Origin of the sequence: Pseudomonas sp. AOB-7, from assembly GCF_003696305.1 — a bacterium.
In the GTDB taxonomy this organism is placed as follows: domain Bacteria; phylum Pseudomonadota; class Gammaproteobacteria; order Pseudomonadales; family Pseudomonadaceae; genus Aquipseudomonas.
On sequence record NZ_RFFK01000002.1, the window covers coordinates 222,519 to 279,465 of the forward strand.

Consider the following 56,947-nt stretch of genomic DNA (forward strand, 5'->3'; position numbering starts at 1 on the left):
TGGCGCGGGCACAGAAGGTTTGCTGCCCAGCCCTTGAGCGCCTATTGCCGCCGGCGCGCCAGGCCGAGGCACTGGAGCAGGCGATAATTGCCATGTTCCACGAGGAATGGGCCCGAACCGGGCAGTCGCGCCCGCTGCTCAGCATTGCCATCGTCGATCAGGCGCCCGAGCACCAGTACCTCTACCCGGAGTTCCTGCTGTTCCAGCAACTGTTCCAGCGTCACGGGCTGCAGGCGGTGATTGCCGATCCGGGCGAGCTGCAGCTGCGCGACGGGCGGCTGTGGCACGGCGAGTGGGCCATCGACCTGGTCTACAACCGGCTAACCGACTTCTCCCTGCAGGCGCCGGCGCTTGGCGTCTTGCGTCAGGCCTACTTGGACGGTGCTGTGCTGCTTACCCCGCATCCGCGCGCTCATGCCCTATATGCTGACAAGCACAACCTGACTCTGCTCGGCGACGCCCGTCAGCTGGAACAGCTCGGCGTGCCGCCGGCCACCCGCGACTTGCTGCAGGCGGCGATTCCGACCACCGAAGCGGTGGGGGCGGGCAACGCCGAGCGTCTGTGGCGCGCGCGCAAGCAGCTGTTCTTCAAGCCCAGCGCCGGTTATGGCAGTCGCGCTGCTTACCGTGGCGACAAGCTGACGCAGCGGGTCTGGCAGGAGATTCTGGCCGGCGACTATGTGGCCCAGGCTCTGGTTCTGCCGGGGCAGCGCGCTTTGTCGGATGCAGCTCCGGCGCTCAAGTACGACTTGCGCGCCTACGTCTACAAGGGCCAGGTGCAGTGGGTAGCGGCACGCCTGTACCAGGGCCAGACCACCAACTTCCGTACCCCCGGCGGCGGCTTCGCGCCGGTATACCCGGGCGCCGCCCAAGCCTGCGCCTGATCACGCCGGCCGGTGCTGCGATAGCCCTGGGAAAATCAGTGCGGCGGCCCGTACGAAGGCGCTCGCTACGTTAGGCACAGGGTCTGGAACACCCAGCTGGGACACTGGGCATGGCCCCCCAAGGAAGAAACCGACGCCGTCGAGCGCGTTCTTGGAACCGGTCAGGCACGTCACCCGGCACAGGGGGACGCTGCTGCTCGCCGGGCACCGGCAGCTTGATCGAGTTCTTGCCGCTATCTTGCTTGGAGCTGTGGCGATGCCTGGCAGCGCCTGCGCCCCAGGCGCGCTGGCGATCGGATAGGTCCAATGCCTGCATGAATACCACTCGTCCGCTCATCACTGTCAACGATCCACGGCGTTGAGGTCGGCTGACGTAAATCAAAATGGCCGGTGACTGTCATTGCCATCGTTTAAAGACCGTCACTCCACTTTGGTTATGAGGGATCAGTCATGCGCCTTGGCAAATACTGCTGTCGCGACGTCTATAGCACCGTGCCCGCTGGGTCCACTCTGACCATTGGCTATCCGCCGGGTGGCCGTCGCATGCGCGCAGAACGCGCGCGCAGCCAAGGTTTCTAGGTGCGCGATCATGCCCGCTCATCCACGCACAGACGCCGGGGCGCTGCCGGACAATGAACACATTGCCCATGTGTTTGAAGAAATAGCCGATCTGCTTGAACTCGAAGATGCCAATCCGTTCCGCATTCGTGCCTACCGTAATGCCGCCCGCAGCGTGCGTGGCGCAGAGGCTCAACTCACCGCACAGATACGGGCTGGCAAGCCGCTGCCGAAGCTGCCGGGGATTGGCGCGGATCTGACAGAAAAAATACGAACGATCAGTCTTACCGGCCGCTGCCCGCTGCTCGAGCTCCTCCATGGCGAAGTTCCCGCTGGCCAGATCGAATTGCTGCAGTTGCCTCATATCGGGCCGAGACGGGTTCACCAGTTACACCGGGAGCTGGGGGTCGACTCGCTTGCGGCCTTGCAGGAAGCCTTGCGCAGCGGTCGTCTGGCGCATCTGCACGGCTTCGGGCCGCGCCTGCTAGACCAGCTAGACAAAGCGTTGAGGATCAGGAGCGCCCGCGAGCGCCGACACCTGCAAATCGATGCCAAAGCTCAGGCAGAGGCCCTGTTGAACTTCATCCATGGTTTGGAAGGCGTGGAGCAGGTACGGGTGGCCGGTAGCCTGCGCCGACGTCGAGATACCGTTGGCGATCTGGATTTCGTCGTGTGCACCCAGGGCAATACCCAGCAGCTTATGAATGCGCTGCTGGCTTATCCCCTGGTCGCCGAGGTTATGGCATCCGGCGCGACGCGCAGCAGCCTGCGCTTGGGCAGTGGCATGCAGGTGGATGTCCGGATAGTTGGCCGGGAAAGTTTTGGCTCGGCATTGCTCTACTTGACCGGCAGCAAGGCGCACAGCATCGCGTTGCGGCGTCGGGCTCGCACGCTGGGCTGCAAACTCAACGAATACGGCGTTTTCCGTGGCGCCGAGCAGCTTGCCGGCGAGACCGAGGAGGGCACCTACCAGGCCCTCGGCCTGCCCTGGATCGCTCCCGAGTTGCGGGAGGACAACGGGGAGATCGCCGCCGCCGAGGGCAACCTGCTGCCGGTGTTGATCGAGACGGCTGATCTGTGTGGCGATCTGCACTGCCATACGCGTGCCGGCTACGGTCGCAACAGCCTGCGTGAAATGGCTCTGGCTGCGCAGCGCTTGGGTTGGGAATACCTGGCAATCACCGATCATTCGCAACGCTTGAGCATCGGTCATGGTCTGGATGCCGGACGCTTGGCTCGGCAGCTCGATGAGATCGACCGATTAAACGATGAGCTGGATTCGTTGACCCTGCTCAAGGGGTGTGAGGTGGACATCCTCCCCGACGGCAAGTTGGACCTGCATGACAGCATCCTGGCGCGCTTGGACATAGTGGTAGGCGCCGTGAACAGCAACTTGCAGCTGTCTGCCAAACAACAAACTCGACGTATCCTGCGGGCCATGGACTCAGCCTATTTCACCATCCTGGCGCACCCCAGCGGCCGTCTGCTGCTGGAGCGCGAGGCATGCGCCCTGGATATGCATGCGGTGATCAGGCATGCCCGGCAGCGCGGTTGCTTCCTCGAACTCAACGCGCAACCGCAGCGCCTGGATCTGGACGAATACCATTGTCGACTCGCCAAGGATGAGGGGGTGTTGCTGAGCATCTCCTCGGATGCTCATCGCTTGGTGGATTTCGCCCTGCTTGATTTTGGCATTGGCCAGGCTCGGCGGGGGTGGCTGGAGCGCGCCGACGTGTTGAATACTCGAAGTCTGACGCAACTGCGTGAGCTGTTGCGGCGTAGCCGTTGATGCGACCCTCAGGCTTAGGCTGAGATAGGCACCGGCAGGAGTGGATCTCTCGACACTCGGTGCTCATGAGCCGATCCGCTATCGTGCCCCAGGTTGAGGCGCAATCGGAGTATCTCCGCTTCGGCATCCTGCAAGGCGCTGATCGAAGCCTTCTGCCAGCCCGCTAACAGGGGCTGGAGATCCCGCTCGGAGGCAGCCTTGAGACACCACTGGGACAGGTCATGCCAGGTTCCGAGTGCTGACAGCACGGTCTTCAACGAACGGACTGCCTGCTGCGAAACCGCGGCTTGCCGCGGATAGGCATCAATCATGTAGCGGGCGTGCTTAGCCAGAATTCGCAGTTTGTGGCGATCGTATTTCGGATCTCCAAGCGCTTGGGCCAATTGTTGAACCTGTCTGTCCAAGCGTTTGCTGATCAGCTTGCCTAAGTTCCTGGCCTTACCTGCCATTCGCTCGGCGCGAAACGACCTTGGCCATTCATCCAGCTCGGCAAAGAGTATCGCCAGTGCCCGACTTTGCAGCACCCGCTCAACCGATGCCCTCAGAGCAGCCTGCCTGGATGCTGCCAGCTCGCGATATCCCTTTTGTTCCAATTCGTTAATCAGTACTTCGAGGTCTCTTACGGGGACGGTCAGGTTTCCCACCGCAGCGGCTGCGCTGTCCAGGCGCCCAACCGAGTCGATCTTGCGCAAAGGCCTCAGCAGGCTCCGCAACCGTCGTAGCTGAATCCTCAGGTCATGCAGGGCTTCGCCATCGGTGCTGGCCTGCAGGCGGCAGCGGGCGTGGTAAAGCGCGATCTCGGCTTTCAGGACCTGCTCAAGGATTTCATCGAACATGGACATGGCGTTAGTTCCTGCCACCGGTTCGAGGCGGCATGGAATCTTCGGGGGGGAGAGGATGCTGGCCGTGGCGGACAATCTCGATGCGCAAGTCCGCCTCGTAGGGTGGCACATGGCACTCGACGATATCGCCGGGCGCGACTTGCAGCCTGATCCCCACTACGTCTGCCTGGATCGGTTGGGTTCTTACGCAACGGTCCACCAGCACCGCGGTGTGTACTCGGCGTGCCCCCAATTGCGCTAGGTAGGCGCAGGAGCGCAACAGCGAGTGGCCTTCGTAGAGGACATCGTCAACCACCAGCAGGGGCGTTGCGGCGAGGTCCAGCGCCGCCAGTTCAGGGCTTTCGGTGAGCGCCGTGCCCGGGTGCAGAAGGCTGAGGTCGTCTGCATAGCGCTGAACCTTCAGTCGGTAGATTGGCGGCTGCGGCTCGCCGGATTGGCTGCTGTAATGCCGCTGCAGCATAGTCGCCAGGGGGACTCCCCGGCGCAGGATGCCGACCATGGCGAACGGCTGGCCGTGGAAGAACACCGCCAGCTGGCGCGCCATGCATGCCAGAACCTCATCGAGCTCCTGGGCGTCGTACAGGCAGTGCGTCTTGGCGTCGTTCATCGGCCGGCATCCCCGATCGCGTAATGGCTCTCCAGCGCTGCTGCGATTGCGGCGGAGGTGTCCAGCACCTCGACGCGACCGGCCTGCACGAACGACTCCAGCCTGGGAGACGGAATGCTGTCGCTGACCACGATCCGCTCGAACAGCTGGCTCTTCAGGAAAGACTCGCTGCCGCTTGTGAGCAGCGCGTGAGTCGCCATCGCCCATACGCACTTGGCACCGCCGTTGTGGCAGGCTTCGGCGGCGCGCATCAGGGTCGACCCGGTACTGATCAGATCGTCGACGAGGACGACGTTACGTCCTTCGACACTGCCCACCAGCAGGCTCCCGCTGAGGGTCTCGTCGCTGCGGTATTTTTCCACGCAGGCGCGGGCTACCGAACGTCCCAGTCGCTGCTCTAAAACCTGGCGTAAACGCTCGGTGCGCTTGATTCCGCCAAGGTCTGGAGAGACGACCACCGGTGCCTCGCCCCGGTGTTCGTGGATGAAGTGCTCAGCAAAGAGCTGCGTGCTCTCGAGATGCTGGGTTGGAATGCGGAAGGCATTATCGAAGGCTGCCTTGCTGTGCACGTCCAGGGTCGTCAGGCTGTCGATGCGGCTCGCTTCCATCAGCGTGGCGAGATAGCGCGTGATGACCGGATCCTGTGCGTGGATACGTTGCTCTTTACGTGAGTAGCAAAGGTACGGGGACACCACCTGAAGATGTCGAGCCCCAGCATCCTTGATCGCGGAACAGAGAAACAGCAAGCGGCACAGCTTGTCGTGCACGCTTAGCCCGCGTTCAGGGTAGAGCCCTGCAAAGACCACGACACGCCTGCCGGCCACAGCCTCCTGCGGGTGGCACTTGTACTCGCCGTCCTCATACTCATGCTCTCCCACTGTGCCGAGAGGCAATCCGAGGTGCCGGGCTACGCGGGTGGCAAAGGAGTGACTTTCATGAAGAGCGAACAGCAGAGGGGCTGCATTGAACATGATCGCACCTCCTCGAAGCCCGGGACTCTGGGAGAGGCGCAGGTCCTGACGCATGCAGGGCCTGCGCAACGGCGTTCAGCGCGACTTGACCGGGATGACTTTCTCCGGTTTGACTGCCTCGGGGCGTTTGGGCAGGGAGATCGCCAGGACCCCCTTGCTGAAGTTCGCTTCGATGTGATCCACGTCGACGCCTTTGGGAAGGCTGAAAATACGCTCGAACGAGCCATAGTGCCTTTCCGAGAGATGGTAGTCCTTACGCGTTTCTTCCTTCTCGTCCTTTTTCTCGCCGCTGATGGACAGGTTGCCATTCGCGAGCCTGATCTGAATGTCCTTTTCTTCCATGCCCGGTAGTTCGACGGTGATTTCGAACGACTTGTCCTTTTCCGCGATGTCCACCGCCGGTATGCCATATCCGGACATGCTGCGTTTCCAGAACGGCTCGATGTCGAATGAGCTGCGGCCGAAGGGGAAATTCAGAGGGGGGCGGATGAAGTCCTCGAACAGGCGATCCACTTCAGTGCGCAGGGTGTCCAGTGGCCGCCAGGGATCGCTCAGAGCGGGGCTTCTGGTGGTTTGTGGCGCTGCTTTTTCAGGGACTTCCTTTACGGGATGTGCCATTTTCATGTCCTCCTGCTTGGGGTGCTGTTTCGCTGCTCGAACTCCATTTCATCTCTTCCTGCCAGAAATCTTGTAGCGCCTGCCCGGACGATTCTTGATCTTCATCAAAGGATCGCGCGTCAGCCCCCGACTAAAGCTCCAGGCGGTGAATTACCTGTGTGGCATCTTGAGGATCGCGGGCATGTTGGAAGCCCAACTCATGGGCCAGGGCCTGCAAGTGGCTATTGGCTGCGGAATCTACCGAGTACATCTGCTTGAAGCCGTTCTGTCGGGCAGTATCGATGAGATGGCGCATCAACGCGGTGCCGAGCCCGCGATGCTGCCAGGCATCGGCAACGGTCACCGCGCATTCGCACTGTCCGTTTTCCCCGGTCGAGGCATATCGGCTGACCCCGACCTCGATCAGTTCCCCATCCTGGTGAACAAGGGCGACAAAGGCCATTCTGTGGCTGTAGTCGGCTTGCAGGAGAGAGTCGAGGAGGGCAGGACTGACTTCCTTCACCGCGCCAAGAAAACGGAAATGGCGCGTTTCGGGTGACAGATTGCGGATGAACTTGGCTTCACGCTCCCGATCCTCTGGTCTGATCGGGCGGATCAAGACGTGGCTGCCATCGTTCAAGTGTTCGATCCAGTGTTCGTCGACTCGCGCGTCTGTCTGCTGAGTGTCGTAGAGCGAAGGCATGTTGCGTACTCCGTTGAGGCGGCGGTTCGCTGAATCTGTACTCCCATGGCAGCGCGGCGGATTGATCAGGATCAACTTGAGGGCAACATCGAGTGCCTTACATCGGCTGCAGTAAGTCGACGACGCTGCGCAGCGGTTCCGTGCCGACTCTGCGGTACTGAAGGTTATCGGGAGCTGAGCCTCAAGCGGCAGATGGTCGGCATCCGGCCGGCTTGCCGAGCTTATCCGAGACGAGAATGGAGCACTTCCACATGGAAAGTTTGAGGAGTCGGTGGCGCCGTGCATCGGTCAAGAGAGCGAATCGACCCGAGTCAACGTCTGGCGAGTAGGCTTTCTAGCGCACCGGCGATCATCGCGAACCGGCCAAACGGAGGCTTGGTTCCGGTTGCATCCCCATTGTTTTAGAACTGTTTTGCACCGCTGGTATCACCCTGTCTGCACAGCCTCTGAATATCCAGCAAATGCACTTCGTGGCCGCTGCCGGCAATTAGCTTCAACTCACGAAAGCGAGTAAACAGACGACTGACCGTTTCGGTAGTCATACCCAGGTAGTTACCGATGTCGCCACGACTCATGGGCAGCACGAATTGCAGGGGCGAGAGCCCGCGTTGACTATAACGGGCCGAGAGATTGAGCAGAAAAGCCGCCAGACGTCGTTCGGCACTTTCACGCGCATGACTGCGATATTCGTGTTCTTCATGGATTTCCCGGCTCAGGGTATGAAGTAACTGTTTGCGCAGCCCTGGAATTTGACCGGCCAGCTCCTCGAGTTGGTGTACGGGTATTGCGCACACCATCGAGGTTTCCAGAGCAACAGAATAGCTGGGGTAGCGTTCCTCCCCCAAGGCATCGAGACCTATGAGTTCACTCGGCAAGTGAAAGCAGGTGATCTGGTCAGCGCCATCGGGGTTGAGCAGGTAGCTCTTGAGGGCTCCAGAGCGCACGGCATACACATGCTGCACCGAATCGCCTGCGCGAATCAGGTATTCGTTCTTATGCAGCGGCCGGGAGCGTTTGATGATGCCCTCGAGGCGACCTATATCGGTCTCGTCAAGGCAGAGAGGAAGGCACAAGCGGGCCAATGAGCAGTCATGACAACTTAGGTGTGCTAAGCGCGATAGTTCTGGCCCACTGGATGAACGATCAATCATCGCGAATACCTTTCGCAAGCCTGAATAGTAAATTTATAAGAGGATATTTCAGCGGGCGCGGCCTTTCGTCGGAATGATGACGCATCCGCCTAGCAGGAGATAAACGGTACAGCTAAGACGCTGTAAACAATGCTTTTCTGCCGGACAGTCAGCCCCACCTCCGCAGCGAAAATTGACCTGCATCAATCTGTTCCTGCTCCTCGAACCGCAATCTGTAGTTGGTCTTGGTGGCGTCAGATCGAGCGCTTGTCAGGTGGAGGTGGGGCATGAACCAAACTCGAAGAATCCTGCTGGTGGGTCATACGGAGCAGCACAGGTCCGCGGCTTTGCAAAGGGCGGTCGCACTCGCGATGGCTGGCGATACGCCATTGCATATCGCCGTTCTAGTTGAGCCCTTCATGACTTACTCGTTATTGGCGAGCGAGATCAGGAATCAGGTGCGTCAAAGCATGCTCAACGAACAGCGGCGGAGTTGGGACAAGGAAGTCGAGCCCCTCAGGAGCAAGGGTCTCCAGGTTACTTGTTCGGTAACTTGGGCTGAGAACGTGCACGAGGAAATCATTTGCCAGGTTCGCGAGTTGCAGCCGGTCATGCTGGTGAAGGACATCCAGCGCGAGACAATGCTCAAACGGGCTTTCGTCACGCCTTTGGACTGGCATCTGCTACGTAGTTGCCCTGTGCCACTTCACCTCGTGAGCGATGCCCGCCATCCCAAACCCCGCGTGGTAGCGGCGGCAGTCGATCTGGCTGATCCGGATGCACAATACTCGGGCCTCAACGATCAGATCATTGCAGCCGGTACCAGCCTGGCCACGCAATGTGGTGCCGGGTTTCAGTTGCTCTACATCCACGAAAACATGCCGGCTTATGTCGCCGATGGCGAAGCGGTGGCCGATTGGGCAGAAATCACCGAGCAGTTGCGCGCTTCGCTGCATCAATCGTTCGTGGCCCTGGCCGATCGGCATGACGTCCCCCAGGAGCGGCGTCACTTCATTACCGGTCAGCCGGTTGCCGACATCATCGAATTTGCTCAAGAGCAACAGGTGGATGTCGTGGTGATGGGACGCGTTCACCGGAGAGTGCTGAACAAGTGGATTGGCAGTACGACGGAGTCGGTGCTCTACCGGCTCCCCGGGAGCGTCCTGGCCATACGCCCCGAATCTGGCTGAATGGCTCACGCGCTGCACGAGGGTCGCAGGATGAACCATAGCCACGCACTGCAGATTCCGATTCCCGATCGGCGGGCGGCCGGTCAGGCACTGGTGCCCATGCTGGACGCGTACCGCGGCCGCGCCGACACCATTGTCCTGGCCCTGCCGCGCGGTGGCGTTCCGGTCGCCTACGAGATCGCCTGCGCGCTGGAGTTGCGTCTGGACCTGTTGACGGTACGCAAGCTGGGGCTGCCGTATCACGATGAGCTGGCGATGGGCGCCATCGCCAGTGGCGGCGTGCGCGTGCTCAACCGAGACGTGCTGGCCATGCACGATATCGACGAGGCCACCCTGGATGCGGTGGCGCAGCGGGAGTTGCTGGAGCTGCAGCGCCGGGAGCGGGTCTATCGCGGCGATCACCCCTTGCCGGAGCTGCGCGACCAGCAGGTGATTCTGGTGGACGACGGGCTGGCGACCGGCGCCACCATGCGCGCGGCGGTGCAAGCGGTGCGCAATCGGGGGGCGGCGCGCATCGTCATCGCCGTGCCGGTAGCACCAAGCGACACCATTGCCGAGCTGCGGGAGGAGGTGGATGAGGTCATCTGTCCCTTTGCCCCCGAGTTCTTCACGGCTATCGGGCGCTGGTATGTGGATTTTTCACAGGTCAGCGATCAAGCGGTGATGCGCCTGCTGCAACACGCCTGGCAGCGCAAGTTGCCGAGTGTCAGCTAGGCGCGGGGAGGCCAGTGATGCACCAAGCTCGACTGGGCATTGAACTTCCGAATGTGCGATTGGTGGGCGACCTGTGGTTACCTACCGAAGCGAAGGGCTTGGTGGTGTTCGTGCATGGCAGTGGCAGCAGCCGCTTGAGCCCGCGTAATCAGCAGGTGGCGCGCTATCTGAGCGAGCAGGGGCTGGCGACCCTGTTGTTCGACCTACTTACCGAGTCCGAGGAGCGCATCGACAGGGTCACCTGTCAGCTGCGCTTCGACATTCCACTGTTAACGCACCGCCTTGTCGGCGTCCTTGACTGGATTGCCGCCGACCCTGAGCTGAGCCATCTGCCGGTGGGTTTGTTCGGTGCCAGCACCGGCGCCGCCGCGGCGATCCTGGCCGCCGTCGAGCGACCGGACCGGGTGCAGGCGATCGTCAGTCGCGGCGGACGCACCGATCTGGCAGGTAATCAACTCGAGCGGCTGAGAGCGCCCATCCTGCAGATCGTCGGTGCTCGTGACCTACCTACGCTCGGCGGCAATCGTCAAGTCAGCCGGGCATTGGCCTGCGAACAGCGACTGGACGTAATTCCCGACGCCACGCACCTGTTCGAGGAGCCGGGCACGCTGCAGGAGGTCGCGCGTCTGGCCGCTGGATGGTTCGAACAGCATCTGAGCGCAGCGCTCCAGCGCGGCGCCAGGCGCTGAGCGGGCTCTCAACCGCCGGGGCTCGACCTCAAATCAGCAGGCTCGCAATACCCAGGTAGATCAGGATCGACAGTAAATCCTGGACCACGGTCGCCAGCGGGCCGCTGCCGAACGCCGGGTCCATCGAGCCCGTGCTGAGCAGCCAGGGCAGAGCCATGGCGGCCAGGGTCGCGGTCCCGCAGGCTGCAAATACCGCGAGACCGACGCACAGGGCGATGTCCGCCTCATGCCACAACAGCCATACCAGCGGCCCCGCGACCAACGCCAGGGCAAGGCCGATGGCCAGGCCCACCAGCAGTTCGCGGCCGAGCATCCTGCGCATGCCGATGCCCACCGAGAGGCCGCGCACCACCACGGTCTCGGTCTGGGTGCCGACGGCATCGGCCAGGTAGATGATCCCCGGCAGGAAGAACGCCAGCATGACCTTGTCCTGCAACTGGGCCTCGAAACGGCCGACGAAGTCGGCCGCCAGCAGCGCGCCCACCAGCCCGACCAGCAACCAGGGGATGCGATGACGAAAACGGCGGATCACCGGCTCCTCGCTCGAGGCGCGTGCGGCCTCGGTGCCCTTGATGAATCCGCCGAGGCGGGTGAGATCCTCCTCGTGCTCGCTCAGCAGCACCGCCAGCAGGCGATGGGGCGGAATCACCCCGATCAGCTCATCGTCGGCGTCGACCACGGCGAGCGCCGATTCCTGATGGCAAACGGCGCGCCAGGCGGCGATCTCCTGATCCACTCCCGGCGCCACCCGCGGAGCCTCGCGGTCCATCAGGGCATCGAGGCGCAGATCGGCGGGCGCGCCCAGCAGGTCCTCGATCCTGAGCAGGCCGAGGAAGCGTCGGCCCGTGCAGATCACGATATGGCTGGCGCATGCATAGCGCTGTTGCATCAGGGCTGCACGGACGTCATCAACCCGATGCTCGGGGGTGAATACCGGTATGTCCCGAGTCGCGTGCTGCGCCGCGGTTTCGAAACTGATGCGCTCTGGTCCGTTGACAGTCGGCGACATGGGCATCTCCTTGGCTGCAGACGAGGCGGTGCGTCGTCACTAGCCTGGAATATAGGCACAATCGGCCGCACCGCCGCGTCGTGCGCGAACCGCCAAGGCTGCGCGGTTTTCTTGATACCCATCAAACCGACAGCGGGGATGGCCGCCTAGGCTGAAACGATAGCGCGGCATGGAAGGGCGCGAGCACTCTGCGGCATTCGCTAAGTCGCATCTCGAGAGCGCGGCGGCCAAGGATTCGAGGCGTACTGGCACGGCCAATGAAAGCTGAGGCGAGGACGCGCGGATGAAGATTCAGACGCTCGGGCCGCAGGAGGCCTTGGCCAGTCTGCAGAGTGGCCCGGAGGGGCTCGCGGAGGCGGAAGCCGAGCGGCGGCTTGCGACATTCCAGGCCAACAGAATCCTGCATCTGCGGGCCGCGCCCTGGTGGCGGCGGTTCGTCGCGGGCTTCATCCACTTCCTGGCGATTGTCCTGTGGCTGGCCGCGGGGCTGGCCTTCTTCGCCGAATGGCGCGATCCGGGCAAGGGCATGGCGACGCTGGGCGTGGCCATCATCTGCGTCATCCTGATCAATGCGCTGTTCTCCTACTGGCAGGAATACCGGGCGGGGCGCTCGATCCTCGCCTTGGAGCGCCTGATGCCCGACAGCGTGCGCGTGCTGCGCGACGGGCGCCTGCGCAAGCTGAATCGCGCCCTGCTGGTGCCCGGCGATGTGGTGCTGCTGTCGGCCGGGGACAACGTGCCGGCCGATTGCCGGGTTCTGGAAGCCTTCGATGTGCGCATCAACATGGCCGCGCTGACCGGCGAGTCCTACCCGGTGGCGCGGGATGCCGAGCCCAGCGATGCGCCCGATCTGCTGCACTGCCGCAATATCCTGCTGGCGGGCACCACGCTGCTCAGTGGCGAGGCGCGGACCCTGATCTACGCCACGGGCATGCGCACCGAGTTCGGCCGCATCGCTCACCTGATTCAGGCCGGTGGCGACGTCGAAAGCCCGCTGCAACGCCAGATCAACCGCCTGAGCCGGCTGATCGCCATGCTGGCGGTGCTGCTCGGGCTGGTGTTCTTCGGCCTCGGCCAGTGGATCGGGCTCGGCTTCTGGAACAGCTTCCTGTTCGCCATCGGGATCATCGTGGCGAACGTGCCCGAGGGCCTGTTGCCCACCGTGACCCTGTCCTTGGCGATGGGTGCCCAGCGCATGGCGGCCAAGCAGGCGCTGATCCGCCACCTGCCGAGCGTCGAGACCCTGGGCTCGGCCACGGTGATCTGCACGGACAAGACCGGCACGCTGACGCTGAACCGGATGGAGGCGCGCGTGGCCGTCTGCGCGGGCCGCGAGATCGACCTGAGCGGGCAGCCTGCGACCCTGCCGCACAGCCTGCGCGCGGTGGCCTCGCTGTGCCAGACGCTGCAGCGGGGGGAGGTCGACGGCCGGCAGGTGCTGGTCGGCGATCCGCTGGAGGAAGCGCTGCTGCGCATGGCGCAGAACGCGGGCGGGCAGGTGAGTCTGCCCCTCGTCGACGAGCTGCCCTTCAGCGCCGAGCGGCGCATGCTGTCGACCCTGCACCGCGCCGAGCAGGGCTTGCTGCTCTTCAGCAAGGGCGCGCTGGAGGCCCTGCTGCCACTCTCGTCTCGGGTGCAGGACGCAGACGCCGAACGCCCGCTCGACGATGCCGAACGCGAGCGCTGGCGCGAGGCGGAGCGGCGCCTCGCGGATCGTGGGCTGCGGGTACTGGCCTTCGCCCACCGGTCGGTGGACGAGGGCTACCTGCGCACCGAACTGGAGCGGGGGCTGGTACTGATCGCCCTGGTGGGGCTCGAAGACCCGCCCAGGCCGGAGGTGCCGGTCGCCGTCCAGCGCTGCCAACAGGCGGGCATCCGCATCCTGATGGTGACCGGCGACCATCCCCGCACGGCGGTGGCGGTGGCACGGGAAATCGGCCTGACCAGGGGGCAGCCCAGGGTCATCAGCGGCGCGGCCCTGGCGGCCATGTCCCACAGCCAGCTGAGCCTGGCGCTGGAGGCGCGCGAACTGATCTTCGCCCGCGTCGACCCGGAGCAGAAGCTGCTGATCGTCAAGGAGCTGCAGGCCAAGGGGGAGGTGGTCGCGGTCACGGGCGACGGGGTGAACGATGCGCCGGCCCTGCGCCAGGGCGATATCGGCATTGCCATGGGCCTTTCCGGCAGCGATGCGGCGCGCGAAGCCGCGGACATGGTGCTGCTCGACGACAACTTCGCCAGCATAGTGGCGGCGGTGGAAGAGGGGCGGGCGGTGTTCCAGAACATCCGCCGCTTCATGACCTACATCCTCACCTCGAATATTCCGGAGATCGTGCCTTATCTGGCATTCGTCCTGCTGCGTATCCCGCTGCCACTGACCGTGGTGCAGATTCTGGCGGTCGATCTGGGTACCGACATGCTGCCGGCGCTGGGCCTGGGCGCCGAGCGCCCCCGGGCGGAGCTCATGCAACGTCCACCCCCTTCGGCCCACGAACACCTGCTGGACAGGCGCCTGCTGGCGCGCGCCTATCTGTTCCTTGGGCCGATGGAGGCCGTCGCCGCGCTGGCCGCGTTCTTCTTCGTGCTCGACAGCGGCGGTTGGCAGTACGGCGCTGCGTTGGCCAGCGACACCGAGCTCTACCGCACCGCCACCACGGCCTACCTCGGCGCGATCGTGCTGATGCAGGTGATGAACCTGTTCCTCTGTCGCAGCGAGCGGGGTTCGCCGTTCGGCACGGGGCGTCCCAACAGGCTGATCTGGGCGGGCCTGGCCTTCGAGATCGTACTGACCCTGCTCATCGTCTATACGCCACTGGGCAACTGGCTGTTCGGCAGCGCACCACTGCCAGCGGCCGCCTGGCTGTTCATGCTGCCTTTCGTCCTGGCCATGGCGTTGCTGGAGGGGGCGCGCAAGGCCTGGGTGGCGAGAGCCCCCGATTCGATAAAAAAGTGAGCTGCATCAATAACCCCGATTGACTGCCGAGCAAAGTACGAAGAACGGTCGCGACTCGCAGCGGCATGCAGTCGCGATGGTGGGCGCATGTCCAAGGCCATAGCGCTGCGTGGAGAGGACAGGAGGGGCGACGATGCAAGAAAAGTTTCATCAGCCACAGATGCCTGCCGATGCGCAGCGGCGAGCCCGGGACAGGGTCGAGTGGCTGTTGCAACAGGCCGGCATCGGCCTCAACGGCAGCCAGCCGTGGGACATGCAGGTACATGACGAACAGCTCTATTCGCGCATTCTGACCCAGGGAACGTTGGGCCTGGGCGAGGCCTACATGGACGGTTGGTGGAACTGCCAACGCCTCGACCAGTTCGCCTGCCGGGCGCTGCGCGCCGAGCTGCCCCGCAAGGTCGGCTTCACCTGGCACGATGCCGGTCTGGTGGCGCGCGCGCTGGTCTCCAACCTGCAGTCGAAGGCCCGCGCCGGCATGGTCGGCGAGCGTCACTACGACCTCGGCAACCGGCTCTACGAGTGCATGCTCGATTCGCGCATGACCTACACCTGCGGCTACTGGCGCGAGGCCGCCGACCTGGAGCAGGCCCAGGAGCACAAGCTCGATCTGGTGTGCCGCAAGCTCGGCCTGCGCGAGGGGCAGCGGGTGCTGGACATCGGCTGCGGCTGGGGCAGCTTCGCCGAGTTCGCCGCGCGCCGCTACGGCGTCCGGGTGGTCGGCATCACCATCTCCCGGGAGCAGGAGGAATTGGCCCGGCAGCGCTGCCAGGGCCTGCCGGTGGAGATACGCCTGCAGGACTACCGCGACATGCGCGAGCGCTTCGACCACATCGTCTCGCTGGGCATGTTCGAGCACGTCGGCTGGAAAAACCATCGCGGCTACATGCAAGTGGTGCAGCGCTGCCTGGCCGACGATGGCCTGTTCCTGTTGCACAGCATCGGCGTCAATCGCAGCGGCATACGCAGCGATGCCTGGATCGATCGCCACATCTTCCCCAATGGCAATTTGCCGAGCGTCGCGCAGATTGGCCAAGCCATCGAGCCCGACTGGGTCATGGAGGACTGGCATAACTTCGGCGCCGACTACGATCGCACCCTGATGGCCTGGCATGCCAACTTCGAGCGCCGCTGGGGCGAGCTGGCGGCGCACTATGATCACCGTTTCTATCGCATGTGGCGCTACTACCTGCTGACCTGCGCCGGCTCCTTCCGCGCCCGCAAGAATCAGCTGTGGCAGATCGTACTGAGCAAGGGCGGTGTACCGGGCGGCTACCAGGCGCCGCGCTGAGCCTGCGGCTTGATATGGATCAAGGCGGCGAACCGGGCCCGGATCGAAGCTTTTGCGCAGAGGCAGGACAATCGAGAGGATCGGGCCATGGCGCACAGCAAAATCCTGTTCGGCGGCAGCGCGCGCGAGAAAGTGTTGCGCGGCGCCACGCAACTGGCGGAAGCGATCCGCGTCACCCTCGGGCCCAAGTCCAAATCGGTGCTGATCCAGACCAAGTGGGGCAACCCCATGGTGTGCAACGACGGCGTGACCATCGCCAAACAACTCGACCTGGAGGACCCCGAGGAGAACCTCGGCGCGCAGATGCTGCGCCAGGCAGCCGTGCGTACCGGCGACGCGGTGGGCGACGGCACCAGCACCTCCACCGTACTGGCCCACGCGATCTTCGCCGATGGTGTGCGCAACGTGGTGGCCGGGGCCAGCGCCATCGACCTCAAGCGCGGCCTGGATCTCGGCTTGCGCCTGGCCATCGAGGCACTGCAGGGGCAATCCAGGCCGGTGCGCACGCGCAAGGAGAGGGCTCAGGTGGCGACCATTTCCGCGCATAACGACGAGGGCATCGGCGAACTGGTGGCCGACGCGCTGGAGAAGGTCGGCAACGAGGGCGTGATCAGCGTCGAGGAGTCCAAGACCACCGAGACCGTGGTGGACGTGGTCGAAGGCATGCGCTTCGACCGCGGTTACGTCTCGCCCTATTTCGTCACCGATACCGAGAAGATGCAGGTGGAGTTGGAGGATGCCTACCTGCTGCTGAGCGACCAGAAACTCATCCTGCTCAAGGACCTGATTCCCTTGCTGGAACAAGTCGCCAAGAGTGGCCAACCACTGGTATTCATCGCCGACGATATCGAAGGCGAGGCGCTGGCCACCCTGATCGTCAACCAGATCCGGGGGATATTGCATGCGGTGGCGGTCAAGGCACCTGGCTTCGGTGAGCGGCGCAAGGAGATGCTGCAGGATATCGCCGTGCTGACCGATGCTGTGGTGATCTCCAGCGAGCTGGGCATAAGGTTGGAACAGGTCGAGATCGGCCAGCTCGGCCGCGCCCATCGGGTGGTGGTGGACAAGGAGAGCACGACCCTGATCGGCGGTGCGGGTAGCCGCCAGGCAATCGAGGCGCGGGTGGCGCAAATTCGTCAGCAGATCGGCAAGGCCGCCAGCGACTACGACCGCGAGAAGCTGCAGGAGCGCCTGGCCAAGCTCGCCGGTGGTGTCGCGGTGATCCGCGTCGGTGCCCCCACCGAAGCGGAGATGAAGACGCGCAAGGACGCCCTCGACGATGCCATCGCGGCGACCAAGGCGGCGGTGGCCGAGGGCATAGTCCCGGGTGGCGGGCTGGCGTTGCTGCGCTGCGTGCCGGCGCTGGCCGCCGCCGAAGCCGAACGCGAGGGCGATGAGAAAACTGGCCTGCAGATACTGCGCCGCGCCCTGGAGGCGCCGGCGCGGATCATCGCCGAAAACTCGGCGGTGGATGCCGGTGTGGTGGTCGCGCGGATGCTCGCCGAACAGGGCTGTATAGGCTTCGATGCGGCGGCCAACCGCTACGTGGACATGTACGAGGCCGGCATCATCGACCCGACCAAGGTGGTACGCGTGGCCCTGGAGAACGCCGTCTCGGTGGCCAGCGTGCTGCTGCTGACCGAGGCGACCATGACCGAGATCGCGGAGAAGGACAGCCCGGCGCCGCCGCCGTTTCCCGTTTAGCCGCTCATTGGCGGGCCCGCAGCTGCGCCAACTCCTCCAGCGCGCGGCCATCAGGGCCTGGCCGAAGAACACGGCGGCGCCGATGGCCAGCAGCGCTATCAGGTCGACGCCGATCTCTTTGCGGCGCAAGTGGGCCAGGATATCCACCAGCAACAGACTCGCCGCCAGCAGAGCGCTGGCGTTCCACAGCAGGGTGGCGAGTTTGCCGTGACCAAGGCCGTGCAGCAGCAATCCGCCAGGCAGGGCCCGCAGGGTGATGCCGAGCGGCGCCAGATCGGGCTAACCACTGCGCATGATCAAGGAAGCTCCGCGGCCCGCGGGCGTAACGGCGCAAACTCCTCGGGACTCAGGGTTTCCCGTTCCAGAAGCAGCTTGGCGCCTTGCTCCAGATCAGTGCGGCGCAGCTGCAGCAGGGCCTTGGCGTGGCTGTAGGCGCTGTCGATCAGCGCCTTGATGCACAGGTCGACCTCGCGCGCGGTTTGTTCGGAGTAATCCTTCTCGCGCAGGGCGATGGCGTGCTCACCGAGGAAGCTGTTGCCCTGTCGCTCCAGCACCGCCTGGCCCAGTTCGCTCATGCCGAAGCGGGTGACGATCTGCCGGGCGATGTCGGTGACCTTGGCCAGGTCGTCGGCTGCGCCGGTGGAGATTTCGCCGAACACCAGGTCCTCCGCCGCCCGCCCGGCCAGCAATACCACCATGCGGTTCTTCAGCTCCGTCAGGGTGATCAGGAAGCGATCCTCGGTGGGGCGTTGCAGGGTATAGCCGAGTGCACCGACCGAACGCGGAATGATAGAGACCTTGTGCACCGGGTCCATGCCCGGCAGGCTGGCGGCGGCCAGGGCGTGGCCCATCTCATGGTGTGCGACGACCTGGCGCTCGTGGGGCTGTAGCAGACGGCCACGCCGCTCGCTGCCGATGACGATGCGTTCCACCGCGGCGGTGAAATCTCCCATCTCCACCTTGGAGGCGCCGCGGCGGGTGGCCAGGATGGCGGCCTCATTGACCAGGTTGGCCAGGTCCGCGCCGGAAAAACCGGTGGTGATGCCGGCCACCCGCTGCAGATTGAGATCGTCGCTGGCCTGGATGCGCTTGAGGTGCACGCGCAGGATGGCCACCCGGCCGTTGCGGTCCGGCCGGTCGATGACGATCTGCCGGTCGAAGCGGCCGGCGCGCAGCAGGGCCGGGTCCAGCACCTCCGGGCGGTTGGTAGCGGCCAACAGCACCACGCCTTCGGCGGTGTCGAAGCCGTCCAGTTCGGCGAGCAACTGGTTGAGCGTCTGCTCCTTCTCGTCATTGCCGCCGAAGGCGCCGATCCCGCGCATCTTGCCCAAGGCGTCCAGTTCGTCGATGAAGATGATGCAGGGCGCGGCCTTGCGCGCCTGCTCGAACAGGTCGCGCACTCGCGCGGCGCCGACGCCGACGAACATCTCGACGAACTCCGAGCCGGAGATGGAGAAGAACGGCACCGAGGCCTCGCCGGCCACGGCCTTGGCGATCAGGGTCTTGCCGGTGCCAGGCGGGCCGACCAGCAATATGCCCTTGGGGATGCGCGCGCCGAGCCGGCTGTATTTCGGTTGATCCTTGAGAAAGGAGACGATTTCTTCCAGTTCGGCCCTGGCCTCGTCGATCCCGGCCACGTCGGCGAAGGTCACTCCGGTGTCGCGCTGGACGAACACCCGTGCCTTGGAGCGGCCGACGTTGACCATGCCGCCGAGCCCCTGCTTGTTGAACAGCCCGCGCAACAGGAAATTCCACAGGGCGAAGATCAGTACGAAAGGCAGCAGCCAGCCGAGCAGGTTGTTCAGCAGGGTGTCTTCGCGCACGCCGGTGAAGGTCACCTGCGACTGAGCCAGTTCTCCGGCCAGAGCCGGATCGACGCGATTGGTGGTGAAATGGCTACGGCCGTTGATCGGCTCCTTAAGTTTGCCGCTGATGCGCTGCTGCTCGACCTCGAGTTCTTGCAGCTTGTCCTCCTCGAGTAGGCGCAGGAATTCGCTGTAGGGCAGGGTCTGCACCGCGTTCTGCTGGGCCCACCAACTCTGCGCGATGATCAGCAGGACGAAGCTGAGGACGAAGTACCAGAAGTTCCATTGTTGCTGTTTCTCCATGGCGTCTCTCCAATTGGCAAGATCACAGTGTCGGCGCCCGCCCACCAACTCGGTTTGATGCAGGTCAACGGCGCTCCAACAGCTCGCGCAAGGCCAGCCGCAGCCCGAAGGCGATATGCACCAGGCGATCATTGTGGTTGCGCTACCATCCCAGCTGCCCGCTCAGCCAGAAGCCGAAAGGCGTTTCCGAAACAGGCCGAGCAGCCCGTAGGCAGTCGGTGAAAAGACGAGCTCCGGCAGCGCCGCCGACACCGCATCCCGTGGGATGAGCGACGGTCGAGCCGCGCGAGCCGTGAGCAGGCTTGGCGCAGGCGCGCCCGGGAAGGGCCGGAAAGGTCGAAGGTGGCGAGATCCAGCCGTGCCTCCTCGCCGAGCTTGACCAGCGTGAGCCCCAGGTCCGGGTAGAGGTCGAGATTGTGTCCGGAAACCTCCTAGAAGAACGGCCACCCGCCATATCGGCCGCACAGGTCGCGGAACCGCCAGGCGAGGTCGGCCGCTCCCCTCCGGTGGGCCGATCGGATCGCCCAGAGCGATCCTGATGCGTCCCCTGCGAGCCTACATGAGAAAGGCATTGCCGGAGGCGCTGAACAGCAGCGTCTTGTCGCCTCGCCAGGCGAGACTCGCGTAGGTCCATGGCTGCATCCGATGATGGGGCCGGCGCGCTCCAGCTCGGTCTCGCCGGCCTCCGCGATGTGTGAGCTGGCCGGTCGGAGCAGACCGGCGGTGCCGCCTTGCCATGCGCGAACCACTGACGCTGCCCCAGCCCGCTTCAGCTCTGCTTGATGCCGATCGAGCCGACAAGAGGCACGGGAACGCTGACGGGTGCAAAGCGCCATAATCCTGCAAGGCCGCGGAACAACCGCACAAGGAGAACAGGCAGGTGCTGACCACGTCATCTTTCCGAGGTATCCCTCGCACCGTCTGGGCGCTGGGATTGGTCAGCTTGTTCATGGACCTCTCTTCCGAGCTGGTACACAGCCTGCTGCCGGTCTTTCTGGTGGGGACGCTGGGCGTGAGCATGTTGACCATCGGGCTGATCGAGGGGGTGGCGGAGGCGACGGCGTTGCTCGTCAAGGTCTTTTCCGGGGCCATCAGCGATTTCATCGGCCGCCGTAAGGGTCTGCTCTTGCTCGGCTATGGGCTGGCGGCGCTGAGCAAGCCGCTGTTTCCCCTCGCGGCCTCGGCAGATCTGATTTTCACCGCACGCCTGCTCGATCGGGTTGGCAAGGGCATTCGCGGTGCGCCACGGGATGCCCCGATCGCGGACGTGACACCACCCGCTATCCGCGGCGCCTGTTTCGGGCTGCGCCAGTCGATGGACACGGCGGGCGCCTTTCTCGGCCCGATCCTGGCGATTCTGCTGATGCTGGGGTTCGCCAGCGATATCTCGCTGGTGCTGTGGTTCGCCGTGATTCCGGCGCTGCTGGCGGTAGGTTTTCTCCTGCTCGGGGTGCGCGAGCCGGCCCATGATGTGTCGTCCCATCAGATCCGCTCGCCCATCCGCTTGCGCACCCTCGGCCAGTTCTCGAGCGCTTACTGGTGGGTCGTGGCAACGGGCGCGACCTTCGCCCTGGCACGTTTCAGCGAGGCCTTCCTGGTATTGCGCGCGCAGCAACTGGGCTTCGCCATCGCCTGGGTTCCCACGGTCATGGTGGTGATGGCAGCGTTCTACATGATTTCCGCCTACCCGGTGGGCAGGTGGTCTGATCGAGTCAGCAGTAGCGCACTGCTGAGTGCCGGTCTGGTGTTGTTGGTCCTGGCCGCCCTGGCGTTGGCCTATGCCGAATCGGTGCCCCTGGTGCTATTGGGTGTCGCCCTGTGGGGGCTGCACATGGGCTTCAGCCAGGGCATCCTCGCGGCGTTGGTCGCAGACACCGCGCCCAAGGACCTCAAGGGCACCGCCTTCGGCCTGTTCAACCTCCTCAGCGGCGTCGCGTTGCTGCTGGCCAGCCTGCTGGCCGGCTGGCTCTGGCAGGAATACGGCGCCATGCTGACCTTCTGCGTCGGCGCTGGCTTTGCCACAGCATCGCTGCTGCTTCTGTCGCTGAGGCGACGTTCGCTCTAGGTTCTCTTCGGCCTCCGGACAGTATCAGCCGCACATAGGTATTCGACTGAACGGGGTCGCCTTCTGCGCCTGCCTAGTGTCGCGATAACCATGGAATGTCGGATCACTGTAGGGTGGGTTAGCGGCGCTAACCTCCGAACGATCGGACACTCCCATCGTGGCGCGTTGCGTAACCCACTCGGCGATTTCCTTGCGTTGCGCCAATGGCGGGTTACGGCGCAACTGAACTTGCGGGTTCAAGAGCATTTTCGACATACGCTTAACCCTCCCCACAGGGGATCGCGGGTCATGGATAAGACAGCGATCAACCGACAACTCAAGGTTGTCGCGACACTAGCGCGATGCGGGCCACGCCAGGGCGAAACTGTTCTCGCCAGTGGGGCGGACCGTACAGTCTAGGGGCGCGCATTCGCGCGCCAGGGTATCGTGCAACCACTGTCGGTCCTCGCCCTTGGCCCGCTGGATGCTCAGGCGCCGCTGCCGGGTGGGCAGCAGTTCCAGGGCCAGCAGGCGACCGTCGCGGTCGAGGTCGGCGAAGTACAGCAGACCCAGCTCGCCACGGTAGCGGGCATGGCCCTCGATACCCTCGTAGTCGTTCAGCAGGTCGCCGCAGCCATACAGGATTAAGCGCTGGCGGTAGACCTCGATGCCCTTGACATGGTGCGAGGAATGGCCGTGTAGCAGGTCCACGCCGGCGTCGTCGACCAGCCCGTGGGCGAAGCATCGTTGCGCCGGCGACACGCCGAAGTCCCAGTTGCCGCCCCAGTGCATCGAAACTAATACCCGGTCACCGGGCTGCCTGGCCGCGGCGATGCAGGCTGCGACGCGCCGCAGGCTTTGCGGCGAAATATCGTCCAGGCGGGCGACGCCTGCCCGCCGTCGGCCGGCCACCCAGTCCGGCGGTACGCCGCAGTCGGGAGTGGCGAAGGCGAACGCCAGCAGGCGTCCACCGTCCGCCAGCGGCAGCATCGCCGGCGCCTCGGCGTCATGCAGCGCGGTGCCGGCTCCGACGTGCTGCAGGCCATGCTCGTCCAGGCTGGCCAAGGTCTCGGCCAGGCCGGCTTCGCCCCAGTCCAACACATGGTTGTTGGCCAGCACGCAACAGTCGATACCGGCCACCTCGAGTACCGGCAGGTTGGCCGGGTGCATCCGGTAGTTGATGCCCTTGGGTTCCGGCCGCCCCTGGCGAGTCACCGCGGTTTCCAGATTGACCAGGCGCACGTCGGGCCGACGCTGGCGCAGCGCCTCGAGCGCCCAGCCCCAGACGTAGGCGAAGTCCACTGGTCGGGGGATCGCGCCGTTGCGCCGCTCGGCCAGCCGCACGTAGTCGCCGGCATCCTTGACATAGGCTTCATAGAGGCGCGGATCGCCCGGGTGCGGCAATATCTGGTCGATAGCGCGGCCGCACATCAGGTCGCCGGCGAGAAACAGGCGTGCTCTGGAAGTATCGGCAAGCATGGTCATCTCCACCTTGTCAGCCCACTGCCAGCCTGAGCCACAGGTAGGGACGGGGCTTGATCTGCGTCAGCCGGCGCCGTGCTCGGGCCGGCCGCTGATGCGGTTCAACGGCGACGTCTATCGCCGTCGCTCGGTCCGGCGCGCTCTCCAGCAGGACGTCGCAGCATCGCCAGTTCCTCCAGCCACGGTGCCGCGCCGGCATCGCTGGGCGCGCGCCAGTCGGCGCGCGGCGACAGTGAGCCGCCGGAGCCGACCTTGGGCCCGTTGGGTAGGGCCGAGCGCTTGAACTGGCTGGCGGCGAAGAAGCGCCGGCAGAACACCTCCAGCCAGCCGAGTATCTGCTCTGGCGAGTAGGCTACCCGTTCGGCGGCGGGCAGGCCGCTCGGCCACTCGCCGCGGCGCGCATCGCCCCAGGCCTGCTCGGCGAGGTAGGCGACCTTGCTCGGCCGGTAGCCCAAGCGGCTGAGGTAATAGAGGAAGAAGTCCTGCAGCGGGTAGGGGCCGACCGTGTCCTCGGCGCGTTGCAAACCGTGCCCGCCGGCATCCGGCACCAGTTCCGGCGAAGCCGGTGTGGCCAGGATGGCCTGCAGCACCCGGCGGACCACCTTCGGCTGGCGCGCCGACTGCCAGTGCAGCAGGTGGCGGATCAGGGTCTTCGGCAGCGACGCGTTCACCGCGTAATGCGCCATCTGGTCGCCGACGCCATAGGTGGTGTAGCCCAGGGCGAGTTCCGACAGGTCGCTGGTGCCGATCACCAGGCCCTGGTGCTGGTTGGCCAGGCGGAACAGGTGCGAACTGCGCTCGCCGGCCTGCACGTTCTCGAAGGCAATGTCGTAGAGCGCCTCGCCACGCGCGTAGGGATGGTCGATATCGCGCAGCATCTGCAGGCAGGAGGGGCGAATATCGATTTCCGCGGCGCTGAAGCCCAGCGCCTGCATCAGCGCCATGGCGTTGTGCCGGGTGTGTTCGCCAGTGGCCAGTCCCGGCAGGCTGTAGCCGAGAATCTGCTGGCGCGGCAGGCCGAGCAGGTCGAAGGCGCCGGCGGCGACCAGCGCCGCCTGGGCCGAATCGGCGCCGCCGGAAATGCCGATCACCGCACGCCGGATGCCGCTGGCCGCGAGGCGTTTGGCCAGGCCCTGCTGCTGGATCGCGTAGACCTCGGCGCAGCGCGTATCCAGGCTGCCAGCGTCGTCGGGCACGAAGGGAAAGCGTGCGACCCGGCGCTGCAGGGCCAAGGGCTGGTGTGGCGGATCGAACTCCACCTTGATCCGTCGCCAGCCGGCCAGGCGCTCGCGCTGCAGGCTGGCGCAATCGGTGAAGCTGGTGGTGCGGGCACGATCCTGGCGCAGGCGGTCGAGGTCGATATCGGCCAGGATCAACTGCGGGGCAGGCGAGAAGCGCTGGCTCTCGGCCAGCAGCTCACCGTTCTCGTGGATCATCGCGTGGCCGTCCCAGGCCAGATCGGTGGTCGACTCGCCGAAGCCGGCAGCGCTGTAGACGTAGGCGGCGATACAACGACCGGACTGGGCGGCGCCGAGCAGGCGGCGGTAGTCGGCCTTGCCGATGGTGGCGTTGCTCGCCGACAGGTTGGCCAGCAGGGTGGCGCCGGCCAGCGCCGCATAGCTGCTCGGCGGCAGCGGCACCCAGAGATCCTCGCAGACCTCCATGTGCAGGGCCAAGCCTGGCACCTGCGGCACTTCGAGGAGGATGTCGCTGCCGAAGGGCACCTCCTGGCCGACGATCGACAGCATCGGCTGGAGGGCGTCCTTGGCCGAGGCGAAGTGGCGTTTCTCGTAGAACTCGCGGTAGTTCGGCCGGTAGGTCTTGGGCACCGCGCAGAGGATGCGCCCGCGATGGATCGCCAGCGCGCAGTTGAACAGGGCGCCCTGCGCCCGCAGGGGCGCGCCGACCAGCAGGATCGGCAGCAGTTCGAGGCTGGCCCGACACAGTTCCTGCAGGCAGCGCTCGACCTCGTCGAGCAGGGCATCCTGGAAGAACAGGTCGTCGTTGCTGTAGGCCGACAGCCCCAACTCCGGGAATACCGCCAGCCCCGCCCGCTGCCGGTCGGCCTGGCTGGCCAACTCCAGAGTGGCGAGCAGGTTAGCCCGCGGGTCGGCCGGTGCGACCCCTGGAGTGCAGGCTGCGACGCGGAAGAAGCCTTGCGCGTAGGGCGTGCGAACGAGCGGCATCGATCTTCTCCCTTGCTCGGCAATCGGCGCTACCAGTACAGCATGCGCCCACCGTCGCCACGGCGATATTGATAGCGATCAACCGCAATGCCTCCGCTTGACGTGCATCAACACCGGGGCAGCGTCCGCGGCGCAACTTGTAGACATGCACCGGCCGCGCCTCATGGCGCGGTCACTCGGTCCAACCAGCCTGCGGAGGTGTCCCATGGGGCAGTATCAACGCCTGTTTCTGATCGCCGACCCGGCCATGCGCCACTCGCAGGCGCTGCAGCGGGCCGCGGCCCTGGCCGAGGCGAGCGGCGCCGCGCTGCATATCACCGCCTTCGTCGAACCTTTCGCCACCTTCGCGCTGCTGGAAAAGAGCGTCCGCGAACAGATCCGCGAGGATCATCTGCGCGAACATCGCGAATGGTTGGCGGACGAGGCCGGCTTGCTGCGCAGCAAGGGGCTCAAGGTGACCACCGAGGCGGTCTGGACCAACCAAACGCTCAAGGAGATCCTCCTGCATGTGTCGGAAATGCAACCGGACCTGTTGATCAAGGATGTGCAGCATGAGCCGGCACTGAAACGTGCGTTCGTCACGCCGCTGGACTGGCACCTGCTACGCGAGTGCCCGGCGCCAGTTCACCTGATCGGAGCGCTAACCCATGCGTTGCCGCGCAAGGTGGTCGCGGCGGTCGACCCCTCGTCACCGGAGTCAGAGAGCAGCGGCCTCAACCAGCGAATCATCCAGGAGGCAACCGGGCTTGCACTGCAATGCAATGCAGAACTGCATCTGGTGTATAGCTACGACCTATCCTCGGTCTTTCTTACCGAGACTGATGCCAGAAGTGGGGTCTGGCCGGCTTTGGTTGAGAAGATGCAGGCGTCGCAGAAAGCAACTCTTGAGGCGCTAGCTGAACGCTATGGGGTTCCTGCGGAACGCAGGCACTTCATCATAGGGCCACCGACCACTGCACTCGCCGATTTCGCCAGCCAAATTCAGGCCGATGTCATGGTGATGGGGACGTCGCAGCGCAAAGGGCTGAACAAGTTAGTCGGTAGTACGACTGAGCATCTGTTGTACCAGGTGCCATGTAGCATTTTAGCGATCAGGGTTTAGTTCAGACCGCGCCGCGTCACTCTCAGGTCATTTGGCCATCGTCGTCGCGCAGGTACGCAAGCCAATATACGCCGGCAACCAATAGCGTGCCGCCGACGATATTGCCGAAGGTAACTGCTAGTAGGTTGCCGGCGATGCTGGACCAATCATAGATACCTGCCCCTTCTAACGTGAGGCCGTAGGGCAGGAAGAACCAGTTGGCGATGGAGTGCTCGAAGCCGACCGTAACGAACGCACTAATGGGCAATAGAATGGCGAGAATCTTGTCGCTGACGCTGTGTCCGCCCATCGCCAGCCAAACTGCCAGGCACACCAGGGTGTTGCTGAGTATTCCGCGGGCAAAGGCTTCCAGCCATGACAGTTCAACTTTATCCCGGGCTATCTGCAGGGCGGTATCACCCACGGCGCCTCCCCCCATACTGGCTGTATCGGCACAAGCTACCAGCAGCACGGTGCCCAGGCATCCGACGATATTGCCCAGATAGACCGTGCACCAGTTCCGCAGTATCTCTTGCACGCTGATCAAGCGGCTGGCCCAAGCCATCGCCAACAGATTGTTGCCGGTGAACAACTCCGCCCCGCCGATTACGACCAAGACAAGGCCAAGGCAAAAGCCAAGTCCACCCAGTAGACGGGTAGCGCCGAAGCCCAAGTTACTTTCGGTGACTATCACAGTAAAAAGCAGAGCACCGAGTGATATAAATGCACCCGCAAGCACCGCTAACACGAACAACGTAAGCAGCTTCGCGCGTGCCTTGGCCACCCCCATTTCCTTGACGCGCTGGGCAATCTGTCGTGGCTGGTAGGCATCCTGGAACAGGCGTTTATCTGCCATGGCGATTCAACTGGATTTAACCGGAATGATTTTCTCTGGCTTGATCGCCTCCGGTCGCTTAGGCAGTGATACGGTCAATACGCCCCTGGCAAAACTGGCATCTATCTGGTCGGCATCGATGCCCTTGGGAAGAGGTAAGGTTCGCTCGAAGGCGCCGTAACGGCGTTCGGACAAATAATAGTCCTGCTTCTGTTCTTCAATGCTTTCCCGTTTCTCGCCTTTGATTACCAGGTTGCCGTTGGACAAGGTTATCTCGATATTCTTTTCATCCATGCCAGGCAGTTCGGCGGTGATTTCAAAGCTTGTTTCTTTTTCCGCGATATCCACTGCCGGCATACCGTACAGGCTCAGCCCACGCTGCCAGTCTTGCTCGAGATTCGCATCGCGGCGGCGAAACGGAAGGTGCAGCGAGCGCTGGGAGAACGCTTCGAACAGGTGATCTATCTGGCGCCGCAGGTTATGAAGGTTGAACCAGGAGGTCAGCGTACTTGGCCTGCCACTGGCGGACTGTCGATGAGCAATGGGTACATTCTTAGCAGTATTGGCCATTACTTGACCCTCCATTTTGTCAGTCTTGATATGGACAGGATTGATTCTGTGCTGGCGCAGGCAGGCGACTTTGATCTCGATCAAGAGCTGACGACATGCTTATCGGGGTTCGTTGATTAAGATCAAACAGCGCCCTCGCTGAGCCTCCTAGGCTGAATCGACTGGGTTGGGCTAGGAGTTGGCAATGCGCGTAATTCCAAGCATTTGCACCTTCTGCGGGGTTGGCTGCGGCATCGGCCTGCGGGTGCAGGACGGCCGGGTAATCGGCGTCGAGCCGCAGCCGGGGCACCCGGTCAGCCAGGGCCAGCTGTGCGCCAAGGGCTGGGCCACCAGCTTCGCCATCGACGCGGCCAAGCGCCTGACCGAGCCGCTGATCAAGGAGCATGGCCAGTTTCGCCACGCGAGCTGGGACGAGGCGCTGGCGCGGGTCGCCGAGGCATTTCGCACCGCGCTGGAGGAGGCCGGGCCGCAAGGCGTGGGGGTGATCAGCTGCGCCCGGGCGAGCAACGAGGACAACTACGCCGCGCAGAAATTTGCCCGCGCGGTGCTCGGTACTCACAACATCGACCACTGCGCGCGCATCTGCCACAGCCCGTCGGTGGCGGGCCTGGCGCTGACCCTGGGCTCCGGGGCAATGACCAACAGCATCGCCGATATCGACGAGGCCGAGCTGATCCTGGTGATCGGCGCCGACGTCACCGAGAACCACGCCATGATCGGCGCGCGCATGCTGCGCGCCCAGGCCCGCGGCGCCACGCTGATCGTCGTCGATCCGCGCAAGACCCGCCTGGCGCGGCTGGCGAATATCCACCTGCAACTGCGCCTGGGCAGCAATATCGCCCTGCTCAACGGCCTGCTGCAGATCATCCTGGCCAACGGCTGGGAGAACCGCGCCTTCCTGGAGTCGCGCTGCGCGGATATCCAGCCGCTGCGCCGACATCTGGCCGAGCTGAGCCCGGAACTCAGCAGCGCCCTGACCGGCATCGGCGTAGCCGAGCTGGAGCAGGTGGCCTACCTGTACAGCCACGCGCGCAGCGCCTATACCGCCTACGGCATGGGCATCACCCAGTTCCAGAGCGGCACCAACAATGTCATTGCGGTCTCCAACCTGGCCCTGGCCTGCGGCCAGGTCGGCCGCCCCGGCACCGGCATCAACCCGCTGCGCGGGCAGAACAACGTGCAGGGCGCCTGCGACATGGGTTGCCTGCCCAATGTCTATCCCGGTTACCAGGATGCTGCCGACGCGGCAGTGCAGGCCAAGTTCGCCACCGCCTGGGGCCGGCCTGCGCCGGCGCATCCGGGCCTGACCTCCCTGGGCATGACCCAGGCGGCGCTGGACGGCGCGCTGCGTGCGTTGATGATCATGGGCGAGGAGCCGGTGCTCACCGACCCGGACCAGGGCCACGTGGCCCGCGCCCTGACCGCCCTGGATTTCCTGGTGGTGGTGGAGCTGAGCCTGACCGAAACGGCCAAGCTGGCCGATGTGGTGCTGCCGGCGGCGTCCTTCGCCGAGAAGCACGGCACCTTCACCAACTGCGAGCGCCGCGTGCAGCGCGTGCGCCAGGCCATCGCGCCGCCCGGCGAAGCCCGTTGCGACTGGCAGATCCTCGGCGAGCTGGCCGCGCGCCTGGGTTACCCGGGCATGGCCTGGTCCGATGCCGAGGCGGTGTTCGACGAGATGGCCGGGCTGACGCCGATCTACTCCGCGATGAGTTACTCGGCGCTGGATCGTCAGCACGGCCTGCAATGGCCCTGCGATGGCGAGCATCCGCAGGGCTCGCCGCTGCTGCATGGCCAGGGCTTTCCCATCGGCCGCGCGCGGCTGCTGCCGGTGACCCAGGTCGAACCCGACGAGTGCCCGGACGCCGACTACCCGTTCGCCTTTACCACCCACCGCCTGCACTTTCATTACGGCGGCGGCTCGATGACCCGCCAGTCGCCGCTGCTCGAACGCGAGACCCCGGCCGCGCTGCTGTTCATGCACCCCGACGACGGCGCCAGGCTGGGCCTGCGCGACCAGCAGGCGGTGGCGGTGCGTTCGCGCCGCGGTCGCCTGGAAACCCGCGTGCACCTGACCGACGACGTGCCCCCGGGCACCCTGGCGATGCCTTATCACTTCCGCGAGGCGCCCTGCAACCGGCTGACCAACGCCGCCCAGGACCCGCAGAGCAAGATGCCCGAACTGAAGGCCTGCGCGGTGGCGGTGGAACCGCTGCCGGTGCCTGGCAGGGCGGCGGGAGGCGCGGATCATGCAAGCCTTTAGCCTGGACCGTCCCGAGCGCCTGCGCGCCCATCTGGCGCGCGAGCGCCGGCTCTACGAGGTGCGTGGCGACGGCCAGGGCGGCGCGCACTGGCAACTGGTCGGCGCCGAGGATCTGGACGCCTTCGACGCCAGCGCCGAGCCGCCACCGTTCTCCGCCAAGAGCTTCTTCTTCGCCGAGCGCGAGTTGCTCTTCCGTTTCGACGGTGGCCAGTTCTACTCGGCGCTGCCGGAGGTGGCTCCCCAGGTGTTGTTCGGTGTGCATGCCTGCGATCTGGTCGCACTCGCCTACCAGGACCAGTTCTTCGCCACCGACCCCCATTACCAGGCACGCCGCCAGGCCACCCTGCTGGTCGGGGTCGATTGTCTGCACAGCTGCCAGGGTGGTTTCTGCAGCCTGCTGGACAGTGGCCCCGCGGTGCATGCGCCGACCGCCGACCTGATCCTCCTGCCGCGCCACGAGGAGTCGCGCGCCTGGCTGCTGCTGGTCGCCTCCGAAGCCGGGCGCAAGGCCATGCATGGCCTCAGGCTAGCGGCGGCCAAGTGCGACTGGCGCGCCGAACGGGCCGCCAACAGCCAGCGTGTGGCAGCCGAGCAGGGCGAGCAGCGCGAGGTGCTGGCCGGGATAGCGGCACTCAACAGCGGCAGCATCGCAGGCAGCGTATGGGAGTCCCTGGGGCTGCACTGCCTGGGCTGCTCGGGCTGCACCTCGGTCTGTCCGACCTGTTCCTGCTTCGCCCCGCTGGACCGGCCGAGCGGCGAGGGCGGCGTGCAGCGCGAGCGGGTCTGGGACTCCTGTTTGTACGAAGGCTTCCAGCGCGAGGCCAGCGGCCATAATCCCAGCGCCAGCCCCGGGCAGCGGGTGCAGCGCTTCTGGACGCATAAGTTCGGCGACGCCTTCAAGGAGCGCTTCGAGCGCTACGGCTGCGTCGGCTGCGGCCGTTGCGACCGGGTCTGTCCCGGCGGCATCGGCGTGCATGGCGTGATGCACAAGGTAGGTGGGCAATGATCGACTTAACGCCGCGTAGACTGCAGGTGCTCGACCACTATGCCGATGGCGAGGATGCGCGGCACTTCAGCTTTCGCATCGACTTCCCGCTGCCCGGCGATCTGGCGGTGATGCCTGGTCAGTTCTTTATGCTGACGTTGCCGGGTTTTGGCGAGGCGCCTTTCACTTACGTCAGCCTGCCGGACAGCAGTGGCCGTTTTACCGCCCTGATCCGCCGCATGGGCAGGCTGACCGACGCCCTGTTCGAGCAACCCGAGGGCACCGTACTGGGCTACCGCGGCCCGTTCGGCAAGGGCTGGCCGTTGTTCTTCGGGGCCAGCCGGGTGCTGGCGGTGGCCGGCGGTTGTGGCCTGGCACCGCTGGCGGGGGTGATTAACGAGGTCATCAGCCATTGCCTGCGGCTGCAGTTGAACCTGGTCTACGGCGCCCGCCATGCCGGTGCCCAGGTGCTCGGCCGCGAGCGCGCCGTGTGGCGCCAGCGCCTGCACTGCATCGAAACGCTCGACGTGGCCACGGCGGGGATGCGTCAGGGCTCACCGCTGGCGCATTTCGACGAGCTGTTCGGCGTAGCGCCGCCGGATGCGGTGCTCTGTTGCGGCCCGGAACCGCTGATGCTGGCGACCGCCGAGGCCTGCCTGCAGCGCGGCCTGAGCGCCAACCAGGTGTGGCTTTCGCTGGAACGGCGGATGCATTGCGCGGACGGCCTGTGCGGGCACTGTTACCTGGGTTCCAGCTATGTCTGCCGGGACGGGCCGACCTACCGCTATGACCGCTTCTTGCAGTTGCTCAGCCAGGGCTACATTCGGCCCAGGGTGGAGCAACACAACTTCTGCTGACCTTTCACCGTCGAGGGCTAGCCATGCGTCCAGCGATCATCCGCAAACCCGCCGAGCAGTCGGTCACGCCCAACTGGGACGACAGCGCCGCGGCCCGCGCCGCCTTCTCCTGGCAGGCCCAGGCCGGCGAGCTTTGCGGCCTACCGGGCGGCGGCCTGAACCTGGCCTACGAGGCAGTCGACCGGCACGCCCAGGGGCGCCGGCGGCAGCATGTCGCCCTGCGCCTTCTCGACCGCAACGGCGGCCGCTGCGACATCAGCTACGCACGCCTGAGCAGCCTGAGCAATCGTTTCGCCAACGTGCTCAAGGGGCTCGGCGTGCAGCCCGGGGAGCGCCTGTTCGTGCTCTGCGGGCGTGGCCTGGAGCTGTACCTCGGGGTGCTCGGCGGGCTCAAGCTGGGCTGCGTGGTCTGCCCACTGTTTTCCGCCTTCGGCCCGGAGCCGATCGAGACCCGCCTGCGCATCGGCGAGGGCAGCGTGCTGCTGACCAGCGAGGCGCTGTACCGGCGCAAGGTGGCGGGCATCCGCGAGCGCCTGCCGCAGCTCCGGCAGGTGCTGCTGTACGAGGACAATGGCGGCGCGGTGGATACCCCGCCGGGCACCCTGAGCCTGGCGCAGCTGCTGGCCGAGGCAAGCGACGACTTTGCCATTACGCCGACCACTGCCGACACGCCCGCGCTGCTGCACTTCACCAGCGGCACCACCGGCACGCCGAAGGGCGCGTTGCACGTGCACGGCGCGGCGCTGACCCACCTGGTCACCGGCAAGTACGCCCTCGACCTGCACCCCGACGACATCTACTGGTGCAGCGCCGACCCCGGCTGGGTCACCGGCACCTCCTACGGCATCCTCGCGCCCTTGCTGCTCGGCGTCACCAGCGTGGTCGACAGTGGCGAGTTCGATGCCGAGCGCTGGTACAGCATCCTTGAGACGCAAGGGGTCAGCGTCTGGTACACCGCGCCCACGGCCATCCGCATGCTGATGAAGGCCGGCGCCGAGCTGGCCCGACGGCATCGCTTTCCGCGGCTGCGCTTCATAGCCAGCGTCGGCGAGCCGCTCAATCCCGAGGCGGTGTGGTGGGGCCAGGACGTGCTCGGCCTGCCGATCCACGACAACTGGTGGCAGACCGAGACCGGCGGCATCATGCTCGCCAACACCCTGGCCATGCCGATCAAGCCCGGCTCCATGGGCAAGCCGCTGCCGGGCGTGGAGGCGGCCATCGTGTCTCGCGACGAGCAGGGCGGGTTGATCCTGCTGGGCGACGAGACGGTCGGCGAACTGGCCCTCAAGCAGCCCTGGCCGGCGCTGTTTCGTGGCTACCTGGGCCAGGAGGAGCGTTACCGGCGCTGCTTCGTCGGCGACTGGTACCTCAGTGGCGACCTGGCCCGGCGCGACGCCGACGGTTACTACTGGTTCGTCGGCCGCAGCGACGACGTGATCAAGTCGGCCGGCCACCTGATCGGCCCGTTCGAGGTCGAAAGCGCGCTGCTGGAGCACCCGGCGGTGGCCGAGGCGGCGGTGATCGGTCTGCCCGACGCGCTGCTCGGCGAGACGGTCAAGGCCTTCGTCAGCCTGAAGAGCGGCATCGAGCCCAGTGCGGCGCTGCACGATGAACTGCTCGGCCATGGGCGCAAGCGCCTGGGCGCCGCGGTGGCGCCCAAGGCCCTGGCGTTTCTGCCGGACCTGCCGCGCACCCGCAGCGGCAAGCTCATGCGCCGCCTGCTCAAGGCCCGCGAGCTGGGCCTGCCGGAGGGTGACACCTCGACCCTGGAGAACCCGAGATGAGCGCGCCGCTGCCGTTTTCCCGCGAGTTCGCCCTGCGCCTGCTGCACGACATGCTGCGTATCCGCCGCCTGGAGGAGCGCGCCGCCGAACTGTACGGCGCCGGCAAGATCCGCGGCTTCCTGCACCTGTATATCGGCGAGGAGGCGGTGGCGGTGGGCGCGCTGCACGCCCTGGCGGCGGACGATGCGGTGGTGGCCACCTACCGCGAGCACGGCCACGCGCTGCTCAAGGGCGTGTCGATGAACGCGATCATGGCCGAGATGTACGGCAAGCAGCAGGGTTGCTCGCGCGGCCGTGGCGGCTCCATGCACCTGTTCGACGCCGCCACCCGCTTCTTCGGCGGCAACGCCATAGTCGCCGGTGGCCTGCCGCTGGCGGTCGGCCTGGCCCTGGCCGAACGCATGCAGGGTGGCTCGCGCCTCGTCGCCTGCTTCTTCGGCGAGGGCGCGATGGCCGAGGGTGCCTTCCACGAGGCGCTCAACCTGGCGGCGCTGTGGCGTTTGCCGGTGCTGTTCTGCTGCGAGAACAACCTGTACGCCATGGGCACCGCGCTGGCGCGTTCCGAGTCGCAGACCGACCTGTGCGCCAAGGCGGCCTCCTACCGGGTGCCGGCCCAGGTGGTGGACGGCATGGACGTGGTGGCGGTGCAGCAGGCCACTGCGGCGGCGGTGCAGCAGGTGCGCGGCGGCGCAGGACCGTTCTTCCTCGAATTGCAGACCTACCGCTTCCGCGCCCACTCGATGTTCGACCCCGAGCTGTACCGCGACAAGGCTGAGGTGGCCAAGTGGAAGGAGCGCGGGCCGATCCACAGCTACAGCGCCCGGTTGAAGGCGTTGGAGCTGCTGGACGAGCTGGGCTTTCTGAGCATTGCCGCCGAGGTGGACGTCGAGGTGGAGAAGGCGGTGGCCTTCGCCGAGGCCGGCAGCCTGGAACCGCTTGGCGACCTGCTGCGCGATGTGCATACCCCGGAGGACGCGGCATGAGTACGCGCACCACCTATCGAGAAGCGTTGCGCCAGGCCCTGCGCGAGGCGCTGCAGCGCGATGCACGGGTGTTCCTGATGGGCGAGGATGTCGGCCGCTATGGCGGCACCTACGCGGTGTCGCGGGATTTGCTGGCGGAATTCGGCCCGGAGCGCATCCGCGACACGCCGCTGTCGGAACTGGGTTTCGTCGGTGCCGGCATCGGCGCGGCGCTCGGTGGCATGCGGCCGATCGTCGAGGTGATGACGGTGAACTTCAGCCTGCTCGCCCTTGACCCGCTGATGAATACTGCGGCGACGTTGCGGCATATGTCTGGCGGCCAGTTCTCCGTGCCCCTGGTGCTGCGCATGGCCACCGGCGCCGGGCGCCAGCTGGCGGCGCAGCATTCGCACAGCCTGGAAGGCTGGTATGCGCATATCCCCGGGTTGAAGATTCTCGCCCCGGCCACCCTGGAGGACGCCCGCGGCATGCTCTGGCCGGCGCTGCAGGACCCCGACCCGGTGCTGATCTTCGAGCACGCCCAGCTGTACAACCTGGAAGGCGAATTGGACGAGGGCGGCGTGGTGGACATCCGTTCGGCGCGGGTGCGCCGCGCCGGTCGCGATCTGAGCCTGGTCGCCTATGGCGGCACCCTGGGCAAGGCCCTGGCGGCGGCCGAGGAACTGAGCGGTGCGGGCATCGACGCCGAGGTCATCGACCTGCGCGTGCTGCGCCCGCTGGACGACGCGACCCTGCTGGCGTCGGTGCGCAAGACCCGGCGCCTGCTGGTGGTGGACGAGGGCTGGCGCAGCGGCAGCCTGGCCGCCGAGGTCATCGCCCGCGTCAGCGAGCAGGGTTTCTATGAACTGGATGCACCACCGGCGCGGGTCTGCAGCGCCGAGGTGCCGATCCCCTATGCCAAACATCTGGAGGAAGCGGCGCTACCCCAGGTGCCGGCCATCGTGGCGGCGGCGCGGGCACTGTGCGGTTAGCGCGGGAGAAGACCGATGATCGAGTTCAAACTGCCATCGCTCGGTTCCGACATGGACGAGGGCACCCTGCTGGAGTGGAAGGTACAGCCCGGCGAGCGGGTGACGCGCGGCCAGGTGGTCGCCGTGGTGGATACCGCCAAGGCGGCGGTCGATGTGGAGTGCTGGCAGGAGGGGGAGGTCTTCGAGCTGCTGATCGAACCCGGCGCCAAGGTCCCGGTGGGCACGCCCATCGCCACGCTGCTGGAGCCCGGCGAGAGCCCCGAGACCGCGCGGCGCAAGGCGCCGAGCACGCTGCAACCCACCCCTGCGGCGCCCGCTGCGACGGCAGTCGCACCCGCGCTGGCTGAGGCGACCCGGCCGCGCATCTCGCCGGCGGCGCGCAAGCGGGCCGTCGAACTGGGGCTGGACGTCGCCACCCTCAAGGGCAGCGGCCCCCATGGCGTGGTCAGTCTGGAAGACGTCGAGGCTGCCGCTCGGGCAGCCGTGCCGGTGGACCGTCAGGCCAGCATGCGCCATGCGATCGCCATGGCCATGAGCCGTTCCAAGCGCGAAATTCCGCATTACTACCTGAGCGAGACTATCGCCCTCGGCAAGCTCATGGCCTGGTTGCAGGCCCACAATGCCGAGCTGCCGCCGGAGCAGCGCCTGCTCCCGGCGGTGCTGTTACTCAAGGCGGTGGGCCTGGCGCTGCGCGAGTATCCGCAGCTCAACGGCTTCTGGCGCGACGACACCTTCCAGGCGGCGCCGGGCATTCATCTGGGGGTTGCCATCGCGCTGCGCCAGGGTGGGCTGATCGCCCCGGCGCTGCACGACGTGGCCGACAAGCCGGTGGTGCAGTTGATGAGCGAGTTCAGCGATCTGGTACAACGCGCGCGCAGTGGCTCCCTGCGCAGCTCGGAGCTGAGCGACGCCAGCCTGACCGTCACCAATCTGGGTGAGCAGAGCGTGGACAGCGTATTCGGCGTGATCTATCCGCCGCAGGTCGCGCTGGTCGGCTTCGGCGGCATCGTCGAGCGTCCCTGGGTCGAGGCGGGGCAGCTCTGCGTGCGGCCGCAGGTGGTCGCCAGCCTGGCCGCCGACCACCGCGCCAGCGACGGTCACCTGGGCGCGCGCTTTCTCGGCGCCATCGGCCGGTTGCTGCAAGAGCCCGAACGGCTCTGAGGAGGGTGCGATGGACGCCGCAGAGATCCGCCGCCTGGTGCTCGAAGAGCTGCAACGCATCGCCCCGGAGTTGGAGCCCGAACAGCTGCGCGGCGACCGCCCGCTGCGCGACGAGGTGGATCTGGATTCGATGGACTGGCTGCGCCTGCTCAGTGCGCTGCACCAGCGCCTGGGAGTGAACATCCCCGAAGCCGACTACCGGCGCCTGGACAGCCTGGACGCGTTGGTGGCCTATCTCGCTCGCCGCGTCTGAGATACACCGCCTCAGCGCCTGTCGAGGCTGTGGTAGAGCTCGTCCTCCTCGGCGAAATGCAGGCTCAGCAGGGTGTCCAGACGCAGCAGCAGGCGCTGGATTTCCGCCAGCGAGCTACCCTTGGCATCGCCCGACAGGTCGGCACTCATGCGCTCCAGCAGGTGTGCCAAGCGGAAGATTTCCCGATGGGTATGGCTCAGCGCCGCGAGCGGATCCTCGCCCGGCAGGCGCTGGGCCAATTGCGGATACAGGCGGTCCTCGTCGGCCTGCTCATGGGGGATCAGCTGGCGCTGCAGCGCCTCGACCAGGCCGGCCAGTTCCTCCCGCGCCTGCGCCGGCGGCGTGCTGTCGAGGCCTTCGGCCGCCGCGCGCAGCCGTTCGAGCAGGGGCAGGAGGGCGGCATGCTCCTGGCGCAGGCTGTCGATCCATTCGCCGGTGAGCGTGGGGGCGGCCCGTTCGCGCCAGCCCGCGCCGAGGGCGCGCAGCGCATTGCCGATCACCGCCAGGTCGATGACTTCCTGCACGATCGCCCCCGCCAGCGCCGGCAGGTAACCGGCGACCGCCAGCAGCATGGCCAGCAGCGACAGGCCTATCCCCACCATGACCCCCTGCACCGCGATGCCACGGGAGCGGCGAGCGATGCGCAGGGCTTCGGCGACCCGGTCCAGACGGTCGGCCAAGAGCACCACCCCGGCTGCTTCGGAAGAGGCATTGGCGCCGCCGGCACCCAGGGCGATGCCGACATCGGCCGCCGCCAGGGCCGGGGCGTCGTTGATGCCATCGCCGACCATCAGGGTGGTGCCGTCGCTCTTGCCCTGGGCGATGGCCGCGACCTTGCCGGCGGGGGAGAGGCCGGCGCGGATCTCGTCGACGCCGACGGCCATGCCGATGGTCTGCGCCGCCTCCGAACGGTCGCCGGTGAGCATGACGATGTGGCGGATGCCGGCCTGGCGCAGCAGGCGTAAAGCCCGCGGGGACTCCAGGCGCAGGCGGTCGGAGAACAGTACGGCGCCGGCCATCACGCCGTCGATGGCGATGAAGCTGGCGCCCGCCACCTCGTAGGCCATGCGCCGCAGCATGCCCTCGGTCCAGGGCACGGCCGGCGTGGCTGCGGCGACATAGTCATGGCCGCCGAGCATCACCGCGTGCCCGTCGACCACCCCGCACAGGCCGGCCCCGGGCTGCTCTTGCACCTCCAGGGCACGCTCCAGGCTCAGCCCGTGGTTGCGCGCGGCCTCGACTATGGCCTGCGCCACCAGGTGCGGCGAGGACTGCGCCAGCGAGCCGGCCAGGCGCAGCAGCTGCTCCTGCGAGTAGCTGCCTGCGCTTTCCACGGAGAGTACGCTGGCATGCCCCGTGGTCAGGGTGCCGGTCTTGTCGAGAAACAGCAGCCGGGCGCGGGCCAGCGCCTCCAGGGTGGCGCCGTCCTTGACCAGGATGCCGCGGTGCGCGCACCGCGAGATGCCGGACATGATCGCCACCGGCACCGCCAGGATCAGCGGGCAGGGCGTGGCCACCACCAGCACCGCCAGCACACGCAGCGGGTCGCCGCTGATCAGCCAGGCCAGGCCAGCCAGCGCCAGGGTGACGGGGATCAGCAGCAGGGCGTAGCGATCGGCCAGGCGCACGAAGGGCGCGCGCGACAGGCGTGCGGCCTCGACCATCCGCACTATGGCCGCGTAGGTGCTCTGGGTCGCCGGGTGGCTGGCGCGCATCTCGAACGGCGCGCCGGCGTTCAGCGCGCCACTGCGCAAGGCTTCGCCGGGGGCGCGACGCACCGGCAGCGGCTCGCCGGTCAGCGCCGACTCGTCCAGGGTGGCCGTGCTGTCGAGCACCACGCCGTCCACCGGCACCACTTCGCCCAGGCGCAGCAGCAGGCGGTCGCCGGCCTGGACCTGCTCCACCGGCACCTGTTCCAGTTCGCTGCCGCGATAGCGCCAGGCCACGCGCGGGGCACGGTCGATCAGACGGCGCAGCTCGCGCTCGGCCCGCCGCGCGCTGTAGCTCTCCAGCGCGCGACCGCTGGCCAGCATCAGGGCGACCAGCGCGGCCACCAGGGCCTGGCCGAAGAACACGGCGGTGCCGATGGCCAGCAGCGCGATCAGGTCGACGCCGATCTCCTTGCGGCGCAGGCGGGCCAGAATCTCCACCAGCAGCAGGCCCGCGGCCAGCAGGGCGCTGCCGCTCCACAGCAGGGTGGCGAGCTCGCCCTGACCGAGGCCGCGCAGCAGCAAGCCGCCGGAAAAGGCCAGCAGGGCGATGCCAGGCAGAACCAGGCTGAGCCAGCTAGACGAGATGTTCAAGGCGGCTCCGGGGAGGATGACTGGTTCCGGTAGCTGCGCGTAAGTGCCCGGCCCGAGGATCGAGCAACCGGTGGCAGAGGCCGTGGTGCCAGGCCCCCGGCGCTGTTGCAGGCGCGCACTCGAGCCTGCGGTGCGATTTCTCCACGGTCTGCACTCCAGTTCCCGGCAGGTCGCGCGACTGCCTGGCGGTGTGAAGCACGCCTTCGGCCAGGCGGCTCGCCTCTGTCAACCTAGTGCAAGCCCTGCGACTCGGCCAATTGCGCCAGCCGCCGAGCAGGCCGCGCGCCCGTGAATGACAGCCAGCGGGTCAACTGGGCTTGGCACGGCGGGGCGTGCCCCCAGGTTTCAGTCACGCGACCAATGCACCGCCAGGTGGTGCTCGTCGTCCGCATATTGGTAGCTGCATTCGCCCTTGAAGGCGCCGGTCAGGGCATGGCCGAGGCGCTGGGCCAGGTGGATGCCGGTGGTAGTGACCTGCAGGCCGTCCCCTCGCTCGCTGACCTTGATCAGGCGTTCCAGCGCATGCTGGGCTTTCTCAGCGGCCTCGGTGTTGTGGATCAGGCCGAGCACCTCCTCACGGTGTGCCGCCAGGAAGCTGCCGGTCAGGCGCAGGGTGCCGGCCGGTTGGTCGTCGGCGATGCGCCGGCAGGCCGGGCAGGCATGGGCCTGGGCATCCTCCGGTACCGCCTGCTGCCAGCTCCAGCGGCCCTGGTGGCGCACGGCGCCGCATTGCGGGCAGTGCGCGCTGCCTCCCGGCATCTCGAGGTAGGGGTCGTCCTGGGCCGGCTTGAACAGCTTGTTCCTCTGGCTCTGCTGATGTTTGTCCATGACGCGCTCCTCATTGTCTGGGGCGAGGCAATCCCCGCTATTCTGTCCTTTTGCGCCGCTTTCGCGGCGGCCATATTGATGTGCATCAAGCCGCGGCCGGCACCGTCGTACGACCGAGCAGCCACTGGCTCAGTAGCCTCGAGGGCCAGCGGCAGGCGTGCGCTTTGGCTGTCGGCGAACTGGCGGCGGAAGGGTTTGCACAGCAAAACAGCCGTGCTCCGTCCTGCTCGGTCAATGACAGGACGGGCGGTTGAGCAGACGGATCAGCAGCAAGGCCAGCAGGGCACCGAGGATGGCAAGAGCTGCATCCTTCTGCGCATCCCACTCGTCGCCCTGGGTGCCGAGGAAGGCCGTGCCCAGATCCGGGGCCACCACCAGCGCGGCGAGCATTTCCATTTGCTCGTAGAGGCTGCTCAGAGCCATCACCGTGGCCAGGCAAAGCGGCATCAGCCACAGCCCGGAAACCCTGGCGTTTTTTTGCAGCAGCTCGTGCAGGGGGTAAGTCAGCAGGAGGCCAAAGGCGAAATGCACCAGGCGGTCGTAATGGTTGCGTTCGAGTTCAAGCTGTTCGCTGAGCCAGAAGCCGAAGGGTGTTTCCGAGTAGGTGTAATGCGAACCGTACAGATGCAGAACGAGGAACAGGCTGAGCAGGCCGTAGGATACCGATGAGAGCACGAGGCGCCGCCGAGTGATCAGCAACAGGGCGACCAGGGCGAACACCAGGAGATTCTCCAGCAACCAATCCTGACGGCTCACCGGGCTGATTGCAGACCAGAGCCAAACGCCAAGCACCAGCGTGCTGCATAAGCTGAGCAGGGCGGTTCGGGCAGATTTCATCGGTATGGCTCCGACGCCAGCGCGTTCCATGAATGGTAGCGAATGGCTGGCGAGCGCCAAGGTGTGCATCCATTCGCCTTGTCTTGTTTAATTGCAGGCTGCGACTCATTCCCGTCTTTATAAGCCCGTATCTAGGAAGGGATGCCACACTGGTGAGCCTTTTAAAGCTGCAACGGTATACCGTTAGCCTGGTTCCTAACGGGAGGCAGCTAACCAGCTGTATAGGCGCTCCGTGTCTTCGAGTCGGGACAGCTCGCTGCCTTCGGCCATGATCGCCGCTGTGCCGGCCGCCACACCGTAGCGCGCCGCCACTGACCAGCTCGCCCCTGAGGCGCGTTTGAGTACCATCGCCGCCAGCAGACTATCGCCCGCACCAACCGTGCTGCGGCGCGGCACGGTCGGAGCCGGAATGCGCTCGCAGACGTCGGCGGTCACCAGCAGCGCCCCTTGTGCACCAAGGGAAACCAGCACGGCTTCCGTGCGTCCCGCTGCCACCAGATCCCGGGCCACTTGATTCAGATGCTCCGGTCCGGCGATAGGCTCACCAAGCATGGCTGCGAGTTCGTCCAGATTCGGCTTGATCAGCAGCAGGCCACCGATATCCAGCATCTGACGCAGAGCGCTGCCGTTGCTGTCTACCACGCAGCGGCAACCCCGGCGTTGTGCATTGCCCAGCAGACGCGGCAGGAAGTCCGCGGCCAGACCTTCTGGCAGGCTACCGCTGATGACCAGAAAATCCGCGGCGGGCAATGTCTCCAAAGCCGACAGCACCGCGCTCTGCTCCTGGGGCGAGAGTGGATTTCCCGGGAGGACGAAACGGTACTGTTGGTTGTCGGCCCGGTTGGTGACGTTGATGCACTCGCGTGTCCAGCCGGACACCGAGACCGCATGAAAAGGCACGCCCTCAGCCTTCAATAATTCAAGCAGGTGTTCGCCAGTGGAGCCGCCAACGGGAAACAGGGCCACTGTCTCTCCGCCGAGTCGTCGAATCGTCCGCGACACGTTGATCCCGCCACCCCCAGGCGCGTACGCCGGTGCGCTACAGCGCAGCTTGTCGTGAGGGCGCAGGTGCTGCACGCATGTGGCCAGATCCAATGCGGGACTCAGGGTCAGGGTGAGGATGCAGCGGGCGATCATTATTGCTCCCTCCTGCTGCCAGACTGCAGCGCCTAGTTCCAGCTTAGGCTATGTCTGGATGGCGGATGGTCGCGAAGCACCAGGCCAGGCCCCTGGGCTCACGGTTTGAGCGTTTTGGTTTGCCCCGTTATGCCGGTGAGCGGCGGATTGCCCATCCTGGCCGCTCAGGTGTCCGTCACTTCCCGGCAAGGATTGCAGACGGGTGGTGGGCGAGGCGCTGACTTTGTTCCTGTATTGGCTGCTCGGCATGCACCGGCGCAATCGCGAGCGATTGCGCGCTCACGTTCAGCTCGATTCGCTGTCGATACCCAGCGAGGTGTAGTTGGGCCATTGCCGCAGCAGGGTTTCGACGAACTGCTCGGCTGCCGGCGACAGCGACGAGCCGCGGCGGCGCACCAGGCCCAGGGTGCGGCTGATCACCGGGTCGACCAGCGGGCGCCTGACCAGGATCGGATGGTCCTCGGCCGGCATGGCCAGGCTGGGGAGGGCGGCGATGCCCAGGCCGGCCTCGACCATGCCCAGCGAGGTCGACAGGTGCTGCACCTCGTAGAACCAGCTCGGGCGCCAGTCGAGATGGGCCAGGCCGTGGTCGAGCAGCACCCGGTTGCCGCTCAGGCGGCCGACGCCGATCAGGCGGTAGTCGCTGAGCTCGCGCCAGGCCACTTCCGGCTGCTTGGCCAGGGGATGGTCGCGCCGGCAGGCGAGCACGAAGGGTTCGTTGACCAGTGGGGTGAAGTCGATTTCCGCGCTCTGTCCGCTCTGCATGTTGATGCCGAAATCTGCCTCGCCACGAATCACCGCCTCCAGTCCCTCATGGGCGCTGAGATCGAGGATGCGGATGCGGATCTTAGGGTACTGCTGATTGAAGGCGCGGATCACCGTCGGCAGGAAATAGAAGGCAGCCGTGGGGATGCAGGCCAGGGTGACCTGGCCGGACTGGCGCTCGGCCAGCTCGCGGATGCCGAGGATCGAGCGCTCGAAGTCGTCCAGCAGGCGCTGCGCCTTGGGCAGAAAATCCCGGCCTACTGCGGTCAGGCTGACTCGGCGCGTGGTGCGGTCCAGCAGCTGGATGCCGAGGCTTTCCTCGAGCTTCTGCATGCGCCGGGTCAGCGCCGGCTGGGACAGGTGGATGGCATTGGCGGCCTCGTGAAAATTGCCGAACTCGGCGATTTTCACGAAGGCGCGGATGTCTTGAAGTTCGTAATTCATGCGCTTTGGTTATTAGTCGGTCGTATTTTTGTCTGCAGATTACCAATGAACCCTAGTCTTTGCGCTGAGGACTGGCAAGCGAGGGAATACCCCCATGCATTAATGCGTATAATGCAATAAATATAGAAATATATGCATTTTACAGAAGAAAGTGTTGCTCCCCATAATCGACGCAAAGCAACAATCACTAGCTTTATTGCGTTGGAGGCATCATGCGGACGGTACCTTGCGTACTCATGCGAGGCGGTACTTCGAAAGGGCCGGTCTTTCTGGCCAACCACCTGCCCACTGACCCGCTGCAGCGCGACGAGCTGTTGCTCAGCCTGATGGGCTCGGGCCACGAGCTGGAAATCGACGGTATCGGCGGTGGCAGTCCGCAGACCAGCAAGGTGGCGATCGTCAGCCGCTCGCCGCACCCGGACGCCGATGTCGACTACCTGTTCGTGCAGGTCATGGTGACCCAGCGCCGGGTCGACACCGCGCCCAACTGCGGCAACATGCTCTGCGCCATCGGGCCCTTCGCCATCGAGCACGGGCTGGTGAACGCGGGCTCGCCGATGACCCGGGTGCGCATCCGCAACCTCAACACCAATACCTTCGTCGATTCCGACGTGATGACCCCGGGCGGCCGCGTGCGCTACGACGGCGATACCACCATCGATGGCGTGCCCGGCAGCGCTGCGCCGATCAAGCTGACCTTCCTCAATGCCGCCGGTGCCAAGACCGGCCGCCTGCTGCCCACCGGCCGGGTGCGCGACCTGTTCGACGGTGTCGAAGTCACCTGCATCGACATGGCCATGCCCATGGTGCTGCTGCATGCCGAGGCGCTGGGCAAGACCGGTTACGAGTCGCCGGCCGAACTGGATGCCGACACGGCGTTCCTCCAGCGCCTGGAGCGCATCCGCCTGCAGGCCGGGCTGGCCATGGGGCTGGGGGACGTTGCGCAGATGGTCATTCCCAAGCCGGTGCTGCTGGCCCCGGCGCGCAATGGCGGCACGCTGAGCGTGCGTTATTTCATGCCGCACAACTGCCACCGTTCGGTCGCCGCCACCGGCGCCATCGGCCTGGCCACGGCCTGCGCCGTGCCCGGCAGCGTCGCCCAGGATGTCGCGCCCATTGCAGGCGAGGCGCTGGTGCGCCTGGAGCATCCGGGCGGGCAGATCGAGGTTTCCCTGCAGCCTGCCGCCGACGGCAACCCCGAGAACCTGCGCGCCTCGCTGGTGCGCACCGCGCGCCGTCTGTTCTCGGGTGAGGTTTACATCCCCAGCCTGCGGCGTACGGGCAGCTGACTTCGCCTCACCACAACCACACCCCTAGGGCCAACCACAATGACAAGAAGAAAATCCCTAAGCTGCTCCGCCTTCGGCATCACGGTTCTGGCACTGCCTGGCGCCAGCGTTCACGCCGCCGGTTTCATCGAGGACAGCAAGGCCAGCCTGGAGCTGCGCAACTTCTACCTCAACCGTGACTTTCGCGAGGATGCCGGGCAGAACAAGCGCGAGGAATGGGCGCAGGGTTTCATCCTCAATCTCGAGTCCGGCTACAGCCAGGGCACGGTCGGTTTCGGCCTCGATGCCCTCGGCATGCTCGGCGTCAAGCTCGACTCCTCGCCGGATCGCAGCGGCACCGACCTGCTGCCGCGCGACAGCCGCAACCGCGCCGAGGACGACTACAGCAAGCTCGGCGTGACCGGCAAGGCGCGTTTCGCCGAGAGCCAGCTGCGCGTGGGCACCCTGCTGCCGAAGATGCCCTATCTGCAGTACAGCAACGCGCGCCTGCTGCCGCAGGTATTCGAGGGCTGGCAGCTGCAGAGCAAGGACCTCGAGCGCGCCACCTTCACCCTCGGCGAGATCGACCGCGTGGTGCAGCGCAGCGTCTCGGGCTCCGAGAAGCTGGCGCTGAACAACAAGAACCGCCGCTTCGGCGCCAGCCCTGAAAGCGATGAGCTGCGCTTCGGCGGGGTGGATTACGCGATCAATCCGCAACTTTTGGCCAGCTATCACTATGCCGAGCTGAGCGACGTCTATCGCCAGCACTTCGTCGGGCTGCAGCACGGCCTGGCGCTGGGCGACGGCAAGCTGAAAAGCGACCTGCGCTACTTCAACAACAGCGAAGCCGGGCGGAAACTGGTGGGCGACATCGACAACCAGGTCATCAACGCCATGTTCACCTACAGCATCGCCGGCCATGCGCTGGGGCTGGCCTACCAGAAAATGCTCGGCGACGACGCCTTCACCTATGTCGACGGGGCCACGCCCTATCTGACCAACTTCCTGCAGATCAACGATTTCGCCGGCCCCGACCAGCGTTCCTGGCAGCTGCGCTACGACTTCGATTTCGCCCGTGTCGGGGTGCCCGGCCTGACCTTCATGACCCGCTACGTGCGCGGCGATCAGGTCGACCTGGCCGTCGGCGAAGGGCGGGAGTGGGAGCGCAACACCGATATCGCCTACGCCTTCGTCGAGGGCCCGCTGAAGAATCTCAAGGTGACCTGGAGGAACGCCACCTACCGTTCGAGCTTCGTCCGCGACCTGGACGAGAATCGTCTGATCCTGAGTTACATCGTGCCGCTCTGGTAAAGCGCCGGCTGTGCATACAAGTCTAATAAGAGGAACCTCACCATGATCACCTGCTCCATTCGCCGTACTCTGCCGTTTTCCCTCGCCCTGTTGCTCGCCAGTGGTTCGGTGCTCGCCGGCGAGCCTTCGCGTCCGGAGTGCATCGCTCCGAGCAAGCCGGGCGGCGGCTTCGACCTGACCTGCAAGCTGGCCCAGGCCGGATTCAAGGACGAGGGTCTGCTCAAGGCGCCCATGCGCGTGACCTACATGCCGGGCGGCATCGGCGCCGTGGCCTACAACTCCATCGCCGCCAACCGCCGTGCCGAGCCCGGCACCCTGGTGGCCTTCTCCGGCGCCTCGCTGCTGAACCTGGCCCTGGGCAAATACGGTCGTTTCGACGAGAACGCAGTGAAATGGCTGGCCACTGTCGGCAACGACTACGGCACCCTGGCGGTGCGCGAGGATTCGCCTTACCAGAACCTCGACGATGTGGTGCAGGCGCTGAAGAAAGACCCGAAAAGCATCGTGGTCGGCGGTGGTGGCAGTGTCGGCGGCCAGGGTTGGGTGAAGATCGCCTTGTTGGCCCGCGCAGCCGGCGTCGACCCGCGCGAGTTGCGTTATGCCGCCTTCGAGGGCGGGGCCGAGCATTACATGGCGCTGATGGGTGGGCACGTGGATCTGGTCACCGGCAGCGCCAGCGAGATTCGTGCGCAGCAGGGCAACAAGATCCGCACCCTGGCGATCTTCAGCGAGGAGCGCCTGGGCGGTGAGCTGGCCTCCATTCCGACTGCCCGCGAGCAGGGCTACGAGATCCAATGGCCGCTGATTCGCGGCTACTTCCTCGGCCCGGATGTGAAAGAGCAGGACGTGGCCTGGTGGAGCGAGCGCTTCGCCAAGCTCAACGCCTCCAGCGACTTCCAGGCCTACCTGGCCGACCGCGACGTGCTGCCTTACTACGTCACCGGTCCGGAGCTCGAAGCCCTGGTGAAAAGCCAGGTTGCGGAGTACCGCAAGCTGGGCCGCGAGTTCGGTCTGGTCGAGTAGTCGAGTCCTCCTGCGCCGTCACCGACGGCGCAGCATTCTGGAGCGCATCCACATGCATGATCGTATCTTCGCGGGGATCACCCTGCTGCTGTGCTGTGTCCTGGCATTCCTCGCCTGGGGTTACAGCGCATCCTTTTCCTATGAGCCGGTGGGGCCCAAGGCCTTCCCGCTGCTGCTGTTGCTGCTGATCGCCTTTGGCTGCGTGCAACTGCTGCTCAAGCCGAGCAGCGACACCCACGGCGAGGAACCGCCGCTGAACCGGGAGGTGATGTTCAAGGCGCTCGCCTTCCTCGGTCTGATGATCGGCTATGCAGTGCTGTTCGAAACGCTCGGCTTCATCCCCGCCAGCGTGCTGTTCGGTATCGGCATGGCGCGTCTCTACGGTGGTAGCTGGCTGCAAAGCCTGGTCAGCGGGGGCGTTCTGGCCCTCGGCCTCTACCTGCTGTTCGACAGAGCCCTCGCGGTACCGCTGCCGCTTGGCATCCTTGCAACCCTGGAGAGCTGAACCCATGGATACTTTCGGTTATCTCAGCCATGGCTTCGGCGTGGCGCTTAGCCCCTACAACCTGGTCACTGCGCTGTGCGGCACCCTGATCGGTACCATCGTCGGCCTGCTGCCGGGCCTCGGCCCGATCAACGGCGTGGCGCTGCTGATCCCGGTGGCCTTCGCCCTCGGCCTGCCGCCGGAAACCGCGCTGATTCTGCTCGCGGCCGTATACCTGGGCTGCGAATACGGCGGCCGCATCTCCTCGATTCTGCTCAACATTCCGGGTGAGGCGTCCGCGGTGATGACCACCCTCGACGGCTACCCGCTGGCGCGTCAGGGCCAGGCTGGCGTCGCACTGTCGCTGTCGGCCTGGAGCTCGTTCATCGGCGGCCTGATCGCCACGGTCGGTGTGGTGCTGTTCGCGCCGCTGCTGGCCAGTTGGGCGGTGGCCTTCGGTCCCGCCGAATACTTCGTGCTGATGGTGTTCGCCATCACCTGTCTGGCGGGAATGGCCGGCAACAAGCCGTTGAAGACCGCCATAGCCGCGCTGATCGGCCTGTTGCTGTCGTGCGTGGGCATCGATGCCAACAGCGGCGTCTATCGCTTTACCTTCGGCAGCCTGGGGCTGGCCGATGGCATCCAGTTCGTGGTGCTGGTGCTGGGTCTGTTCTCGGTCAGCGAGCTGCTGGTGCTGCTCGAGCGCACCCACCATGGCCAGAAAGCCATCAAGGCCAGCGGGCGCATGCTGTTCAGCCTGAAGGAGGGCGGCTTCGTCCTGGCCACCAACCTGCGCAGCGGCGTGGTCGGTTTCGTCCTCGGCGTGCTGCCTGGCGCCGGCGCGACGCTGGCCAGCGCGGTGTCCTACATGAGCGAGAAGCGCCTGGCGGTCAAGGACAACAAGTTCGGCAACGGCGACCTGCGTGGCCTGGCCGCACCGGAAACCGCCAACAGCGCCGCAGCCTGTGGCTCCATGGTGCCGATGCTGACCCTCGGCGTGCCGGGTTCGGGCACCACCGCGGTGATGCTCGGCGCCCTGACGCTGTACAACATCACCCCGGGCCCGCTGCTGTTCCAGAACCAGCCGGACATCGTCTGGGGCCTGATCGCCTCGCTGTTCGTCGCCAACCTCATGCTGATCGTCATGAACGTGCCGATGATCAAGGTCTTCACCAAGGTGCTGGCCGTGCCTTACTGGGCGCTGGTACCGGCGGTGGCGATCATCACCGCCATCGGGGTGTATGCGGTGCATGCCACGACCTTCGACCTGTACCTGATGATCGCCATCGGCATCTTCGGCTACGTCATGCGCAAGCTGGACTTCCCGCTGTCGGCGATCCTGCTCGGCTTCATCCTGGGCGGCATGATGGAGCAGAACCTGCGCCGGGCACTGTCCCTGTCCAGCGGCGACATCGGTATCCTGTTCGCCAGCCCGATCACCTGGGTGGTCTGGGGCCTGGTGGCGGTGATGATCCTGCTGCCGTTCTGGCGCGCCTGGCGCGCACGTCGCCGGCAAACCGCCGCCAGCCTGGCCTGATTGGCGGCGAAGGAGGATGCGCATGCGTGTGGTGATACCGGACGATTATCAGCGGGTCGTGCAGTCTCTGGATTGCTTCCGCCTGCTGGAGGGCTTCGACGTCCGCGTGTATCACGATCACGTCTGCGATCCGGACCTGCTGGCCGAGCGCTTCGCCGACGCTCAGGCGTTGGTGCTGACCCGGGAACGCACCCGTATCGATGCCGCGCTGCTGGCGCGGCTGCCGAACCTGAAGTTGATCAGCCAGACCGGGCGAGCCGGGCCGCATCTCGATCTGCAGGCCTGTCGCGAACGCGGCGTGACCGTGGCCGAGGGCAGCGGTTCGCCCATCGCCGCGGCCGAGCTGACCTGGGCGCTGATCCTCAATGCCCGGCGCCAGCTGCGTGAAGCCATGAACGGCCTCTACGCCGGGCACTGGCAGGTCAACCTGGGCCAACGTCTGTATGGCCAGACGCTGGGCATCTGGGGCTACGGCAAGATCGGCCGGCGCCTGGCGCGTTATGCAGCTGCCTTCGATATGCGCGTGCTGGTGTGGGGCAGCGCGGCCTCACGCCAGGCCGCTGTGGCCGATGGCCATGAGGCCGCGCCGACGCGCGAGGCCTTCTTCGAGCAGGCCGACGTGCTCAGCCTGCATCTGCGCCTGCTGCCGGCAACCCGGCATTGTGTGGGCGCCGCCGACCTGGCGCGGATGAAGCCCGACGCGCTGTTGGTCAACACCAGCCGCGCCGAGCTGATCGCACCCGGGGCACTGCTCGAGGCGCTGGATCGCGGCCGGCCGGGGCAGGCCGCGCTGGATGTGTTCGAGCAGGAGCCGATCCTGCAGGTTGACCATCCGCTGCTGAGGCACCCGCGCGTGCTCTGCACCCCGCATCTCGGTTACGTCGAGCGGCACAGCTACGAGGCCTACTTCGGCGAAGCCTTTGCCAATGTTCGGGCGTTCTTGCGGGAGCAGCCCGCAGGGCTTTGTTGAGCCCCAGTTAGCACTGGCCGTTTTCGCGATCTTCTCGCTAGTGCTGCAGCCTGCCCAACACTGCGGCAGGCTGCAGGCGCGCCTGCGCCGCGTCGGGGCAACCTTCGCTTACTGGAACAGGGCCGCGTTGGCGGCCAGGACTTCGTCGGCACACTGGGCGTCCAGGTGGCCGCCCGGGGCACCGGCCACGCCGATCGCGCCGATCACGTTATCGCCGGCTTTCACCGGGACGCCGCCGCCCAGCAGGAGGAAGCCTGGGATGTCGGTGAGGTTGCCGGCGCCCGGGTTCTTCTGCGCGTTTTCCATGATGGCCAGGGTCGGCGTCTTCGCCGATACGGCGGTGAAGGCCTTGGCGCGGCTGGCCTCGATGGTGTGCGGGCCGGCGTTGTCGGCGCGGGCGAAGGCCTTGAGCAGACCGGCGCGGTCCACCACCGCCGCACTGACGTTGTAGCCCTTGGCCTGGCAGGCGGCGACCGTGGCGGCCGCCAGTTGCTGGGCGTCGGCGCTGGAGAGGTTGCGTTCCTGCAGCACGGCGGCATTGGCGGCGCCGGCGCACGTCAGGGCGCAGAACAGGGCGGCGAGCGAAAAACGGGGCATGGCTAACTCCTTGTCGTGGATCGAGGTGAGGAGTCGTCAGTGTGACCAGCGCCAGTCAGCCGGGGTATTCGCTCGACTACGCCCGGGGCTCCGTAGTGCTACGGAGGCGGCGCGTCCAGCAGGCCGGCATACTGGCGGATCAGCTGCGCCAGCGAGTCGGCCGCGAGCTTGTCGAAGACGTGAGCTCGGTGGGTCTCCACGGTGCGTGGCGACAGATCGAGTTCGCGGGCGATTTCCTTGTTGCTCATGCCCTGGACGATACGCACCAGCACCTCATGCTCGCGCCCGGAGAGACGCGCCAGCCGTTCGACGGCCGCCTGGGTCAGCGCCAGGCGCTCGCGGCTGGCGATATGGCTGCGCACGGCGGCCTGCACGGCGTCGAGGAACACGTCGTCGTCCACCGGTTTCTGCAGGAACTCCATGGCTCCGCCCTTGAAGGCGCGGCGGCACAGGTCGACGTTGGCGTGACCGGTGAGCATCACCACCGGCAGGTCGGACAGCTCCGCCAGCCTGGCCAGCACGTCCAGTCCGCCGATGCCGGGCATGCGGATGTCGAGCACCACGCAGCCGATCGCGTGCGGCGACAGCGAGGTGAGGAAGGCCTGAGGGTCGCCATGGCCCTCGCTGCGCAAGCCGACGCTGCGCAGCAACAGCGCCAGGGCCTCGCGCACGGCGTCATCGTCGTCGACCAGATGGACCAGCGGGGAATGGTCGGGCAGGCTCATGCAGCGGCTCCGGCGATAGGCAGGCGCAGGGTGAAACAGGCGCCCACCGGGTCGAGGTTGCGCGCCGTGATCCGGCCGTCCATGGCGCCGGCGAGGGTTTCGCACAGCGCCAGGCCCAGCCCCATGCCCTGGGCGCGGGTGGTGTAGAAGGGCTCGAACAGCCGCGGCAGGGCTTCGTCGGGGATGCCGGGGCCGTTATCGCTGACCTCGAACCGGTATTCCATGCCGTCGCGACCGCCGCTCAGGGCGATGACGCGGGAGGCGGGCCAGTCGGCCAGGGCATCGACGGCGTTCTGCACCAGGTTGTGCAGGATCTGTTCGAGTGCCACCCGGTCGCCCAGCGGGCGGGCGCCGGGGCTCGCGTTGTGCCAGCTGAGGCGGATGCCGCGGCGGCCCAGCTCCTCTTCGCGCAGGAACAGCAGCGAAGCCGCCAGGGCATCAGGGTCTACTGCCGCGCGCGGGGAGGGCGCGCAGGGCTGCACCAGCCCGCGCATGCGGCTGATGATGTCCGCCGCCCGGCGCGCCTGGCCGGCGCTGGCGAGCAGGGCCTGGCGCACTGCGGGGCGCTCCTCCTCGTCGTCGAGCAGGCGTTCGGCGGCGCGTACCTGGGCGAGGATGGCGGTCAGCGGCTGGTTCAGTTCATGGGCGATACCGGCGGCCATTTCCCCCAGGGTGTTCAGGCGCGTCATCGCCGCCAGGCGGACCTCTTCCTGCCGGCGTCGCGCCTCGGCGCGCGAGCGCTGCCAGGCCGCACTGGCCGCGGCCAGCAGGTAACTGGCCAGCGCCCAGGCCAGCCATTCGGTCCAGGGCCAGTCGCTGGGTGTGAGCCTGCGCCAACTGTGCAGGGGAAAGGGCTGGCTGGCCGCGCCCAGGGGCTTGTGCAGGCTCATGATGCCGCCCAGCGAGCCGCCAGCGGGCTGGCGCGCCAGCAGCGTCAGCGGCCCCATGCCCAGGTCCAGCGTCAGGCTGGCCAGCGTCGGGGGAAAGTCGCCGGCCGGGATAAAGCGCCGGGCATCCAGCAACAGGCTCCAGCTCGACGGGGCCACGAGCCAATAACGCGCCCGATCCACCGCCAGGGTGACGGGGCGCTGCAGCTGGCGGGCCTGTTCCTGCGCGCCAGGCATGCCCGCCGGAGCTGCGCCGCTGCCCTCCCAGGCGCCGCCGCGCAGGTAACCCAGGCCCAGCAGCTGCGGCATGGCCGGTTGCAGACTGGGCAGCAGTTGGGCGGGACTGGGCGGATGGCTCAGCGCGCTCAGTGTGGCCAGTACCGCTTCGTGCTGCACGACCTTCTGGCTGAGCATGCGCTGCGCGATGCTGGTGTCCTGGACGAAGCGCTCGTAGCGCTCGGCCTGCTCCTGCCAGCCGATCCAGACCGCCACGGGAGCGAACAGGGCCAGCCAGAGAACCAGGGTGCGGATGTCGGTCAGGGGCTTCACGGCGGATATCATGCCAGCCGCCTCGGGGGGCTGCCATCCGTAAGGCTACGGAGGCGTGACGGCGGTTGGGTGCCATCGGCTTGCTCGGCGCCGGGATTTGCGCCATAAGCTCGACACGTGCGCGACGCCTCCGTCCTCGCGCAGAGCTGTCGACAGGAACAACGATGATTCACGGCAAAACCCTCGCTGCCTGGTACGCCAGTCACCCGCTGCTCAAGGAGCTGGTTGCGCTGCGCGAAACTGCCTGGTTCAACCCGGCCAGCGCGCCGGTCGCCGAGGCCCTGGCCGACGTGGGGCTGGGCGCGGCGGATGTCGCCCAGGCCAGCGCGCGGCTGCAGCGCTTCGCTCCCTACCTGGCCAAGGTATTTCCGCAAACCGCCGCCAGCGGCGGGATCATCGAGTCGGCAATCCGGCCGCTGCCCAGGCTGCACCAGCGGTTGCTGGACGAGGCCAGCCTGCCTGGCAGCGGCTCGCTGTGGCTCAAGCTGGACAGCGAACTGCCCATATCCGGTTCGATCAAGGCGCGCGGCGGCATCCACGAGGTGCTCAAGCACGCCGAGGATCTGGCCCTGCAGGCCGGCCTGATTCGCCTCGACGACAACTACGAGGCCCTGGCCAGCGCTGCCGCGCGGCAGTTCTTCGGCCGCTACAAGGTGGCGGTGGGCTCCACCGGCAACCTCGGCCTGTCGATCGGCATCATCAGCGCCAAGCTCGGCTTTCAGGCCTGCGTGCACATGTCGTCGGATGCGCGGCAATGGAAGAAGGACAAGCTGCGGGCCAATGGCGTGACGGTGGTCGAGTACGCAGCGGACTACAGCGTCGCGGTGGAGCAGGGCCGCCGCCAGGCCGCGGCCGACCCGAGCTGCTATTTCGTCGACGACGAGAACTCGCCGCAGCTGTTTCTCGGCTATGCCGTCGCCGCGGAGCGCCTGGAGCGGCAGTTCGCCGAGGCCGGGGTGGTGGTCGATGGCGATCATCCGCTGTTCGTCTACCTGCCCTGTGGCGTCGGCGGTGGCCCCGGCGGCGTCGCCTTCGGCCTCAAGCTGGTGTTCGGCGATGCGGTGCACTGCATCTTCGCCGAGCCGACCCATTCGCCCTGCATGCTGCTGGGGGTGTACACCGGGCTGCACGACGCGGTCAGCGTTCAGGACTTCGGCATCGACAACCTCACCGCGGCCGACGGCCTGGCGGTGGGCCGGCCCTCCGGCTTCGTCGGCAGGGCGATGCAGCGGCTGATCGACGGCTACTACACGGTCACGGACGAGGAGCTGTACCGGCTCCTGGCCATCGCCCATCAGGAGGAGCGGGTGCGCCTGGAGCCCTCGGCCCTGGCGGGGGCGCCGGGGATGCTTAGGGTGCTGGGCGCCGACGCCTACCTCGACCGCATCGGTGTCGCCGCGACGCAGCTGGCGAACGCCACGCACCTGATCTGGGGAACCGGCGGCAGCATGGTGCCGGACGCGGAATTCGCCGCCTATGTCGACCGAGGCCGCGGCCTGCAGCGGCGCCGCTGACGCTCGCCGCCCGCGGGCGAGCCATTGCAGGGTGTTATGGCAGGCATGCGCCTCTGATATTGGCGCGGGCGCCGAGGCCGCCCTAGAGTCGGGCGCGACCGACTCCAACAAGAACAGCACGGAACTTTCCATGACTACTTTCCGCCTCAGCGCCCTCGCCCTGGCGCTCGCTTTTTCCGCCGCGGTGCAGGCCGACGCGGCGACGGCCAAGCCGGCCAGCGACAGCACCCGCACGCTCAACCAGGCCTGGCTGCAACGCCTGCCGTTCGAGGACCAGACCAGCTTCGCGGATGCCCGGCGCGGCCTGATCGAGGCCTTCGCCGGCCGCGTCGAGAACGCCAAGGGCCAGGTGGTGTGGGATCGCATGGCCTACAACTTCCTCGACGGCAACGCTGCGCCGGCCAGCGTCAATCCCAGCCTGTGGCGCATGGCGCAGCTCAACAACATCGCCGGCCTGTTCGAGGTGCGCGAACGCATCTACCAGATTCGCGGCATGGACCTGTCCAACATGACCATCATCGAGGGCGACAGCGGGCTGATCCTGATCGACCCGCTGATCAGCGCCGAGACCGCCCGCGCCGGGCTCGAGCTGTACTACCGGCACCGCCCGCGCAAGCCGGTGCGGGCGGTGATCTACAGCCATTCGCACGTCGACCATTTCGGCGGCGTGCGCGGGGTGATCGACGAGGCCGACGTCAAGGCCGGCAAGGTGCGGGTGATCGCGCCTGAGGGCTTCTACGAGCATGCGGTCAGCGAGAACGTACTGGCCGGGCCGGCGATGATGCGCCGCGCGCAGTACATGTACGGCTCGCTGCTGCCGCGCGGCGAGCGCGGCCAGGTGGATGCCGGCCTGGGCAAGAGCACCCCGGTCAATGCCACGGTGACCCTGATCGCGCCCAGCGAGCTGATCGCCCAGCCGCTGGAGACCCGCAGCATCGACGGCGTCGAGATCGAATTCCAGCTCACCCCCGGCACCGAGGCGCCGGCGGAGATGAACCTGTACTTCCCGCAGTTCAAGACCCTGTGCATGGCCGAGAACGCCACCCACACCCAGCACAACGTGCTGACCCTGCGCGGCGCGCTGGTGCGCGATCCGAAGATCTGGTCGCACTACCTGGGCGAGTCGCTGGCGCGCTATGGCGACGAGGCCGAGGTGCTGTTCGCCCAGCATCACTGGCCGACCTGGGGGGGCGACAGGATTCGCGAGTACCTGGCCGACCAGCGCGACATGTACGCCTTTCTCGACAGCCAGACGCTGCGCCTGATCAACCAGGGGCTGACCTCCACCGAGATCGCCGAGCAGCTGCAGAGCCTGCCGCCGCGCCTGGCGCGCAAGTGGTACAGCCGCGACTACTACGGCTCGCTGAGCCACAACGTGCGCGCCGTGTACCAGCGCTACATGGGCTTCTACGACGGCAACCCGGCCAACCTCGACCCGCTGCCGCCGGAGGCCGCGGGCCGGCGCTACGTGGCGGCCATGGGCGGCGCCGCGGCGGTGCTGGACACCGCCCGCCAGGCCTTCGCCGCCGGCGACTACCGCTGGAGCGCGCAACTGCTCAATCACCTGGTGTTCGCCGAGCCGGACAATCGCGCCGCCCTGGAGCTGCAGGCCGACACCCTGGAGCAGCTCGGCTACCAGAGCGAGAACGCCACCTGGCGCAACATCTACCTCAGCGGCGCCCAGGAACTGCGCCAGGGCGTCAATCCCCAGCGAGCGGGCAACGGCGCGCCGGACATGGTGCGGGCGCTGACCCCGAGTATGTTCTTCGACTACCTGGCGGTGCGCATCGATGCGCTCCAGGCAGCCGACGAGGACCTGCGGATCAACTGGCGCTTCACCGACCTGGAGCAGGAGCATGCCCTGACCCTGCGCCACGGCGTGCTCACCCACCGCAGCGGCGAGCGCCATGCCCAGGCGGATATCGAGCTGAGCATGAGCAAGGCGCTGCTCGATCGCATCGCCCTCAAGCAGACCAGCTTCGCCCAGGCGACGAAAGACGGCGCCATCGTCGTCAGCGGCGAGCGGCAGAAGCTGTTCAAGCTGCTGGGCGGGCTGGAACAGCCGAAGTCGAACTTCAATCTGGTCACCCCCTGAGCTGCACGCGGCGCCCCGTCAGGGGCGTCGCGCCTGCCTTTCAGCGGCCTGCCAGGGCCGCTTCTATCGCCAGCACGCACAGGCTCACCTGCACCAGGCCGATGCCCAGCACCGTGGCGATCCTGGCCTGGCCGCGTTCCGCGTCGAGCATCGCCAGGCTGTGGCGATAGCGCCTGCACTGGCCGGCCCAGAGCGCCAGGGCGGTGGCCAGCGCCAGCAGCATCAGCGCCGGCTGTGCGCCGCGCAGCGCCAGGCAGGCGACCACCAGTAGCGACAGTTGGGTACGACGCCAGGCCAGCTCGGTGCGTTCGGCCTGCAGCCCCGCATCAGCCATGCCCGTGCCACCCGAACAGCACCAGCAGCAACAACGCCGCCAGGCCGCCGCCGATCGCCAGCGCCGGCACAAGAACGGGCAGGGGCAGGGCGCTGCGGTGGCGCAGGGCACGCTCCACCGCCAGCCAGCGCAGGCAGGCGCCGAGGCT

At 66.3% G+C, this 56,947-nt stretch carries 48 protein-coding genes and 1 pseudogene (2 of these 49 only partly in view); 26 read left to right on the top strand and 23 right to left on the bottom strand.

The window, feature by feature from the left end:
- Together EA796_RS05445 and polX are read left to right on the top strand one after the other, a co-directional pair.
- Window positions 1-884, top strand: the 3' portion of a protein-coding gene (locus EA796_RS05445) for a hypothetical protein (protein WP_122107829.1). Its footprint begins 436 nt before the window's first position; the window shows 884 of its 1,320 coding nt (coding positions 437-1,320); its start codon lies off the left edge, out of view; it ends in the stop codon at window positions 882-884.
- Between the two features lie 589 nt (window positions 885-1,473).
- Window positions 1,474-3,231 carry a DNA polymerase/3'-5' exonuclease PolX gene (gene polX / locus EA796_RS05450; RefSeq protein WP_122107830.1) on the top strand — a complete coding sequence of 586 codons (1,758 nt, stop codon included), beginning with the start codon at window positions 1,474-1,476 and terminating at the stop codon, window positions 3,229-3,231.
- Between the two features lie 14 nt (window positions 3,232-3,245).
- Here polX and EA796_RS05455 read toward each other — a convergent pair whose 3' ends face one another.
- The 6 genes from EA796_RS05455 to fnr all read right to left on the bottom strand — a co-directional run bounded on the left by EA796_RS05455 (window position 3,246) and on the right by fnr (window position 8,102).
- Window positions 3,246-4,073: a CHAD domain-containing protein gene (locus EA796_RS05455; RefSeq protein WP_158603084.1), complete on the bottom strand. Its 828-nt coding sequence runs from the start codon at window positions 4,071-4,073 to the stop codon at window positions 3,246-3,248.
- A 4-nt stretch (window positions 4,074-4,077) separates the two neighbouring features.
- Window positions 4,078-4,680 (bottom strand): phosphoribosyltransferase family protein, encoded by a 603-nt coding sequence (locus EA796_RS05460; protein ID WP_122107832.1) that lies wholly within the window; start codon window positions 4,678-4,680, stop codon window positions 4,078-4,080.
- Window positions 4,677-5,651: a ribose-phosphate pyrophosphokinase gene (locus tag EA796_RS05465; RefSeq protein ID WP_122107833.1), complete on the bottom strand. Its 975-nt coding sequence runs from the start codon at window positions 5,649-5,651 to the stop codon at window positions 4,677-4,679. The genes EA796_RS05460 and EA796_RS05465 overlap by 4 nt, the downstream gene beginning before the upstream one ends.
- Window positions 5,652-5,726: 75 nt before the next feature.
- A complete protein-coding gene (locus EA796_RS05470; RefSeq protein WP_122107834.1) occupies window positions 5,727-6,269 on the bottom strand; it encodes an Hsp20/alpha crystallin family protein in 543 nt (180 codons plus the stop codon).
- A gap of 130 nt (window positions 6,270-6,399) precedes the next feature.
- On the bottom strand, window positions 6,400-6,951 hold the full coding sequence (locus EA796_RS05475; RefSeq protein ID WP_122107835.1) for a GNAT family N-acetyltransferase: 552 nt from the start codon (window positions 6,949-6,951) through the stop codon (window positions 6,400-6,402).
- A gap of 401 nt (window positions 6,952-7,352) precedes the next feature.
- Window positions 7,353-8,102: a fumarate/nitrate reduction transcriptional regulator Fnr gene (fnr, locus tag EA796_RS05480; protein ID WP_082457864.1), complete on the bottom strand. Its 750-nt coding sequence runs from the start codon at window positions 8,100-8,102 to the stop codon at window positions 7,353-7,355.
- 266 nt (window positions 8,103-8,368) lie between these two features.
- Here fnr and EA796_RS05485 point away from each other — a divergent pair, with 266 nt between their 5' ends.
- Genes EA796_RS05485 through EA796_RS05495 form a run of 3 tightly spaced genes read left to right on the top strand, consistent with a single transcriptional unit; the run spans window position 8,369 to window position 10,674 of the window.
- Window positions 8,369-9,271: a universal stress protein gene (locus EA796_RS05485; protein ID WP_122107836.1), complete on the top strand. Its 903-nt coding sequence runs from the start codon at window positions 8,369-8,371 to the stop codon at window positions 9,269-9,271.
- Between the two features lie 30 nt (window positions 9,272-9,301).
- On the top strand, window positions 9,302-9,985 hold the full coding sequence (locus tag EA796_RS05490) for a phosphoribosyltransferase (protein ID WP_122107837.1): 684 nt from the start codon (window positions 9,302-9,304) through the stop codon (window positions 9,983-9,985).
- Window positions 9,986-10,002: 17 nt separating this feature from the next.
- The gene (locus EA796_RS05495; protein WP_122107838.1) at window positions 10,003-10,674 is read left to right on the top strand and encodes a dienelactone hydrolase family protein; all 672 of its coding nucleotides are present in this window, start codon (window positions 10,003-10,005) and stop codon (window positions 10,672-10,674) included.
- A gap of 28 nt (window positions 10,675-10,702) precedes the next feature.
- Here the strand turns inward: EA796_RS05495 and EA796_RS05500 are convergent, their stop codons facing one another.
- Window positions 10,703-11,689, bottom strand: coding sequence for a magnesium transporter (locus EA796_RS05500; protein ID WP_122107839.1), 987 nt, complete (start codon window positions 11,687-11,689; stop codon window positions 10,703-10,705).
- A 277-nt stretch (window positions 11,690-11,966) separates the two neighbouring features.
- Here EA796_RS05500 and EA796_RS05505 point away from each other — a divergent pair, with 277 nt between their 5' ends.
- The 3 genes from EA796_RS05505 (at window position 11,967) to groL (ending at window position 17,628) form a co-directional block, all read left to right on the top strand.
- Complete coding sequence (locus EA796_RS05505; protein ID WP_122107840.1) at window positions 11,967-14,633, top strand: cation-transporting P-type ATPase; 2,667 nt, start codon at window positions 11,967-11,969, stop codon at window positions 14,631-14,633.
- Between the two features lie 160 nt (window positions 14,634-14,793).
- Window positions 14,794-15,924 (top strand): cyclopropane fatty acyl phospholipid synthase, encoded by a 1,131-nt coding sequence (cfa, locus tag EA796_RS05510; protein WP_122108005.1) that lies wholly within the window; start codon window positions 14,794-14,796, stop codon window positions 15,922-15,924.
- An 87-nt stretch (window positions 15,925-16,011) separates the two neighbouring features.
- Entirely contained in the window at window positions 16,012-17,628 is a 1,617-nt protein-coding gene (gene groL / locus EA796_RS05515) for a chaperonin GroEL (protein WP_122107841.1), read from the top strand.
- Between the two features lie 296 nt (window positions 17,629-17,924).
- Here groL and ftsH read toward each other — a convergent pair whose 3' ends face one another.
- Together ftsH and EA796_RS23640 are read right to left on the bottom strand one after the other, a co-directional pair.
- A complete protein-coding gene (gene ftsH / locus EA796_RS05520; protein WP_122107842.1) occupies window positions 17,925-19,736 on the bottom strand; it encodes an ATP-dependent zinc metalloprotease FtsH in 1,812 nt (603 codons plus the stop codon).
- A 128-nt stretch (window positions 19,737-19,864) separates the two neighbouring features.
- Window positions 19,865-20,152: pseudogene (locus tag EA796_RS23640) on the bottom strand (phosphatidylglycerol lysyltransferase domain-containing protein); the annotation flags it as partial.
- A 527-nt stretch (window positions 20,153-20,679) separates the two neighbouring features.
- On the opposite strand from EA796_RS23640, the gene EA796_RS05530 reads away from it, so the two are divergent.
- A complete protein-coding gene (locus tag EA796_RS05530) occupies window positions 20,680-21,801 on the top strand; it encodes an MFS transporter (RefSeq protein ID WP_256679133.1) in 1,122 nt (373 codons plus the stop codon).
- A gap of 333 nt (window positions 21,802-22,134) precedes the next feature.
- Here the strand turns inward: EA796_RS05530 and EA796_RS05535 are convergent, their stop codons facing one another.
- Window positions 22,135-23,259, bottom strand: coding sequence for a CapA family protein (locus tag EA796_RS05535; protein WP_122107843.1), 1,125 nt, complete (start codon window positions 23,257-23,259; stop codon window positions 22,135-22,137).
- Between the two features lie 104 nt (window positions 23,260-23,363).
- Window positions 23,364-25,448 carry an NAD(+) synthase gene (locus EA796_RS05540; protein WP_122107844.1) on the bottom strand — a complete coding sequence of 695 codons (2,085 nt, stop codon included), beginning with the start codon at window positions 25,446-25,448 and terminating at the stop codon, window positions 23,364-23,366.
- Between the two features lie 205 nt (window positions 25,449-25,653).
- Here EA796_RS05540 and EA796_RS05545 point away from each other — a divergent pair, with 205 nt between their 5' ends.
- Window positions 25,654-26,550 (top strand): universal stress protein, encoded by an 897-nt coding sequence (locus tag EA796_RS05545; RefSeq protein WP_122107845.1) that lies wholly within the window; start codon window positions 25,654-25,656, stop codon window positions 26,548-26,550.
- 22 nt (window positions 26,551-26,572) lie between these two features.
- Here the strand turns inward: EA796_RS05545 and EA796_RS05550 are convergent, their stop codons facing one another.
- Both EA796_RS05550 and EA796_RS05555 read right to left on the bottom strand, forming a co-directional pair.
- The gene (locus EA796_RS05550; RefSeq protein ID WP_122107846.1) at window positions 26,573-27,385 is read right to left on the bottom strand and encodes a formate/nitrite transporter family protein; all 813 of its coding nucleotides are present in this window, start codon (window positions 27,383-27,385) and stop codon (window positions 26,573-26,575) included.
- 6 nt (window positions 27,386-27,391) lie between these two features.
- Window positions 27,392-27,934 (bottom strand): Hsp20/alpha crystallin family protein, encoded by a 543-nt coding sequence (locus tag EA796_RS05555; RefSeq protein WP_122107847.1) that lies wholly within the window; start codon window positions 27,932-27,934, stop codon window positions 27,392-27,394.
- Between the two features lie 184 nt (window positions 27,935-28,118).
- Here EA796_RS05555 and fdhF point away from each other — a divergent pair, with 184 nt between their 5' ends.
- From fdhF to EA796_RS05595, 8 genes are read left to right on the top strand one after another with little or no spacing between them, the layout of a single operon-like run.
- The gene (gene fdhF, locus EA796_RS05560; RefSeq protein ID WP_122107848.1) at window positions 28,119-30,197 is read left to right on the top strand and encodes a formate dehydrogenase subunit alpha; all 2,079 of its coding nucleotides are present in this window, start codon (window positions 28,119-28,121) and stop codon (window positions 30,195-30,197) included.
- Window positions 30,184-31,203, top strand: coding sequence for a 4Fe-4S dicluster domain-containing protein (locus EA796_RS05565; RefSeq protein WP_122107849.1), 1,020 nt, complete (start codon window positions 30,184-30,186; stop codon window positions 31,201-31,203). Before fdhF ends, EA796_RS05565 begins: the two co-directional genes overlap by 14 nt.
- Window positions 31,200-32,039, top strand: coding sequence for an FAD/NAD(P)-binding protein (locus EA796_RS05570; protein WP_122107850.1), 840 nt, complete (start codon window positions 31,200-31,202; stop codon window positions 32,037-32,039). The genes EA796_RS05565 and EA796_RS05570 overlap by 4 nt, the downstream gene beginning before the upstream one ends.
- A 23-nt stretch (window positions 32,040-32,062) precedes the next feature.
- A complete protein-coding gene (gene acsA / locus EA796_RS05575) occupies window positions 32,063-33,823 on the top strand; it encodes an acetate--CoA ligase (protein ID WP_122107851.1) in 1,761 nt (586 codons plus the stop codon).
- Window positions 33,820-34,806, top strand: coding sequence for a pyruvate dehydrogenase (acetyl-transferring) E1 component subunit alpha (gene pdhA, locus EA796_RS05580; RefSeq protein ID WP_122107852.1), 987 nt, complete (start codon window positions 33,820-33,822; stop codon window positions 34,804-34,806). The genes acsA and pdhA overlap by 4 nt, the downstream gene beginning before the upstream one ends.
- On the top strand, window positions 34,803-35,777 hold the full coding sequence (locus EA796_RS05585; protein WP_122107853.1) for an alpha-ketoacid dehydrogenase subunit beta: 975 nt from the start codon (window positions 34,803-34,805) through the stop codon (window positions 35,775-35,777). The genes pdhA and EA796_RS05585 overlap by 4 nt, the downstream gene beginning before the upstream one ends.
- Before the next feature lie 15 nt (window positions 35,778-35,792).
- Window positions 35,793-36,938 carry a dihydrolipoamide acetyltransferase family protein gene (locus tag EA796_RS05590; RefSeq protein ID WP_122107854.1) on the top strand — a complete coding sequence of 382 codons (1,146 nt, stop codon included), beginning with the start codon at window positions 35,793-35,795 and terminating at the stop codon, window positions 36,936-36,938.
- Between the two features lie 10 nt (window positions 36,939-36,948).
- Window positions 36,949-37,191 carry an acyl carrier protein gene (locus EA796_RS05595; RefSeq protein WP_122107855.1) on the top strand — a complete coding sequence of 81 codons (243 nt, stop codon included), beginning with the start codon at window positions 36,949-36,951 and terminating at the stop codon, window positions 37,189-37,191.
- An 11-nt stretch (window positions 37,192-37,202) separates the two neighbouring features.
- Here the strand turns inward: EA796_RS05595 and EA796_RS05600 are convergent, their stop codons facing one another.
- From EA796_RS05600 to EA796_RS05620, 5 genes are all read right to left on the bottom strand, one after another.
- Window positions 37,203-39,488: a heavy metal translocating P-type ATPase gene (locus EA796_RS05600; RefSeq protein WP_122108008.1), complete on the bottom strand. Its 2,286-nt coding sequence runs from the start codon at window positions 39,486-39,488 to the stop codon at window positions 37,203-37,205.
- Window positions 39,489-39,839: 351 nt separating this feature from the next.
- Window positions 39,840-40,322: a BCAM0308 family protein gene (locus EA796_RS05605; RefSeq protein ID WP_122107856.1), complete on the bottom strand. Its 483-nt coding sequence runs from the start codon at window positions 40,320-40,322 to the stop codon at window positions 39,840-39,842.
- A 231-nt stretch (window positions 40,323-40,553) separates the two neighbouring features.
- On the bottom strand, window positions 40,554-41,228 hold the full coding sequence (locus EA796_RS05610) for a DUF2238 domain-containing protein (protein WP_256679140.1): 675 nt from the start codon (window positions 41,226-41,228) through the stop codon (window positions 40,554-40,556).
- 126 nt (window positions 41,229-41,354) lie between these two features.
- Window positions 41,355-42,296: a 1-phosphofructokinase family hexose kinase gene (locus EA796_RS05615; protein WP_122107858.1), complete on the bottom strand. Its 942-nt coding sequence runs from the start codon at window positions 42,294-42,296 to the stop codon at window positions 41,355-41,357.
- Window positions 42,297-42,581: 285 nt separating this feature from the next.
- A complete protein-coding gene (locus tag EA796_RS05620; protein ID WP_021442547.1) occupies window positions 42,582-43,505 on the bottom strand; it encodes a LysR family transcriptional regulator in 924 nt (307 codons plus the stop codon).
- 212 nt (window positions 43,506-43,717) lie between these two features.
- On the opposite strand from EA796_RS05620, the gene EA796_RS05625 reads away from it, so the two are divergent.
- From EA796_RS05625 to EA796_RS05650, 6 genes are read left to right on the top strand one after another with little or no spacing between them, the layout of a single operon-like run.
- Window positions 43,718-44,794: a 4-oxalomesaconate tautomerase gene (locus EA796_RS05625; protein WP_122107859.1), complete on the top strand. Its 1,077-nt coding sequence runs from the start codon at window positions 43,718-43,720 to the stop codon at window positions 44,792-44,794.
- A gap of 39 nt (window positions 44,795-44,833) precedes the next feature.
- Window positions 44,834-46,084: an OprD family porin gene (locus tag EA796_RS05630; RefSeq protein WP_122107860.1), complete on the top strand. Its 1,251-nt coding sequence runs from the start codon at window positions 44,834-44,836 to the stop codon at window positions 46,082-46,084.
- 42 nt (window positions 46,085-46,126) lie between these two features.
- Window positions 46,127-47,107, top strand: coding sequence for a tripartite tricarboxylate transporter substrate binding protein (locus tag EA796_RS05635; RefSeq protein WP_122107861.1), 981 nt, complete (start codon window positions 46,127-46,129; stop codon window positions 47,105-47,107).
- Window positions 47,108-47,159: 52 nt separating this feature from the next.
- Window positions 47,160-47,612: a tripartite tricarboxylate transporter TctB family protein gene (locus EA796_RS05640; protein ID WP_122107862.1), complete on the top strand. Its 453-nt coding sequence runs from the start codon at window positions 47,160-47,162 to the stop codon at window positions 47,610-47,612.
- A 4-nt stretch (window positions 47,613-47,616) separates the two neighbouring features.
- A complete protein-coding gene (locus EA796_RS05645) occupies window positions 47,617-49,128 on the top strand; it encodes a tripartite tricarboxylate transporter permease (protein WP_122107863.1) in 1,512 nt (503 codons plus the stop codon).
- A 22-nt stretch (window positions 49,129-49,150) separates the two neighbouring features.
- On the top strand, window positions 49,151-50,098 hold the full coding sequence (locus tag EA796_RS05650) for a D-2-hydroxyacid dehydrogenase family protein (RefSeq protein ID WP_122107864.1): 948 nt from the start codon (window positions 49,151-49,153) through the stop codon (window positions 50,096-50,098).
- Window positions 50,099-50,206: 108 nt separating this feature from the next.
- Here EA796_RS05650 and EA796_RS05655 read toward each other — a convergent pair whose 3' ends face one another.
- From EA796_RS05655 to EA796_RS05665, 3 genes are all read right to left on the bottom strand, one after another.
- Window positions 50,207-50,695, bottom strand: coding sequence for a heme-binding protein (locus tag EA796_RS05655; RefSeq protein ID WP_122107865.1), 489 nt, complete (start codon window positions 50,693-50,695; stop codon window positions 50,207-50,209).
- A gap of 98 nt (window positions 50,696-50,793) precedes the next feature.
- Window positions 50,794-51,420 carry a response regulator transcription factor gene (locus tag EA796_RS05660; protein ID WP_122107866.1) on the bottom strand — a complete coding sequence of 209 codons (627 nt, stop codon included), beginning with the start codon at window positions 51,418-51,420 and terminating at the stop codon, window positions 50,794-50,796.
- A complete protein-coding gene (locus EA796_RS05665) occupies window positions 51,417-52,856 on the bottom strand; it encodes a sensor histidine kinase (RefSeq protein WP_122108009.1) in 1,440 nt (479 codons plus the stop codon). The genes EA796_RS05660 and EA796_RS05665 overlap by 4 nt, the downstream gene beginning before the upstream one ends.
- A gap of 164 nt (window positions 52,857-53,020) precedes the next feature.
- Here EA796_RS05665 and dsdA point away from each other — a divergent pair, with 164 nt between their 5' ends.
- Entirely contained in the window at window positions 53,021-54,370 is a 1,350-nt protein-coding gene (gene dsdA, locus EA796_RS05670) for a D-serine ammonia-lyase (protein WP_122107867.1), read from the top strand.
- A 130-nt stretch (window positions 54,371-54,500) separates the two neighbouring features.
- Window positions 54,501-56,465, top strand: coding sequence for an alkyl/aryl-sulfatase (locus EA796_RS05675; RefSeq protein WP_122107868.1), 1,965 nt, complete (start codon window positions 54,501-54,503; stop codon window positions 56,463-56,465).
- A 40-nt stretch (window positions 56,466-56,505) separates the two neighbouring features.
- Here EA796_RS05675 and EA796_RS05680 read toward each other — a convergent pair whose 3' ends face one another.
- Complete coding sequence (locus EA796_RS05680) at window positions 56,506-56,799, bottom strand: DUF202 domain-containing protein (protein ID WP_122107869.1); 294 nt, start codon at window positions 56,797-56,799, stop codon at window positions 56,506-56,508.
- Window positions 56,792-56,947, bottom strand: partial view of a YidH family protein gene (locus EA796_RS05685; protein ID WP_122107870.1) — the end only. It continues 228 nt past the right edge of the window; the window shows 156 of its 384 coding nt (coding positions 229-384); the start codon falls outside the window, past its right edge; the stop codon is at window positions 56,792-56,794. Before EA796_RS05685 ends, EA796_RS05680 begins: the two co-directional genes overlap by 8 nt.

Coding starts and splice junctions, on each gene's coding strand:
- EA796_RS05635 (WP_122107861.1), top strand. CDS start 46,127: ATGATCACCTGCTCCATTCGCCGTACTCTGCCGTTTTCCCTCGCCCTG.
- EA796_RS05505 (WP_122107840.1), top strand. CDS start 11,967: ATGAAGATTCAGACGCTCGGGCCGCAGGAGGCCTTGGCCAGTCTGCAG.
- EA796_RS05455 (WP_158603084.1), bottom strand. CDS start 4,073: ATGTCCATGTTCGATGAAATCCTTGAGCAGGTCCTGAAAGCCGAGATC.
- EA796_RS05535 (WP_122107843.1), bottom strand. CDS start 23,259: ATGCTTGCCGATACTTCCAGAGCACGCCTGTTTCTCGCCGGCGACCTG.
- EA796_RS05550 (WP_122107846.1), bottom strand. CDS start 27,385: ATGGCAGATAAACGCCTGTTCCAGGATGCCTACCAGCCACGACAGATT.
- EA796_RS05625 (WP_122107859.1), top strand. CDS start 43,718: ATGCGGACGGTACCTTGCGTACTCATGCGAGGCGGTACTTCGAAAGGG.
- EA796_RS05460 (WP_122107832.1), bottom strand. CDS start 4,680: ATGAACGACGCCAAGACGCACTGCCTGTACGACGCCCAGGAGCTCGAT.
- fdhF (WP_122107848.1), top strand. CDS start 28,119: ATGCGCGTAATTCCAAGCATTTGCACCTTCTGCGGGGTTGGCTGCGGC.
- dsdA (WP_122107867.1), top strand. CDS start 53,021: ATGATTCACGGCAAAACCCTCGCTGCCTGGTACGCCAGTCACCCGCTG.
- EA796_RS05500 (WP_122107839.1), bottom strand. CDS start 11,689: ATGCCCATGTCGCCGACTGTCAACGGACCAGAGCGCATCAGTTTCGAA.
- EA796_RS05485 (WP_122107836.1), top strand. CDS start 8,369: ATGAACCAAACTCGAAGAATCCTGCTGGTGGGTCATACGGAGCAGCAC.
- EA796_RS05645 (WP_122107863.1), top strand. CDS start 47,617: ATGGATACTTTCGGTTATCTCAGCCATGGCTTCGGCGTGGCGCTTAGC.
- EA796_RS05640 (WP_122107862.1), top strand. CDS start 47,160: ATGCATGATCGTATCTTCGCGGGGATCACCCTGCTGCTGTGCTGTGTC.
- EA796_RS05630 (WP_122107860.1), top strand. CDS start 44,834: ATGACAAGAAGAAAATCCCTAAGCTGCTCCGCCTTCGGCATCACGGTT.
- EA796_RS05540 (WP_122107844.1), bottom strand. CDS start 25,448: ATGCCGCTCGTTCGCACGCCCTACGCGCAAGGCTTCTTCCGCGTCGCA.
- EA796_RS05470 (WP_122107834.1), bottom strand. CDS start 6,269: ATGGCACATCCCGTAAAGGAAGTCCCTGAAAAAGCAGCGCCACAAACC.
- EA796_RS05675 (WP_122107868.1), top strand. CDS start 54,501: ATGACTACTTTCCGCCTCAGCGCCCTCGCCCTGGCGCTCGCTTTTTCC.
- EA796_RS05680 (WP_122107869.1), bottom strand. CDS start 56,799: ATGGCTGATGCGGGGCTGCAGGCCGAACGCACCGAGCTGGCCTGGCGT.
- groL (WP_122107841.1), top strand. CDS start 16,012: ATGGCGCACAGCAAAATCCTGTTCGGCGGCAGCGCGCGCGAGAAAGTG.
- fnr (WP_082457864.1), bottom strand. CDS start 8,102: ATGATTGATCGTTCATCCAGTGGGCCAGAACTATCGCGCTTAGCACAC.
- EA796_RS05610 (WP_256679140.1), bottom strand. CDS start 41,228: ATGCACACCTTGGCGCTCGCCAGCCATTCGCTACCATTCATGGAACGC.
- EA796_RS05660 (WP_122107866.1), bottom strand. CDS start 51,420: ATGAGCCTGCCCGACCATTCCCCGCTGGTCCATCTGGTCGACGACGAT.
- EA796_RS05650 (WP_122107864.1), top strand. CDS start 49,151: ATGCGTGTGGTGATACCGGACGATTATCAGCGGGTCGTGCAGTCTCTG.
- EA796_RS05655 (WP_122107865.1), bottom strand. CDS start 50,695: ATGCCCCGTTTTTCGCTCGCCGCCCTGTTCTGCGCCCTGACGTGCGCC.
- EA796_RS05570 (WP_122107850.1), top strand. CDS start 31,200: ATGATCGACTTAACGCCGCGTAGACTGCAGGTGCTCGACCACTATGCC.
- EA796_RS05555 (WP_122107847.1), bottom strand. CDS start 27,934: ATGGCCAATACTGCTAAGAATGTACCCATTGCTCATCGACAGTCCGCC.
- acsA (WP_122107851.1), top strand. CDS start 32,063: ATGCGTCCAGCGATCATCCGCAAACCCGCCGAGCAGTCGGTCACGCCC.
- EA796_RS05615 (WP_122107858.1), bottom strand. CDS start 42,296: ATGATCGCCCGCTGCATCCTCACCCTGACCCTGAGTCCCGCATTGGAT.
- EA796_RS05565 (WP_122107849.1), top strand. CDS start 30,184: ATGCAAGCCTTTAGCCTGGACCGTCCCGAGCGCCTGCGCGCCCATCTG.
- EA796_RS05475 (WP_122107835.1), bottom strand. CDS start 6,951: ATGCCTTCGCTCTACGACACTCAGCAGACAGACGCGCGAGTCGACGAA.
- EA796_RS05605 (WP_122107856.1), bottom strand. CDS start 40,322: ATGGACAAACATCAGCAGAGCCAGAGGAACAAGCTGTTCAAGCCGGCC.
- EA796_RS05620 (WP_021442547.1), bottom strand. CDS start 43,505: ATGAATTACGAACTTCAAGACATCCGCGCCTTCGTGAAAATCGCCGAG.
- EA796_RS05595 (WP_122107855.1), top strand. CDS start 36,949: ATGGACGCCGCAGAGATCCGCCGCCTGGTGCTCGAAGAGCTGCAACGC.
- EA796_RS05585 (WP_122107853.1), top strand. CDS start 34,803: ATGAGTACGCGCACCACCTATCGAGAAGCGTTGCGCCAGGCCCTGCGC.
- EA796_RS05590 (WP_122107854.1), top strand. CDS start 35,793: ATGATCGAGTTCAAACTGCCATCGCTCGGTTCCGACATGGACGAGGGC.
- EA796_RS05465 (WP_122107833.1), bottom strand. CDS start 5,651: ATGTTCAATGCAGCCCCTCTGCTGTTCGCTCTTCATGAAAGTCACTCC.
- EA796_RS05545 (WP_122107845.1), top strand. CDS start 25,654: ATGGGGCAGTATCAACGCCTGTTTCTGATCGCCGACCCGGCCATGCGC.
- pdhA (WP_122107852.1), top strand. CDS start 33,820: ATGAGCGCGCCGCTGCCGTTTTCCCGCGAGTTCGCCCTGCGCCTGCTG.
- cfa (WP_122108005.1), top strand. CDS start 14,794: ATGCCTGCCGATGCGCAGCGGCGAGCCCGGGACAGGGTCGAGTGGCTG.
- EA796_RS05495 (WP_122107838.1), top strand. CDS start 10,003: ATGCACCAAGCTCGACTGGGCATTGAACTTCCGAATGTGCGATTGGTG.
- EA796_RS05490 (WP_122107837.1), top strand. CDS start 9,302: ATGAACCATAGCCACGCACTGCAGATTCCGATTCCCGATCGGCGGGCG.
- ftsH (WP_122107842.1), bottom strand. CDS start 19,736: ATGGAGAAACAGCAACAATGGAACTTCTGGTACTTCGTCCTCAGCTTC.
- polX (WP_122107830.1), top strand. CDS start 1,474: ATGCCCGCTCATCCACGCACAGACGCCGGGGCGCTGCCGGACAATGAA.